Below are 57,671 nucleotides of genomic sequence, written 5' to 3' on the forward strand. Positions count from 1 at the left end.
AAGATAAAGATGCTTTTGAGGCTATTTATAAAGCCTATTTCCGTAAATTATATATCTTATCTTTTCGGTACGTGAGAGATGAAACAATCGCCGAGGAATTGGCCAATGATGTATTTATGACGTTATGGGAAAATGCCAGCAAGCTAACTATTAATCAATCATTAGGAGCCTACCTGTCACGTAGTGTGATCAACCTTTCACTTACTCAACTCAAAAAGAACCAGCGCTTACTGGATCGAAATAATGATTATATCAAAGATTTGGATCTGACAGACGATGAAGATCAGGCCGATCTCGCTACGCTATATGAATCTAAACTGCTGATGATTGAAAGTATTCTGGAGAGTTTACCTCCACAGTGTCGAAAAATCGTTCTGATGAGTAAGTATGATAAGATGAAACAACAGGAAATCGCGGATCAATTGGGAATTTCCATTAAAACCGTAAAAAATCATCTGACGATTGCTTACGATAAAATTCGGGTGGCTTTGGCCAAGCAAAATACATTTCTGTTGCTGCTAATCGGCTCTTTCTTTTTTTCATTGGGACTTTTTGTTCAGTTTATTATCTTATAGATATGGAAGAAAACAATACTTCAAGATTTATTCCTTATGACTTGATTCAGAAAGAGATGGATGGGACTATTTCCAAAAGGGAAGGGGTGTTACTTGAACGTTGGATTTCTGAAGATACGGAGAACCATCGATTATATGATGAAATCAGAACGATATCCGATGACTTTATTGCATTGGAACTCTATAAAAATGTAGATACCAATAGTCAATGGAATAAGTTTAAACTACAACTGGATAAAGAAGCCATTGTCCAGGACCAAGAGATCTCTATACCAATCGGTACGATATTGCAACCCTGGATGAAATTTGTGGTTGCAGCCGTATTGTTGATAGTTGGTTTTGTCTGCTATCTGAACTTTGACCGCTGGATGGGATATGAGATCCAATTATATGGGATAGCCGGACAGGAGCATATATTGCTGCCCGACAGTTCCGTAATGGTATTGCATGCAGGGGCAGAGGCTTCGTTTAATAAACGCACATTTAATCGGCAGCGGGTTGTTGCATTAAAGAAGGGGAAGGCACTTTTTGACGTAAAGCATGTGCGAACTTCTTCTTTCGTGGTCGAACTGGCAAATAATTATGTGCGTGATATCGGTACATCTTTTGAAATTAATTTATTAGCAGGGGGTGTAGAGGTGCTGGTGAAAGAAGGTACTGTGGCTTTGAGTAATGGAAAAGGAGATGCAGCAAAAGAACTTATCCTGCAAAAGAACGAGAAGGGCTTCTTTAAAAAAGAGACCGCTGCACTATCAAAAGTTAACGTCGATGAGTTAGACAAAGTCTATAAAGTAGCACAGAAACTCAGTTACTCCAACGAGCGCCTGGACAGTATCTGTTCGGATCTTGAAAAGCGTTTTCAAACTAATATTGTTGTGGTTGGTGATAATTTGAAAGCGCGGAAGCTCAGCATGTATTTCGATGGTCAATCACTAAGTGAAATTGTGCAGATCCTTTCCAAGACTTTAAATGTGAAATGGAAATCGAGTAAAAAAGGATACAATATCTACGAATAGGAGCTTGGGATTATTGCAATGAAGGGTGTAGTTCTATTTCGTTTTCTCTTTTTTTTCGGGCTACTTATTTTCACGTGTTTAAAATCATTTAGCCAAAGCAGTCTTTCGGATATAAAGGTTTCCATTGATACTAAAAATAAGGAGATTATTCAGATTTTGACGGAAATTCATAAAGATTATGAGGTGTCCATGTCTTATGACGAGCAGATCTTTAACAGGAATATTATTTATGGTAGGAACTTCAACAAATCTAGTCTGGAAGATGTCCTTGACTATTTGCTGAAGGGCTCGAAAATTGGTTTTACAGTGATCAATAGGGCATTGATTTTTTATCCTGAAGATAAAACTTTCACCATCAAAGGAAGGGTTGTGGACAGTTTGACCGGAGAAAGTCTGATTGGTGCCACTTTAATAATCCCCGAAAAGAACAAAAGCAGTTTAAGTAACAAATATGGATTTTATTCGCTTACTCTTCCTCAGGATGATTATAGCTGTTTTGTCAGTTATTTGGGATATAAGCCCCGATCTATTCGGTTAAGTTCTCAATTGGAGGATGGTTATTTACTCGTTAAACTTGCCGCTGCGGATTTGAACTTAAAAGAGGTTATAGTGGATATAGATTCATCCACGCAGGTTCAACATACAGGTCATTTTACGGATAAAGTCAATTGGCCCCGCGCGCGTAGAAATGCCTTTTATAAGGGGGAGGCAGATATTATGAAGGTTTTGCAGATGCAAAACGGTATTAATGGACTGACTGAAGGCGGGAGTAATTTATTTGTAAGAGGTAGCGGTAAAGATCAGAACTTGATACTGCTTGATGAGGCGGTGGTCTATAATCCATCGCATCTATTCGGTTTGACATCTGTTTTCAATTCGGATATCTTAAAAAATACCCAGGTATATAAGGATGCACTTCCTGCAAATTTAGGTGGACGGCTTTCTGCTATTATGGATATGAGCACAAGAGACGGCGATGCGAATAACTTCCATGTTTTTGGTGGCGCAAGTTTGCTCATCGGGCGAATAGGCGCTGAGGGACCTTTCGTTAAAAAAGGCAAAGGAGCTTTTGTTGCCACTGCACGAACGAGTCTATCAAACGCGTTGAATACGGATTATCGCTTGTTTAATGTAAAAGGGGACTATAGCGATTATAACATCAAGTTGAATTATACGCTTGACAATAGAAATCGTATCTATTTATCGGGGTATTATGGTCAGGATAAGGTTGTTTCCCCCCGAAAAAATACCAATCGCTGGGGAAATTGGACCTCCACCTTGCGTTGGAACCACGTACATAGTGCCCGATTATTTATGAACCTCTCTGCGATATTCAGTGATTATCATAACAAATTGGATATCAGCAAACCTGAATCACCTGATAATCAAATTTGGCTGACTCGAATACGTGATTTCAGCCTGAAATCGGATTTTAGTTATTTTATTGGTTTGGACCATACCTTGGATTTTGGTCTGCAGGGCATATTGCATCGTTTTAAGCCAGGAGAGATATCTCCTATAAATAATAATAACGAGGACAATATTTTTCGGGCAAAGGCCTTTGACTACGCTGGCTATATCTCGTTCAACTGGAAAGTGGATTCGGCATTCCGGATTATTGCTGGTACGCGGATAAATGCTTTCTTTAATACTTCGTTTGGCCGTTATTATCTCCTTGGTACTGGACAGTCCAAACCATTGGCAAATGACGCGGAGAAGAGGAAAGCATATTATGGGGTAGAGCCACGGCTTTCTTTGCAATATAAGTTAGGTGCAAATTATGCCGTTCGTCTGGGGTACAATAGAAACTATCAGTACTTACAACTCTTACAAAATGATGAACTTGCATTCTCTTCCTTGGAAGCATGGGTGCCGGCTGGGCCAAATATAAAACCGCAGTATGTAGATGTGCTTTCTTTTCGTGTTAATAGGTTGTTATATAAAGGCAATATCGGATTGGAGGGCTATTGGAAAAAAATGGAAAATCAAGTGGAGTTGATTGACCATGCGCAGTTAATTCTCAATCCTTTTATTGAAACGCAATTGCGGCAGGGAAAGGGGCGGGCTTATGGGGTGGAATTGTCCATAAACCAACGTATTGGGAATTTGTCCGGTAGCCTGCTCTATAGCTGGTCGAGGTCTTTCAGGAAGATTAATGGTATCAATAAAGGAAAGGAATATGTAGCCAATTTTGACATTCCCCATGTGCTCAAAAGCAGCCTGTCCTACGATTTGGGTCGTAGTATTCATTTCAGTGGCTTCTATACGATCCAAACAGGGCGGCCACTAACTTATCCAATGGGTTTTATGGAATATGAGGGAATCTACGTGCCGGTTTATTCGAGTCGTAATTCACAACGAATGCCTACATTTAGTCGATTAGACCTAAATTGCTCAGTAGACTTGGAAAGTAGGAAACAGCGGCAAGGGGGGATACGACATACGTTGAATTGTGGTTTTTATAATGTCTTTGATCAAAGCAACCCACTTTATTATAGTTTTTCGGAAGATAGCAATGGGAACTTAGCTATCCAAAAGAACTCGTTCTCGGGACGGGTACCTTCAATCAGTTATGCCATAAGATTTTAATATGAGAGTGTCTTTGTTTTTTATCGTTTGTTGTCTGCTGTTTGCCTGTAATAAGTCCATAGTGGATGAAGGTCAATCGTATGATATGATCGTTGAAGGTGGAATTAATACCATGTATAAGGAACAGTATATCCAATTAAAAAAACTGGATGGACTGCATTCCAATGGGATGACAGTGGGTATTACGGGAGCTACTGTACGGGTTATTAATGGATCCAATACCATCGATTTCGAAGAATTGGGAGAGGGACTTTATATGGGCAAACTATTTGACTTAAAGGACACGGTCGGAAGTGTTTTCGAACTTCAGGTCACATTAAAGGGTAAGCTGTATCAAGCCCAGGACCAATTGATACCGGCTGTACCTATTGAAAAGGCTTTCTTACCGGTTGAAAAGAGCAATTTAAATAACAACTGGGAAGTCAAGGTAAGTAAGCATGTGTTTGGTATGAAATCTTCCAATAAATGGTTGATTATGCCGCAAAAAAAATTTTCCGACGAAGATATTTCTACCTTCCGTTTACCGTTTAGCTATAGCTACCGTTTGGGAGCTCCCAACGTACTCAATACATTGCTGGGGCGTACCTATAATTATGAGGTATCAAAGAAGGATAGTCTGATGGTGTTTAAATTTTCTGTATCAACACGTTATGCCCGGTTTCTTTACAATCTATTTCAGGAGACAGAATGGAAAGGTCTATTATCAGCGGTTCCTGCTAATGTGGAAGGAAACATTTCGGGTAATACACTGGGATTTTTTTATGTCATGGATGGAACTCAAAAGACAATCTCGATGAAAGATATTAGAAACAGTAGGTAGCCTGAATTATTATCTTTTACCTTGGTGATAATACTTTCACCGCGGAAGACCACACTTCTGCTGAAATCACTTTGACCTTATCCATTATTTAATTATTTGAATAGCCTCGATGCCCTGTTTGAAGCTGTTGATACGAAAATTACGGCCGATTAAAAAATAAAAATTTCTAAAAAAGTATTGGGACTATTTCCACAAAATGATGTCATTATTGAAATAGTGAAGGGAAATTGGGGAATATGGGGCGTCTTATCAACTTCTCGGAGCTACAGTGAAGAGATAAGACGATTATCCCTTAAAGCTTATTTGTTTTTTGAATGGAATTTTAATCAACGATCTGTACAAGATCTGCACAATTGCCGCTGAGCATTTGAAAAGTAAAGCCTGCATCAAGTTTAATCTCCGCGTATGACGACGTGCGTAGGTAAGCTGACTTTCTGGTTAGAAATTCAACTATGTCGGTCAATGTTGGATTGTGTCCAAAAAGTAAAACATGGTCGATGTGATCGGGGATGGTATTGATGACTGAAAGTAAGTGCTTGTAGGTGCATTCATAGATGGATTCTTCAATTTGAATATCAAATGATGGAGATCCCATGACGTCTAGAAAGACGCGGGCAGTTTGCAAGGCTCTATTGGCAGGAGAACTGATCACCATACTATTTTCATTAAGTGTCAGCCGAGCTGTTAGCTTTTCTGCTACCTGTTTTGCATGTAGTATGCCCTCGGATGTCAATGCGCGATCAAAGTCATTTATTCCGGGAATGGTTTCGGCTTTGGCATGTCGAATGATATAAAGTTTTTTACTGTTGTCCATGATTAAAATTTTTGATTCAATACTATTAACGCTTTTGTTCTGCATTTCATTGTGTTTGATAAAAGAGCGGTCATTGCATATGAAGACAAATAATAATAAACGAAGTTTTGAAAAAGTACATAATATATGAATAATTTTTGCACCCTATTTAACTCACTGTATCTTTCAAGGGGATTGGCCATGTACCGTTCGCTTGAAAAATGTGCGAGGAACTTTCATCTTTATATTTTTGCATTTGATGATGAGTGCTACAGTATATTGACAAGATTACAACTCGCCAAAGCAACTATTATTCCACTGTCGGATTTTGAAGATGAGCAATTATTGGCCATAAAACCGACCCGTACAGCAGGCGAATATTGCTGGACCTGTACGCCTTCAATTATTTTATATAGCATTCGAAAGTTTGGTTTATCCAATTGTACCTATCTGGATGCCGATTTATTTTTCTATGCTGATCCTACCGTTTTAATAGAGGAGGCTAAAGGGGCATCAGTAATTATTACACCACATCGGTATAGTCCCATGTATGAAGATAGTGAATCGGGCGGAACTTATTGTGTACAGTTTGTTTACTTTAAAAACTCACCTGAGGGTATTGCCGTACTGGAGTGGTGGCGTGCAGCTTGTATCGATTGGTGCTACGATCGTAGAGAGCCGGGAAGATTTGGTGATCAAAAATATCTGGATATATGGACGACAATGTTCACAGGTGTGCATGTTTTGGAGCATCTAGGTGGAGGTATAGCCCCTTGGAATGTCCAACAATATGATTTTGAACATAAAATAGGTCAGGTCTGGGGTAAAGAACTTGCTGGTCAACATTTATTCCCAGTTATATTCTATCACTTTCATGCCTTAAAATATGCTGAAAAAAATTCCTTTGTACCCGCAGGGACTTATGTAATGACCGATAATGACATAGAATTACTTTACAAACCTTACATAAGAACATTAATCAGTGCTGGAAGGGAAATAAAATCGTTGTCACGTGTTGTTGTTCCGCATGAAATCAATGAAATTCCACGTATCAGAACTTCCCTGCGTCGCATGTTCAATTTATATGTTCTCGGCAAATTTAGAGAGTACTATCACCAATCTTACTTTTTAAGATAATGGCTTATCAGATTGATCTAAAAACATTCACCGATGACCGTGGGCATCTAACGGTGATCGAAAAAGTAATTCCTTTCGATGTGAAACGTATATTTTATATCTATGGCGTAGATAGTTCCATCCGCGGTGGACATCGTCATCATCAAACGATACAGGCAGCGATTTGTCTAAAAGGAAGTTGTGCTATTTATAACCAGGATGGAATTCATGAGCGCGTTTTTGAATTGAATTCACCAGATCAATGCCTGATTTTGGAACCCAAAGATTGGCATCAGATGTTTGACTTTTCAGAAGATGCGATTCTTATGGTACTTGCTTCCGAATATTTTGATTCAACAGACTATATTTACGAACCTTATTTTATATATGATCGCTTACGAGAGCTTGCAGCAAGTCAATAGGGGATTTATGGAGGAATATACCAATGCTTTCCAGAACGTATTGCATGGTGGCTGGTATATCTTGGGAAAACAGGTTACACAATTTGAGCAATCATTTGCGAACTATTGTGGTGTTGAACACTGTATCGGAGTAGCATCTGGGTTGGACGCGCTGGTTTTGTCGCTACGTTATTTTGGTTTTAATCCGGGCGACGAAGTCATTGTTCCGGCAAATACCTATATTGCATCGATACTCGCTATTATGCAGGTTGGCCTAAAGCCAGTTTTGGTAGAACCCGATATAAATACTTACAACATTGATCCCGAAAGCATTGAATCTGCTATTACAGCACGGACGAAGGCTATTCTTGTTGTGCATCTTTATGGAAAGATGTGTGACATGGATCCCATTTTACTGCTAGCGGAAAAGTATGGTTTAAAAGTTGTCGAGGATTGTGCACAAGCGCATGGGGCTATTTATAACGGCCAAAAGGCAGGTTCATTTGGCGATTTTGGAGCATTCAGCTTTTATCCAACAAAGAATCTAGGAGCATTGGGCGATGCAGGGGCAATAACATGTAAAGATGAAAAAATCAATAGCTCGATTCGTACATTACGGAATTACGGCTCTTCAGCTAAATATGTCTTTGATGAAGTGGGTTACAACTCCCGGCTTGATGAGTTACAGGCGTCTTTCCTATCTGTAAAGTTGAAATATTTAGACGACATTACTACTCATAAGCAAAAGCTAGCTGCAATTTACCGAAATGAATTAAAAACTGATTTTACACTTCCAACTTTACAGGTTGGTTTTGATGATGTTTTTCATATTTTTGCGATACGTCATCCTGAACGGGATCGGTTAAAACGGTATTTATTGGATAATGGTATTGGAACAGAAATTCATTATCCTATTGCGCCACACCAACAAAAAGCGATGAATGGGATTTTATTTGGCAAAAGCTATCCAATCTCAGAAGAAATTCACCGAACAATACTTAGTCTTCCGATTTCCTATGGACACACGGAAGAGGATATTAGTAAGGTGGTTGAGGTAATGAATAAGTTCTCTTAAAGTTTTTTTCGATTAATTTATTCAGAGATCTTATCAGTGGAATTTTTCCAAGAGAAAAAATAAGGCAATACGTCTTTTGTTGGCTTTAATCTTTTTAGGATTAATGCCTTGCCAGATTTCGAATGTCGCATAATGTAAACCTAAGAGATCCAAAAACTTGAGGTCTTTTGTATTTGGTAGAGTGCCCAAAATCATACTGCCATTTCTGGTTGTAATTAATAATTCCGAGGGCGAGGTACGTAAACGAAAATGCTCGGGGTGGGTTGATTCGAGAAAATTACCGTAGGTTTCATATTCCGAGAAACCCTAAAGTGCCATGTCTTTTGTGGCTATATTTTCAAGGATATAATATGGCCAAGCCTGATCTCCTGCTTTTTTGCAGATCTCAAGTAACATGTTTTGCATCAGCCTTGTTTGGACCATAAAATGTTCAGATATAAACGAGTAGTTGACCGTTTTTTTCAGACCGAGTATATGTTCTAATGTTTCAAAATATGGCTGGTGATTTTCTTCACTCTTGTGAATTAAAACCCGGTTATCTTGGTCAAAGAAATGGATCGGTTTTTAATGGTATTGTATCTGCGTCCCATATCAGATAATGGTCACTTTGAATAATTTTGGAAATTTCCATTTTTAAAAACTGTTGAAAATACCAACCTGCACGATCAGCATTATCTATTTTTTGTTTTAGAAAGGTGATTATAGATTGAAAATTGAACCGATCGAACAATTCATTTTCATTAACAAGAACCAAGTTGGTTGGACTGAGCACCTGAAACTTTTCGAAATGAGAAGGGTTTGTTACGACATAGATTTGTTGCGCCTTAAAAAAAATGCCTGACCTGATTGATCACGATCTTTGCAATTTCGACGTGCTGGGGGCCAACGCAGATGACAATATCGTAGTTTGATTTATTTGCACATGATCGCATCACTGGGGAATCTAAAGGAGTTAAAATGTAACAAAAGTAGGTAAAATCAATCCCGTGGTATCTATAGTGGCATCATTAATCCATTTTTTTGGCGATACCACAACTTTTTCTGGATCATCGTTTAACCAAGCACCCCACCAGCTAAAGCTGCTATTTGCAATAATATGGTGCTTACACAACGACATTAATTGTAGATCTCTAAAGCTATTGGAACCTAAATTGTGCTCTACAAAAATCGCATTTAGATCCTTAAACTGCGTTTTACACCAGCTAATATCATTGGAAAATACTATAAATAGTGGGGATTTTAATGTTTTAAGCATGTACTGTATGCTCTTTTCATAATATTCCTCAGTACAGATATCTGTAAATAAGGGTTCTTGTAAATAATCTCCCCGCCGGACGTGTAAAGAAACTGCGTTTTGATGTTGGATTAAATGTTGTATATGTATGTTTTTAACGTCTTCGAAAGGGGGAAATTGAAGGCGTTTGCGAAGAATTGGAGCGACTTGGTTAATGTAATCAATATGTTGCCAGTACCCCCAATAATATCGACTTTTTTTATCTTCAAAAATTTTTTTCGAAAAGGAAAAAGGCGAAGGTTCTTCAAGAAAGACGTGTTTTGTGTTGTATAATCGTCTTAATTTTCGCCATAGCCATTTATTATTGTTTCTAGTATAAATATTCTTTTCAAAAGCACTGAGTTGTGTAAGCGTGATGTTGAATACTGCTTCTAATTCGAAACCATTATGTAGCTTATAGTCTTTAAAGTCACTTAAATCTACTTTTACTATTTTGAATTTTTGTTGTAATCCTAAAAGAAATGCATATTGGAATAACTGATTACCAAGCCCTCCCAAAAATTTAACGATTTTCATTTTTAATAAATATACCTTTTATGGAATTTTTAAAACTTCTTCTAATTTGCTTGCTTTCTAATAATGTGAAGGCGGGGAAAGTTAATATATGGTAAAAAGAGGCCCATCTAACTTTATTCATTATAGTTTGATACCAGATATCTAAAATTTTTTTTTCGAATATTTTCTTTTTTAGAAAATTGTTTTTTCTATTAGTTCGGATTAAGAGTATTAGAAATAACTTAAATGCTTTGATATCTTTGGCTTGTACAAGATTCGGGTGTAATAACCATCTAATTTGATCTTGGCTGGCAGATATCCCAAATTGTAGAATCCTATTCTGTAAAATTGGAAGATGTAAGCTAAATAATTCATTCGCTCGTTTAATACTAATATTTTCCCCATGAATTCTATATTCGACCAATATGTCCGATAAGTTGTCAACTTCATAATCATGTGATAGTCTTGAGAATAGCGCATAGTCTTCCGCTAGGGGGAAATTTTGATAGCCTCCTAGTTTACAAAATACCTCCATTCTAATCATCACTGTGGAATGTATATAACTATTACTGAAAAATAATTTTACTTTTACGGCGTCTGCACCTGTTAATTGTGTTAAAACTTCTCCAGTTTTCTCTCCTTTTTTGTTTATTACTAAACCTTGTCCTCCCAGTAGAGCTAATGAAGGTCGATTTTCAAATGTTGTCCACTGGATTTGTAGTCTGTTAGAGATCGCTATATCGTCACTATCAAGTATAGCTAGATATTTGCCTCTCGCTTCTGTTAAAGCAATATTTCGACTGAATAATAAGCCCTTATTCGACTCATTGTTGATCAATCTAATCCTAGAGTCGTCATAAGATTGAATGATCTCAATAGTATTATCGGTCGAACCATCATTTACGATGAGTAGTTCAAAATTTTTAAAAGTTTGATTTAAAATACTGTCAATTGCTGGTTTAATATAAAGGGAACCATTATAGGTTGTCATTAATACAGTTACTTCAATCATTATTAAAGTTATTTTTAGGCATCAGCAAGTCTCTATAGTTCTTTTTGAATAATTCTTTATTAAAGAATTTCTTGATTGTTTCTATTACATTTTGTGAAATCGTTGGTAAAAGTTCCCTATGATTTGTAATAAACATTAATTTTTCTACAAAGGCCGAAATGATCTCTTGATCTGTACTATTTTCTATAATAAATCCTGTGTTTCTATTTTCATTTATCAAGGTGGAGACTTCTCCTACATCGGTTATTATTGGAATAGTGCCTAAAGCCATTCCTTCTAATAAAACCATAGGAAAACCTTCATAGCTAGAGGTTAGCATGATGAAATGAGCCTGGGCATATTGGAAGTTCAATAATGATTTGGATCTTATTCTAGAGACGAATTTGATATTTTTGCTCAAATGAGGTTGATAGTTTTCTAAATCACCAATCATTGTAAATTCAAAAGGAAGATTTAATTCCTCGCTTTTCTGTGCTATTTTTAAAAAAAGATGGATGCGTTTTTCAGGTGAATCTCTCGCAATAAACAGTATCCGCAAGTTTTGACTGAAGTTTTTTTCTAATACATTTAGCGGAACTTCAACTTGATTAGGGATAATATTTATCTTCTTTAAATATTCTAAATCGATATTGTTTTTAAGATAATATGATTTTAATTTTGAGAGATGTCTAGGTCCCAAGATGATTCTGTAATCTATTAAGGGAATCAAAGGTAATGACAACTGCTCAAATGAATTATCCCCGATAAATGCGTGGATCATATCAATTTTTTTTGTGTTTTTGTTCAATAAGGGGAGTACATCATAAAATAGACTACTATTGCAGCCGAATATCACTGCGTTGGGGGTTTGGTTTATCTTCAACGCAATTTTTTTTGCGATGTGTTTTCTAAAGCTTTTTTTCTTACCCCAACGAAACAATTCAATCAATTTGGAATTTTTTATGTAATCCTCCTTAAAATCATTGTTTACCGATCTGTCTGTAATGAAACAGGTTGGTTTTAGATCTTTTACAGAATTCAAAATATCCAAATGTACTCGTTCTGCTCCCCCCGTATGATAAAACGGAAAAAAGAAGTAAATCGAACTATCTGATCTATTTAAGTTCATTAGGATAGATGGATATTTCACTATTGATTTAACTGTCTGGAGCCAGTTTTTGACCTTTTGCATAGCAAGTGATTGAAGATAACTTATCAATTCGCAAATTACAAAAGAATTTCGTAAAAAGGAGGATAACATATATTGAAGCCACATGATTTAGTCTGTCTAGTATAAGAAATGCAGTTAATTATAGAATAATTAGCACAAAAAAATCTTAGCTTTGTTCATGCAACATGTTAAAGATATTGCAGTTTAAAATAGAATATAAGATTAATGTTTCAAAAAGATTTAGTTAGTATAATCATCCCTGCATATAATGTAGAGAAAACAGTGAAAGAGACCTTAGAATCCGTCGTCAACCAAATCTATAAAAGCCTAGAAGTCATTGTCGTGGATGACGGATCAACAGATGCTACATTTGACATTATTAGCGAATTTGCTAGAGAATATTCAAATATGAAAGTGTTTTCAAAGAATAATGAAGGACTGCCTGCGACCAGAAATTATGGATTTCAATTTGTTTCAGGCGAATATCTTCTTTTTTTGGATGCCGATGATAAATTAGATATAACCTATGTTAGCTCATGTATAGAACAATTCCGCAAAAATAATAAATTGGATATTGTGTATACGCAAACTCAATTTTTTGAACGGGAAACAGGTATCTTTGATTTAGCAGCATACTCTAAACAAACAATACTTAGAACAAATTGTTTCACGGCAACAGCTATGATGAAAAGCCATAATTTTAAATTGATCGGTTTATATGACACAAATTTAAAATTCGCTGAAGATTGGGAGATGTGGATTAGAATGACACAGCATTTTGATAATGTATATAAAATTAATAAACCATTATTTTATTATCGGAAACGTTATTCCAATGATTCGATGACGGATCAAAATTGGAAAGCGAATATTTCTGATGAAGCACTGCTTTACATTTATAATAAACACTATCCCTTATTCAAAAAGTTTGGTTATGGGATAGAAAAATTAATAGGTCGAGTCTCTTCCGAAGAGAGATATAAGAAGAAGTATTATAATATTTGGTATAAAAAACTATTTTATTATCTAAAAAGGGCTGTGAAGTAGCGTATGTAGAAGATGAAACGTTATACAGAGTAAATGGCATATTTTTTGAAATATTGATTAAGGCATGGTAAATAAAAAAAGTATAATATTAATTATTCCGTTACATTTTCAATTCTACCGTGAATTAATATCTTCATTGCAAAATGTTGGCTTTGAGGTGATTTTTCTATTTATTACAGATAAACCTTTTAAGTATACAAATTTTGTTGAAAGGGCGCGCAGTTTTATTCATAAAAACCTACTATTGCAACATAATTTCAAAAAACAATTGATTTTTGGACGAGAGAACAAGAATCTACTAACACAATTAGAGAAAATTGAAAGGAAGATCGATTACGCCTTAATCATTCGATCAGATTTATTAGGGATAGCAACTTTACGAACTATTAAAAGTAAGGTGAACAAAATGGTCGCATATCAATGGGATGGACTTAATCGTTTCCCGTCTGTATTTGACCGTATTGATTTGTTTGATAAGTTTTTCGTTTTTGATGATAATGACTATTTAAAATATAAAGATAGTTATACTAATATTTGTTTTGCTACTAATTTTTATTTAGAAATACCTCCCGATAAGGACGTGGTTGTGAAACCTCAGAGTTTATGTTTTGTTGGTAGTTATCTTGAGAATAGAATGCCTTTCATTACAGAATTAATTGAATTCTTAATACAGGAAAATTTTGATGTAAATGTAAAACTGCTTTGTACCAAAGATAAAACTATTGACAAATACAAAGACTCCGGAATCGAATTTATTTCTGACCCGTTAACTTACACAGAGATGTTGCGTCATGTTCAACATTATGAAGCTTTATTAGATTTTGATAATGCAGCTATTCATTATGGCCTTTCATTCCGTATTTTTGAAGCTTTGTTTTATAGAAAGAAGATCATTACAAATAATTTATTGATTAAAAATTATGATTTCTATCACCCCAATAACGTGTTCGTATGGGATGGTAGCAACCTTTTAAAATTGAGGGATTTTTTGAATAAACCATTTGTTGAGATTGATAACTCGATTATAGAGAAATATTCCTTTAGAAATTGGGTAAAAAAAGTCTTAGACTAGAATAATTGAAATCCAAAATAGTATTTTCGTTTTCAATTTGCGATATGAGAAAATTTAATATCATATTTGATGCCGAACGGATGAAATATCCGCATACAGGTTTATATCACTTTTGTAAACAATTAGGAAATGCTTTATTACACAAGATAGCTGATCCTTATGCAATGGTATTTTATACAAATAATCCTGCGAACGAAGATTTTGGCTCCAGGGCTAGCTATTACCAGCAAAAATCGCTGCAGAAATTTTGGATGCCGCGATTTTCCAATAGTGATCTTTGGCATTCTACGTTTCAACTTAGTTCATATTTCCCGCGGAACAATAAAATTAAAGTTCTTTCTACGATCCATGATCTAAACTTCCTAAAAGAAAATAAGTCGGTCGAGAAGGAAAAAAAGTACCTGAAAAGCTTGCAGAATAATTTGGATAAAGCAGATGTTATTGTAGCAATTTCCCATTATGTAAAAAATGACCTCGAAGATTATTGTAATTTACAGGGAAAGCCACTTCATGTGATTTATAATGGAAATAATATTGAACAGAAATATTTGGATCAGTTAGATCCATCGCTCAAGTGTGATAAGCATAAGCCTTTCATTTATTCTATTGGTACCATAAATCGTAAAAAAAATTTTCATACGTTGCTTTATTTATTGGTAGGGAATGATTTGGAATTGAAAATCAGCGGTATTATTGCAGAACCTGATTATAATCAATATATACTTGATTTAGCTACTGAACTTGGGGTTGCCGGACGAATACAGCTCACTGGGCCGATAACAGAATCTGAGAAATATAACTATTTACAAAATTGTGCTTTATTTGCTTTCCCTTCGATAGCAGAGGGTTTTGGATTACCTGTTATTGAGGCGATGTCATTCGGCAAAAAGGTGCTGTTATCTACATACACCTGTCTCCCAGAAATCGGAGGACCTGAAGCTTTCTTTTTGGAATCCACAGATCCAGATTATTTGATCGAATTTGGGAAATCCAATCTGATGGATATTATCTATAGCGAAGATCGTACCGCAGAAATTAAAACTTGGGCGGCTCAGTTTTCATGGGATAAAGCAGCTAGTGAATATTGGGAACTTTATAAGAAACTTTTGAAATAAGAGAATGGCTATACCGAAAGTAATCTATCAGACGTTTAAAACTAACCAAATACCTTGGTTAACAAAGTTATACATTAAGAGCTTTAGACGAAAAAATAAAGGTTACAAGTATGAGTTTTACGACGATCAACGCGTAGATGCATTTATAAAGGAATCATTTAATGAAGAGATCTATAAAGCATACTCCAGACTTCAGATTGGAGCAGCAAAAGCTGATTTTTTTCGTTATGCTGTTTTATACATACATGGAGGAGTATACCTAGATCTCGATAGCGATATTCTGGTTAATCTGGATAAATACCTGCAAGACGATGACCATGCCGTTATCACGCGTGAAAAGAACCACCAAAATCTTTTTGCGCAATGGGCGCTGATATTTGAAAAGGGGCATCCTTTTCTGGAACGAACGATAAAGTATATTGTTGAAAACATTCAGCAAAATAAATTTCCACATGACGTGCACGGCATGACCGGACCAACAGTTTATACGAGGGCCGTCAACGATGTTATCCATGAAGACCCAACAGTCCCTTATCGCATAGTGCCTGATGACTACCAGGGGATAATGAAATTTAAATACAAGCTCGGTAAATTATTGATCTATGGAGATAGGTCACAACACTGGAAAAAACTACAGAAAGTAATAACTGTTGTGAAATCGGAGGACTAAAGTGTTAAATATTGCTTCTTCCATTGTGCAGCGAGGTTGTCATCATTAAACTTTTTAACAAATTCTAGTCCTTTTTTGATCATTTCATCTCGCTTGGAAGAATCACTAAGTAATGATTTTATGGCATGCTGTATCTGTGAAATATTGGTAGGGTCAATATAGCAAGATGCCGGTCCCCCCGCTTCTGGGAAGACGCCCATATTACTGGTGATAACCGGAGTACCTGAGTAAAGCGCCTCTATAATAGGAATGCCAAAGCCTTCATAAATTGACGGATAAATGAAGACCGTTGCCGATGCATAGAGAATAGCCAATTCTTCCATCGCTAAGCCTTGCAAAAAGTGTATCCTGTGCTCCATATTGTTTTGCTGAATATAGGCGAGGATCTCTTGATGGTAACGTGTTGGTTTACCCACAATAACAAGAGGAATATCAAGGTCTTTTATGGCCTTCACCACCGATAATATATTTTTACGCGCCTCAATGGTTCCAACATTTAGTAAGAACTCCTGTGGTAATTTTAATTTATTTCTTAGATCAGCCTTCTGTTCTGATGTTTTAGTGCTCTTGAATGCTTCGTGACAGCCCTGGTAAACGACATCAATTTTTTCTTCCGGTATATGAAAGAGGTCGACAATGTCGTTTTTAGTACATTGACTTATGGCAACGATACGATCGGAAGTCTCGCATGCATGTTTGAATTTCTTTTTATAAATCCAACGGTCAATTGGATGATAAAGTTCAGGGTGTCTCAGAAAAATTAAATCGTGAATGGTAACGATAGATTTAATATGAGCCTTTGCTAAACCTAATGGGATTTCACCCGATAGTCCATGGAAAATGTCAACTTTATCTTTCTTTAAATCATCCACAATACGTTGGTTGCGCCAGAGGTTGGGCCATGTGGTGTTGATCAGCCCTTGTGGTAAACGAATATTATTTTGAGCTGTCTGTTGATGGATATATTGATGGCCAGTTTTCGGCGTGTATTTTAGATACTCATTTTCCGGAGCATACTTTTCGAGTATACGAATTAAGTCGCGGCTGTAATTCCCCAAACCGGTATTGTTTAAGAAATAACGTTTTGCATCAAATCCTATCCTCATCTTATTCCGTTTATTCGTTCAATCACCATTTCTGGTGTAATTAAATCAATTGCTTCTACTCCGTCACAGATGCAGGACTTGTTGCCATACACTGAACTTGGTCTATGGGGATGTTCGACTTGGATACAATCTGCTAACTCTTGACCGTAGCCCGTAAATCCAGCGTAAGGGTGTGTTGCTCCCCATAACGAAAGGCATCTTACTCCCATTAACGAGGCCATATGAAGTCCTGAAGAGTCCATGCTAACCATCAGATCCAGATTCGAAATTAAATCCAGTTCTTCTCTCAACGTAAATTTTCCAATGGTATTGTAAGTATTCGGAAAACTTTCGGTCCAGTTTTGGGCGACTTGAAACTCTTCTTGACCACCTCCAAAAAGCAATACGTCATATCCATGGTGTGTCAAATGATCAATGATCTGCCCCATTTTTACCAAGGAAAGAATTTTATAACGATGTTGTGCAAATGGGGCAATGCCAATTTTTTTTCGATCGAAATTCGCGAACATACTAAAAGCAGCTTTGGGTACATCCTGCAAATTAGGAACCAATTTATGGCTGAGCTCAAATTTAAAACCTAATGCGCGAAATACATCTGCATAGCGTTCTACCGTTAGCCTCAGTGGAACTTTGATTTTGTTTTTTTCCCTGGTAAGCGCTTTTTTTTCTTCCCGCCCCTTGTCAAGCTGCTTCACTTTTACGCCCGATAAGGAAAAAAAAAGATCAAGCACACGCGAACGCAAATTGAAATGTAAGTCAGCTACGGCATCTGGGCAATACTGGGCCAGCTCTTTATTTAGCCTGAACAAGCCCCAAAAACCTTTATGAATGGTTTTGGGTTCAATCACATGGAACCTGAGGTTTTTTATTCCATCAAAGAATGGCGAAAAGAATGGTCTGCTGACCATAATGATTTCTACATCAGGATAGCGTATACAAAACTCTTTCAATACTGAGGCAACCATGGCAACATCGCCCATAGCTGAAAATCGCGTGACTATGATCCGTTGCGGTAAGGACATGTTTTTACTTTCCTGATGAATATAAGACAGGGTTCAATGAAGGATCGTTATACATTTTCATCTGTTTATAGACTTTCATGTATTTATCGCCCGATGCTATGGCATCCATCAATTCATCAATACTTTGAGATAAATCTTTTCTTTGTTCTAATAAAACGTTAAGCTTTTCTTGGCAGGTATTAATGTGCGCCTCGGAAGCATCTGTGCGTAACGTTTCCTGTTCCATATGGTAGATTTTTAAAGCCAGAATGGAAAGCCTATCAATAGCCCACGCCGGACTCTCCGTATTGATCGTTGCTGTAGGCCTAACCTGTATATCTTGAAACTTTTGTAGAAAATAGCTGTCAATATACTCTACGGTATCCGTGCGATATTGATTGGACTCATCAATTCGTCTTTTCCAATGTAAGCCTTCTTTAGGGTCAATAGCGGGATTACGCACGACATCTTCCATATGCCATTGTACGGTGTCAATCCAGCATTTTAAATAGAGGAGATGTTCCAGGGATTGTTTGTCATACGGATTTTGGATTGGATGCTCAATCTGGTCGTATACGTGGTAATCCTGGATAGCACGTTGAAAAATTGGATTTGCTATTGCACTAATCATGGTACAAACTTAGATAAATTGCTTTTTATATGCAATTTAATTGCGCTTTGCATAAAAAACAATTTATCGGTCTCTCCTAAACCATAGATAATACTTTTATTGAGGATATATAGTATATTATGGAGTTTATCCTTACTATTCAACCCGCACATAGCGTGATGGATTAGGATCGTAGATTTGTTAAGAATGAAAGAAGCTTCTCTGTTTTTCTAAAAGGCCGAAAGCAAAAGATCCGGAAAGATTCCTAAGCACAACACAGCCAAGGTACATAGGATGCTAATAAAGAGAAGAACAGCATTGACTTTTATTGTTGAAGATGCGGCATTGTCCCTAAGAAATGCGTTCAGTGGTATTTTAAAATAATAAAATAAAGAGATAACCGAAGTCAGTGCGCCGACAATAAGCAATGCCAATAAACCGAAGGATTGAAAGTTTTGATACTGTTCGAACACTTTGGAAAAGACCAAAAGCTTTCCGACGAATCCCGCAGTGGGAGGGAGCCCCACTAAAGCGATTAAAACCATTGAAAATGAAGTAAACAAAAGGGGGGACTGCTTTCCTAAGCCACGATAGGAATCGATGGATGTATTGCCCAGACTAACTTCCAAGGCATCAATAAATATAAATACAGCAATATTCATCAAAGCGTATATGGAAAGGTAAAACAACAATACATTCGACTCATTATTCTGATAAACCAATACAGCCATAAGTAGTATACCTGTATGTCCAATCGATGAATAGGCCATCATCCGTTTGGCATCCTGTTGACGTAGAGCCGCTAAATTACCGATCAGCATGGTTGCAATAGCTACCCCAATAATCACATACGTTAGGAAATCGCTAAAGTAAAAGGAAACATTAAGCCATGCGGCGAGGAGCTTGGATAATAGGACGACGACTGCAATTTTTGGTACTGTAGCCAGGTACGCGGTAATTACTGTGGGAGCACCTTGATAAACATCTGGACTCCAGACATGAAAAGGAAAAAAACTCAGTTTAAAGCCAATGCCTGTCAACAAAAATAATAGCGCAATGCTGATCATGACCTTTGGAGCTTCCATTAGGCCAGCAATGTGGCTCTGGGAATCAAAATTCAAGTTCCCCGTGAAACCGTAGAGTAAAGACAAACCGTAAAGCATCACTGCCGCACAAATCGATCCAAAGAGTACATATTTTAAAGCCGCCTCCGACTGAACTTTAGTCGCTGAAAAGTATCCCACCATGATATAGGAACTAATGGAAACGGTTTCAACGGCTATAAAAATCATCAGCCAGTTACTCGACATGGTCAATAGGTTCAGTCCCAACGTTGCCGTCAGTAAAACAGCATATAGATCTCCTAACGGCCGGCCATATCTACCATGACCTTGTTGAATAAAAATACAAACAAGGAATGTCGACAACAGGATAATCAATCGTGCAGAGGTTGCAAAGGCATCAACCTGGATCATATCAAAAAAGCCAGCCATCTCTACCTTACTGAGTCCTTGCCCAACAAGGTAACAGCCACTCAACAATAATCCGATGATCGTAAGCATAAAAGACGTATGCTTCCAGTGCTTGTCGGCAAAAAGACTAGCGAGAATAGTACCAATAAAAGTGATGATCAATGTCAGTTCGGGTTTAAAATACGGTACACTGACGATAATCTGATCGAGAAATGAACTGATATATGGACTGAATGCGAGCATGCTGATTTAAATAAATTGTTGAATAAAGCTTACAAGATTCAGGACACTTGCGTTTAAATTGTTAAAAACTAATGCAGGCATAATGCCAAGTAATAAGGCCAACGCTAACGTTGGAAATAAGATCACCTGCTCGCGCGAATTGACATCTGTCAGTGCATTGCTCCAAGATTCACCGCCTTTTAAACGAATCTGTCCAAAGAACATCCGTTGCAATGTCCAAAGTAGGTAGGCTGCACTTAATAAGATACCTATAGAACCTGCAAGTGCCATCCAACGCGGCAAACCTGTGCCAACACTTTCAGAATTGAATGAACCGATAATGACAAATGCTTCACCAATAAAAGCTGAAAAGCCAGGTAAACCTAAGGAAGCGAAAAATGCAACAGCAACATACCCCGTATATTTGGGCATAATTTGAGCTAAACCTCGAAAACTATAGATATTTCTATCATGCACGCGGTCATAAACTACACCGACAAGAAAGAAGAGGGCCGCGGATAAAAAACCATGGGAGATCATCTGAAACATCGCTCCAGAAATTCCTTCTGCAGTTAATGAAGCAATACCTAATAAGACAAAGCCCATGTGGGAAACGGATGAATACGCAATCATTCGTTTGAGGTCTTTTTGTGATAAGGCGTTCAAGGCTCCGTAGATAATGGAAACAACGCCTATTAGTCCAAGCCACCAATTGGATAAGGCGGCCATGTCGGGAAAGATGCTATAACAGATACGGATGATACCATAACCTCCGATTTTCAAAAGAATACCTGCTAAAATAATGGATACTGGAGTCGGTGCTTCGACGTGGGCATCGGGTAACCAGGTATGCAATGGCACGATGGGCACTTTAATGGCAAAGGCAAAAAAGAGCACAATGAAGCCAAGCAGTCTGGCCGAAATACCCAAGATTTCCTGATAACCACCCCACTCAAAAATAGATCCTTCAAGGTAATTCTGTGGGTTCATCATATGGATCATATTGAACGTATGCGCTCCAGTCATCGGGTTGATCACTGAAAAGTATAGTCCTACGATGATCAATAGCATAAATACAGAACCAAATAGCGTGTATAAAAAGAATTTGATGGCTGCGTATTCGCGTCTTGCACCACCCCAGATACCGATCAGGAAATATAGTGGAAGTAACATCACTTCATAGAAAAGGTAGAACAGGAAGAAATCCAGTGCACAGAAAATCCCCATAACAGCCATATTAAGCACCATGAGTAAAGCAAAGTATCCCTTCGGACTCTTCTGTATATTCCAGGAGGCTCCGATAGCCATCAACATCACAAAAGCGCTCAGCAATAATAAGGGCATCGATATCCCATCAATACCAATGAGATAATCAATTTCTAGCTTACCTATTGATCCTAGATCTAAACGAATCCAGGAAACCTGCTCAACAAACTGATAGCCCCCCAGATCTTGAATACCTGTTTTGCTTGCATCAAAATGTGCGTAACACAATCCAGCCAGTACAAATTGTATTGCGGTAAATGCTAACGCAATATATTTGTAACTCAATTTATATCGTGTTGGCAAGGCGAGAATAAGCGCCGTAGCCAATAGCGGTAAAAATATCAATAAGGATAAAATAGGCATTTCCTAAAAGAATAAAAGATAAATTAAACCAAGTAAAACTATTAAAAAGACGGAGTATAAAGCGGTCTGTATCTTCCCGTTTTGTACCAGGCGGACTTGATGACCGGTCCAATAGGTTACCGAAGCAACCGTGTTGACGAAGCCGTCTATAATATATTTGTCTATCCAAACACTTAATTGTGAAATCGATAGCACGATTGACTGAATCAAAGAAACAAAGGCATCAACAACATGTCGGTCAAACCAATAACAGAATTGAGCCAATTTTAATGTGCCCTTGATAAATACAACATCGTAAAACTGATTGATATAGCCCTGATTTAAAGAAACCTTCAGTGCCGGATTGGCCGGATTGAATGGGTATCTATGCTGCACATACCATTTCCAGCCGATGATCCAGCCGATAACTGAACCAAGGAGGAGTATTGCAGGGATAATCAGGTGGGCAATGTGGCTTGGAGCAAAGGCATATTCGTCCGATAAGAGTCCGTCCATCAACCAGGAATCGTGGTACGAAAATGGATTGAACGAAAATAGTGGAAATAAGCAGAATACACCCAAAACAAACATGGGCATCAACATGGTTTTTGGCGCTTCATGTAGCGGATGATCATGTAATTTGCCATGCAGTTGGTTAGTAAGCCTAAACTCTCCAAAAAAAGCTTTAAACAGCAATCTACCAATATAGAAAGCGGTTAAAATACTTACAATGATCAAGCTTAATGGGATGATCAGGTATAAGTTCCCTTTTGAAAGAGCCCATTCAAAAGAAGATATAACGATACTGTCTTTGGATAGAAAACCTGAAGTCAGTGGGAATCCGGCAAGTGCTAGTGAAGCAATACTCATGAGCACAAAGGTCTTGGGCATATAGTGACGTAATCCACCCATGTTCCGTAAGTCCTGCGGATCAAAGTCTAGTTGACTATGTGTTTTCAGATGGGCCATCTCATGAATGACAGCTCCAGCGGAAAGAAACAATAAACACTTAAAGAAAGCATGTGTCGTAAGATGAAACAAAGCGGCATCCCATGTTCCAATACCGATCCCAACCATCATAAAGCCCAGTTGCGATATGGTCGAAAAGGCAAGAATACGCTTGATGTCATATTGGCCCAAGGCGAAGTATGCTGCCGAAGCTGCCGTGATGGTACCGATAATAGCGATAAATAGTAATGCCGATTCGCTGAATAATGGAAATACAGTAGCCAATAGGAATACGCCGGCTGCTACCATGGTTGCCGCATGGATCAAGGACGATACGGATGTAGGACCTTCCATGGCATCCGGAAGCCATACATGTAGTGGGAATTGTGCTGATTTGGCCATAGCAGCCAAGAAAAAGGCTAGTCCTCCTAGGGTAAACCAGATCTGAGGTAAACTATTGACTGGAGATACCCATAGTCCATCGACGATTGCGGATTGATAGAGCAGTCCATTATCACCAAATAAATCGACCAAATTAAGTGTCTTGAACTGCGTAAATACGATCGCAAGGCCGATTAGAAAGCCGAGGTCACCGATGCGATTAACCAAAAATGCCTTTTTATTGGCTTGTACAGCTGTTTCGCGCGTAAACCAAAATCCGATAAGGAGATAGGATGCAAACCCAACCAACTCCCAAAAGACATACATCAGTAAAAGACTGTCCATAATGACCAATCCCAACATGGCGAAACAAAACAGGCTTAGATACATCCAATAGCGATGAATGCCGGGATCACCTTTCATATATGCCCGGGAATAAACATGCACCGGTAATGCTACAGTAGGTACCAAGAAAAGCATTAAGGTGCTTAAATTATTTAACAGGATACCAACTTTAAATGAGGTTTCGCCAATAGTGAACCAATCCGCCTGAACCGTTACGGGGGCATTATTCCATATGGTGAACCAGGTGAGCCCACCACCGGTAAAACTGAGGGCGATGGCTAGGAGGGAGACAATACCTGACTGGTCACGTTTGCCTAATAAAGATTGATATAAGAACGCTACTAATGGGGACACTACGGTAACTAGCGCGGTCAAAAGGGGCGATATGTGAACAACTTGATCCAATGTTTATTTGTCTTTTAATTGGTTTACCTCATCCGGATTAATGGTGTTGTAATGTCTATAAACATTTAATACAATAGCCAATCCAACGGCTACAGCTGCCGCTGCTAGAACAATCGCAAACAACGCAAAAATTTGTCCGCCATAACTCACTTTATCATATTTCCCAAAGGCAACAAAATTCAGGATAGCTGCATTGATCATTAATTCAATACCAACCAAAATCATAATCGCATTTTTCTTGGAAAGAACGGTGTAGAGTCCAATGCTAAAGATACACGCACTCACCACCAAGAAATGGGTCAGCGTGATCATAGTGTACGCTCCTTTCTGGATAAATGAGATGCTCCAATTAAAGCCATCATCAGAAATATCGATATAATTTCAAAAGGCAATACGTAAAAAGTCATAAAACGTAATCCGATTTGATGAATATTGTTATCAGTCGCAGTAATATTATTTCCATTTTCTATGGACTGAATGATCCACGTTGATGGTGCCTGTTGCCATTCAAAGATGCCATAAAGCATCAGTAACAGAAAACCAAGTACCACTGGAATAGCTTGCCATTTGGGCATGCTTAAGAAGGAACCGCTGTTGTCTTGAAGATCTTTTAGGAGTTCTTTATTGGACAGCATAAAGGCAAACAGCATAAGAATGAGTACGCCTCCGACATAGACCATGATTTGTGTGATGGCCACGAAATCAGCTAAAGCAAATAGGTATAGTCCTGCCATTGCAAATAAAACAATAAAAAACAGGAATAATGCGCGCGCGATATTTTTAAGATTGACCAGTAAAAGGGCCGAACCGATTGCTAGGATAGCGAAAGCGTAGAACAAAATACTTTCCATTTTCTATTTTTGCTTTGCTGCCTCCTTTTCAGCTTGAAACTGTGTCCATTCAGCTTTGCGTTGAGCTACCTGCTCGTCAGTCATGTCTGAAAACCCGTAAATAAGATCGGTCAGCTTTTGCGAGCTGCGGTCATATGCATTGGTCATGGTAATACATTCTGTCGGACATACCACCGTGCACAGGCCGCAATACATGCATTTAGCCATATCAATATTGAATTTTGCGGGATATAACCGTTTGACGCTACCGTCTGAAGTCTTTCCGATCGCTTCTGGCGATTTGATCGCTTCAATTTCGATACAGTCCACAGGACATGCCTTAGCGCAAAGATCACATACAATACAGTCGTCGATATCAACCTGCAATTGGTAACGCGCGACTTCCGGGATAGGCATTTTTTCACGCGGATACTGCACCGTCACAATACCTTCCTGTTGATTAAAGTAGTTTTCTTTTTTGATATTTAATTCCGTCCGTGAGCGACGTGCACCAAACAGGTGTTTGACAGTCAAAGATAAACCTTTGATTGCCGTACGAAATGCATGCGAAGCCGTTTTAAATATCATAATATCCTATGCTATAACTAAAATTCGCCAAATGGCAGAGATGGCAATACACAGAAAAGCCAGCGGTGTCAATACTTTCCAACATAAACTCATCAATTGGTCTGCACGTAACCGCGGTAATGTCCATCGGATCCACATTTGGATGCCTACAATAAGGAATGATTTGGCTAAGGTCCAAAATATTCCCCAGGCTAAACCAGTCGTCCAATCTGCGAGGCGTACAGCCCCAATGTTTGGTAATGGTGTGTTCCAGCCGCCTAAAAAGAGGACAACGCCCAACATCGATACCAAAAACATCATAGCGTACTCGGCCAGAAAGATAAAGGCAAATTGTATTCCACCATATTCCGTATGGAAACCACCGACCAGTTCAGATTCGGCTTCCGGAATATCAAAAGGAGCACGATTACACTCGGCAAGAGTAGCGATAAAGAATATGATGTAGGTGATAATCAAATGCGGAGCCTGAAAAATATTCCAGGCGAAGAGACCGCCAATCTCATTAACTTCCCAAATACCCAAGAATTTAATGCTCCCATTGGTGAGGATTCCCTGCCCAATAGCGATTTCATTCAGGTTTAGGGTTTGTGTAAGCATGACAACTGTAATCAGCGAAAGGCCGACCGGTATTTCATAGGATACCATCTGTGCAATGGCACGCATGGAGCCTAACAAAGAATATTTATTGTTGGAACCCCAACCAGCCATTAAAATGCCCAAAGCATCAATGGAAATTATCGCCATAATGAAAAATAAACCGGTATGCGTATCGGCTGGAATAAAATCCTTTGCCCAAGGAATAACGGCAAACCCTGTAAAGACGGCAACAAAAATAATGATAGGAGCAATCCTAAAGAGAATCTTATCTGCCGATGAAGGGGTGATCAGTTCTTTTTGGAGTAATTTAAGAATATCAGCGATGGTTTGAAGACTACCATACTTTCCGGTTTCCATAGGACCTAGCCGATCTTGGACGAATCCGGCAATCTTTCGCTCGGCATATACTGCAAATAAGGTAAATGCTGCTATAAAGGTGAAAATAGCAATAGGAACCAAGATATGTAGTACATTTTCTAGCAAGTCTTATTTATAATGATTTTTAATAAGAGACGAATCAATACGCAAACTTAACGAAAAACAGGGAATTTAGATAAGGAAAAATTAAAATATACTTAACAAGTAGATTATCGTGACAATAGCGTAGCGGCGAGCAGCTATTTATTGTTTGATCGAATAGGTCATTCGTGCTTGCAAAGGATTCACAGGAGTTGCAATAAAAAGAAAAAAGCATCCTGTAAGGATGCTTTTTCGGATATAAATCAAAACCGAATTAACGATTTGAGAATTCAACGTAATCACGTTCTGTGTGGCCAACATACACCTGTCTAGGACGGCCGATAGGCTCTTTGTTTTCACGCATTTCTTTCCATTGTGCAATCCATCCCGGGAGACGGCCTAAGGCAAATAATACCGTAAACATATCTGCTTTGAAACCTAGTGCACGGTAAATAATACCAGAGTAAAAATCAACATTTGGATAAAGTTTTCTGTCGATGAAGTATTGGTCATTCAATGCAGCTTCTTCTAATTTCTTAGCGATATCCAATACAGGGTCTTGCACACCTAATTTTTCCAAAATATCGTCACATGCTTTTTTGATGATTTTAGCACGTGGGTCAAAGTTTTTATAAACGCGGTGACCGAATCCCATTAAACGGAAAGGATCGTTTTTGTCTTTCGCTTTGGCAAGATATTTTTCGGCATCACCACCATCATTTTTAATAGCTTCTAACATTTCAATTACCGCTTGGTTTGCACCTCCATGCAATGGACCCCATAATGCATTAATACCTGAAGCAACAGATGCATAGAGGTTTGCATTTGACGAACCTACGATGCGAACGGTAGATGTCGAACAGTTTTGCTCGTGATCAGCATGCAAAATCAGCAACTTGTGCATAGCATCAATGACAACCGGATCGAATGTTTTTTCGTCGTTAACTTCTCCGAACAACATATTCAGGAAGTTGTCGATGTAGCCAAGGTTATTTTTAGGGTATACAACAGGGTGTCCTAATGATTTCTTCTGGATCCAAGAAACGATTGTAGGCATTTTTGCCAAAAGATTGATGATCGTTTGATCCTCTTCTTCATCTGTTAAGTTTGGATTTAAAGATTCTGGGTAAAATGCCGATAATGCACCAACTAAACAGGAAAGTTGCCCCATTGGGTGTGACTTGGAAGGAAATCCAGCGAAGAAATTTTTCATATCCTCGTGGATCATCATTTGCTTTTTGATGTCAGCTCTGAATTTTTCCAATACCTCTTTTTTGGGAAGCTCTCCATAAATCAACAAATAAGCAACTTCCAAGAAAGTCGATTTCTCTGCCAATTGTTCAATGGGATATCCTCTATATCTCAATATGCCTTTTTCACCGTCAAGGAAAGTAATCGCACTCTTCGTAGCACCCGTATTTTTATATCCTGGGTCTAATGTAATAAATCCGCTTAGATCTCTTAATTTGGAAATATCAACTGCTTTTTCATTCTCAGTACCGACAACGACCGGAAGGTCATAAGAAGTTCCGTCTAAATTTATAGATGCTTTATCTGACATGTTTATATATTATCTTATATCTGATTTGTTATGCTAATCTCACAAATTTAACTATTTGATATTTAAAATTGAAAGTTCTTGTGGAATTAAAATGACATGACTACGTCATATTGGATAATATCTACTAACAATTTACGTAAATAAGCAAATCATTTATCCAAATTTAACATTACCTTATTGTACAAAGCGCTAATCTATTTTTCGCTGAGCAACCTTTCCTTTATCTTCATAATTCCCATGTTTACCTGATCCAAAGAAAGGAAGTATAACAAAACACACAAGAATAATAGAAGTTGCGGTCAGTATTCCAGTTGTCCATAGAATTTTACTGAAATTTTCGGCAGCTAACAGCTGAATGCCCCACATTCCCAAAAGGAAATAGGTAGCAACGAAGAGAATCACCAAGGTAAATAGTATACCGAATATATATTTCATAATGGGTTATATTTTGTTGAGAATCTGTTTTTTTAATGCGTCGAATTCTTCCTGGGTAATGATATTTTCACGAAGTAGCAGTTGCATCTTTTGGAGCTTCTCCACGAAGTCGCCTTCTTGCTGAATATGACCTTTGATTTCCGCTTTTTGAAGATCAAACTGCTTACCCAGTTCCATACCGACGCCAAGTTGTGCGCCCACTCCCGCAATCCCACCTTCATTTTTAGCGGCATCACGCAGCGCGCGTAACTTTTCTAATTCAACATAGCTTAAACCTGCTTGCTGTGCGGCTTGATTTTGTGTGGTTAGATCGGCGATTTCTCCAATCCTCCTTTTGGTATTGGCATCAAATTGGGTTCCTAGGATTTTAAAATCTGTAATATCGAGCCCGAGATCTTTAAAATCTTGTTCCACTGCAGTCTTGATGTCGTTAGATAGTAATGCTAGTTGGCTATCAATCTCATTATAGCCTAGCTTCTTTTGTGCAATCTGTGCGGTAATTTGTTGGGGAATGCGATTATTGAGTATGTCTTGGATGACTGCTGTAGTGACTGTATTTTGATTGGCGACAATGTTTTTATAGAAATGGACCGGTTCATTGATCAGGTAGGAAAATGTACCATTCAAACCGATTTCTATAGGTAAATTGTATTGTGGGTCGATATATTTGATCGGAGAACCTGTTCCCCAGGATTGATTGACGATAGCAGCCGTGCGAAAAAAGTAGATATACAGTTTGTGTTCGGATTCGAAATTTTGCCGTAGTCGTGCTAACGTAGTAAAAAATGGATGATTATCCGTTTTGAGGTTATACGTTCCAGGTTCGGTTAGCAGATTTTCGCCTTTACCTTCATACACAAGAATGCATCCCTGCCCTGGGGCGAGGATTAGTTTGCTGGAATTTTTGATCTCATTCCTTTCGGATGGAAATTTATACCATAATAATCGAGGGTCTTGGTTTTTCCACTCGATAACTTCAGAAAGTTGGTTGTTAAAAAGATTAAATAGTCCCATAGTTATTAATTTAGTGTGTCGAATTTGGGATTATACCCTTCAAATTTGTTGATTTGTTTTCCATTATTATCAAAATAATAATAGTCACTCGAGCCTCTTACAATAAAGCCGTCTTTTAACAGGCTCCCATTTCCATAGATGGACTTGAGGTCAGTAGTAAAGGTTTTTTGTATAGCCCCAGTTGTGATATCCAGCAGTTGGATCTGGAAAGGATCGTCTTCAGCTGGTGTTGGCTTATAGGCGATAAGGAGCGTTTTGTCATTCTGGGCGATGACTATAGGCTGAAAGTAAAGTCTGCCTGGTGTAAAGTCTTTAAAGTTAATCAAACGCGCTCCTTTAAATTGCCACGGATTGATCAATACTTTTTTATAGGGATCTCGGTCCGTAAAAATACCCGATCCACCATAATCCTTATCCCAAGAAAACCGTGGGGTATCTTTAGGATATCCATATTGATAATGGTAAGTATACTGGATTAACTGAATTTTTTCCTCTGGATAATAGCTGGACTTACTTGAAAAAGTAAACTCCGTTTTTGTCGTCGGATTGGGAAGTTTTTTTCTTCTTTCCTCGTAAAGCACTTTATCCGGTATCGCCTTATTTATTAACGGGTAATAGGCCAGATTTTGACCTTCATTGTTGATAATTTGATAAGCGGAACCATAGTCTTCATACTTAAATTCAACTTTGGCTATGCCAGTACTTAAAGATGGAGCATCTTTAACATAATTTTCCAAAACACTCTTATACGTGAGCGTGTTTTTGTCAAGTTGATAGATGTATTTGGACTTGACGATGATGTAAAGGTTTTGGTCTTCAAATACCTGAAGTTTAACGTCGCTGCTCGATAATTCAACGGGAGTCTCCATCAATGCTTTTACCCATTCTTTTTTACCTGTTTTAGGGTCAAAAAGCCCAATGTATACCTTGTTGTCTTTGGTTGAATCCATTCTTTTCCTAAAAGTTCCTACATTACCAACGACCACAACATGCGGCGTATTATTTTTGTCCATGAATAACGTATTACTCGCATAGTTCCATTCAAGCGGTTCTACTTCTTCTTTCTCGTTCGCTGAGTTGGAACCACTATAAGTGGAATAACTCGGCTCAGGTTTCTTGGAAAAAATAGCACTTATAGCCCCTATGATAAACATGACCGCGATAAATCCCACAACGGCGAATAGGATAATCCGAAGGGCCTTATATTGATCTGTATTGTTGCGCGGATAGTTATAGTTGTGATTGATATTGATATCGTCGCTATCGAGAAAAAATTCTGTTCCGCAGCTGTCACATTTATAATAATCCGGACGTAGTGTGGTTACTTTTATACTCCCACAATGCGGACATTTGATCGCTTTAATATTTTTAGCCATTGATCTTAATTGTATTTATCTTGAATCATCTTATTACTTTTCATGCTTCCAATCGATCGGATTGCATTGAATTTATCCAGTTGATTTTTTTTCTTTCCAATGCAGGACACGATTTATAGTGAATTTAGAATTAAAATAATCCTATAACAAATTTTCTGCCAGCTAACTTATATTCGTGGGATTTGAGTTTAAAAACGCAGAAAATGAGCGATTTCTTTTTTGATCTAATAGAACTGATGCTATTTACTGTCGATTATATAACTCAGTATAAAAAGATTTTTTATATTTACGAATTGTTCGTAGATTAGTGAAAGATTAGATAAAGTAGATACAGGCATGGAAAAATTAACAGCACAGGAAGAACAGGCAATGCAGTCGATTTGGAGTCTCAATGGAGGATTTATAAAGGAGATCTTAGATAATATCAAAGGTGAAAAGATGCCTTATACCACCTTGGCTTCAACAGTAAAGAATCTGGAACGTAAAGATTTTGTGAAAGCAGTGCGTTATGCCAACGCTAAGCGCTATGAACCGATGGTGAGTGAGGAAGATTATAAAGCGAAATTTATGAATTCCTTTGTCGGTGATTATTTTAAAAATTCCTATAAGGAGATGGTATCTTTCTTTGTGCAGGAAGAGAAACTAACAGCTGATGAATTAAAGGAAATTATGGACATGATTAAGCATAATAAATCTTGATAGCATGGAAACCTTACTCACCTATATTATACAAGTCAATCTATTGTTGGGTATTATCTATTTGGGATATATTGGACTATTGAAAGGGCTGACATTCTATGTGCTAAATCGGGTATACTTCCTAGTGGGTGGACTTTTTGCTTTTATGTATCCATTTTTGGATTTAAAGTCTTTTTTCGTACAGCGCGGGCTGAATCTGGGGGGAGTAGGCGAGCAGATTTCACTATATATGACGGAGCCGGAGGTCCAACAACAGTTATCTTTAGGAAGGCTGGTGGAAATCCTGTTTGTGACCGGTGCCGTTTTATTGTTATTGAAATTTGTATTTCAGTTATTGAGTTTATTGCGGATTCATCTGAATTCGAAGTCCGATCAATGGCGGACGTATTTATTCCGGAATGTGCTTATTCCGGTTGTTCCATTTTCGTTTTTGAATAAAATATATGTCAATAAGGGGCAGCATCAGGAGGCTGAACTGAAAGATATTTTTAAGCATGAGGATATTCATGTGAAAGGCCTTCACAGTCTAGATATTTTATTGTTTGAAATGATATTGGTGTGTTGTTGGTACAATCCTTTCGTTTGGCTCATGCGCAGGGCCATTCGCCAAAATTTGGAGTTCTTGACTGATCAACAGGTCCTTGATAAAGGAGTGGACAAGCAAACCTACCAGTACAGCTTATTGAACGTGTCCAAAAAGGGGGGCTCGGTGGGATTGAGCAATCAATTTAATTTTAAACTTTTAAAACGTCGTATTATGATGATGAACAAGAAGCGATCATCGAAAATAGAGCTGAGTAAATATGCCTTTCTTTTACCGGTATTTTTATTGACGGGAGCCGCATTTACAGTAAGTAAAGCCGAGGGGAGTATAGAAGGGGTAGTGGAGCAGGTAAATAAGACGGCTGTTATTCAGTTGGACAAGGACTTACAAGTTGATGTTGCTTTGCCTGCAACGATAAGTAGCAAGGTAAGTAAGCCTTTAGCGGAAGATTTGCTTACCAGGCAAATGACAAAGGATACCTTGAAGCCAAAAGGTGTTAGAGATACGATTCATTTTCGGACAAATATGAAGTCTGAAAAGGAGCCGCTCTATTCAACCATTATGTCTGCTATTCCATCGTCGGAAATCGAATCGATCGATTTAATAAAGGATAATGGTAAGGCAATATATGGTGAAAAAGGCAAGAACGGCGTTGTCCTTGTTACGTTGAAGAAAAATGGTTTACCTATGGTAACGAATCAGACCCTTACTTTTACTAATGATAAAAAGGACAATGCAGGTAATCCTAAGATTAAGGTAAATGGAAATCCTACGAAAGTTGTTGTGGCGGGGTATAAATCTGTAAATACGACTGAACCAGAGCTCAAAGGCCGAGCGGAGGGAATCTCTGGAAATAGCATTGGGTTATCAAATGATGGATCGAGGAAAGTTGCTGTACGCAGTATTAAGTTTCGTGGAGTTCATGGAGCTAAGGATAATCCTCTATTTGTGGTCGACGGGAAAATTGTCGAAGACGCTCAGTTAAGTGGGTTAGACGCGAATACAATCGATAACATATCGGTTTTGAAAAATAATCCTGCTACGGCACTATATGGTGATCAGGCGGAGAATGGCGTTATCATTGTGACCACCAAGGCATATGCAGAGGAACATCCTAAGGCAACATCTTTTGATGTAGAAGACGGTCTTTCTGGGAAAGGGAAAAAAGTAACTAAGACTGAGTTAGAGAAAGAAAAAGGAGAAGTGGTTAAAAAAGAAAGGGGGCAATCATCCATTCGATAAGAAAAAGCCGATATATTTGGCTTTTCCGTTTGTGGAGTTGTTTTTTTTTGTAAAAACGAAAGGGTTATGGCAATATTATCATTTCAAATAGATTCTTCTGAAGTAGAAAAGATTAAAGCGGTACTAAAGGCACTCGGTGGGACAAAAATAAAAGTTGAGTCTGAAGATAGATCGTCGAAATTAAATGACCGCGTGAAAGAAGCTAGAGCTGAGAAAGAAAGAGGTGAATTAGTCCAATTGGATAGCAAGAATATATGGGAAAGTATTTAATCCAATATTCAAAAAAAGCGATTAGAGATTTGCAAATGATAAAAAAATCTGGACGTAAATCTGATAGGACAAGAATTGACCGAACAATTAAAATATTTTGACGGCGAAATTTGGAGTAGGGCGATCAATAAGAAAGATCGCCTTATTTATGAAATTTTTGAAGATGAGACTGCTGTCGTTGTGATCCAAGCACTGGGGCATTACAACAACAAGTGACTTATTTTGTATTCAGGTTCGTCATGGTTAGCTCGATGCCTATATTAACAAAACTCTGGATCATTTTAACGGAATGGTCTATCAGAGCCGGTAACTCTGCTTGTTCATCTTTATCAAAAGGGCCAAGTACATAATCTACCTGTCTACCTTTTGGGTAGTTGTCTCCAATGCCGAAACGTAAACGGGGATATGCTTGTCCACCGCAAAGCTGTTCAATGGATTTTAGTCCGTTGTGACCAGCGCTACTTCCTTTGGGCTTCATGCGTAGTGAGCCGAAAGGGATCGCCAAATCATCCACAATTACCAATACATGCTCAATTGGGACTTTACATTGTTGCATATAATAATTAACAGCCTTTCCACTTAAGTTCATGTAAGTCGTAGGTTTAATGACGGTGACATTATGCCCTCGTTGCTTAAATTCACTATAATAGGCTAATTTCAGCAAGGAGAAGCTAGCACTGGCCTGTTTAACAAGCTCATCGGCAACCATAAAACCGATATTATGCCTTGTGTCGGCATATTCACTGCCAATATTGCCTAATCCAACGATAAGATAATTCATGATGCAAAAATAAAAATTTTAGTAAACAAAAAAAGCACCGAATTCCGGTGCTTTCTGCAGTATCTTAAAATCTTGTTCAGATTATTTTTTACCACCTTTAGTTGCTTTAGCAGCTTCTTGTTCAGCTTGACGCAATGCACGAGACATGATTACTGATACGATTGTATCATCAGCATTGTTCAATACTTTTGCGTTTTCTAATTGAATTTGACCCACACGAACTGATTTACCAACCTCTAAAGATTCCATTGGTACTTCAATTTCTTGCGGTAAGTTTGCAGGTAAAGCTTTTACGCGTAAATTACGTAATTTTTGAACTAATTTACCCCCCATTTTAACACCTGGAGAAGTTCCTGTCAATTTGATAGGGATATTCAATGATACTTCTTTGTCATCGAATAACTCTAAAAAGTCAACGTGAGTAACTAAATCAGTTAATGGGTGGAATTGTGCGTCTTGAACGATAGCTCTTTTAGTTTGACCTTCAATGTTTAATTCAACAATGATTACGTCAGCAGTGTAAAGAACTGGTTTCAAATCAGCTGCGGACACAGAAAGAGCTGTTTGCTCTGTACCACCGTAAAGTACTGCTGGTACTAAGCCTTGGTAACGCAATTCTTTTGCATCTCTTTTCCCTACGTTCTGTCTTACAGAACCGCTAATAGCAATTGATTTCATCTTTTAATTTTTTTTTAATGGTTGATGAGAGCTCGAGTAAATAACAATTGTTTTTCTGACAATGCTATTTACATCTCGGTTTCATCTTTTAATTTTTTATAAATTTGAGGTGCAAAGATAATCTAATTTCTGGTATTATCAAAAAATACGACTGATATTACCTCGAAAACAGGCACTTATTCAAGATTATGAACTTTTCCATTCTCATGATTATACCTATTCAAATTTGTTGCTTAGCTCAATTTAAGAACAAATAGATACCATTTCCTATATTAAAACCGAAATAGGACTCTTTTAGTAGGGAAATAACAGGGGGTTAACAGGGGGTTAACAGNNCTGTTAACCCCCTGTTAACCCCTCGGTAATGTAGGAATTGATATAAATCAAGTATTGTTCACTTATGTATGAACTAGAAAGCTATTCGCCTAGGGCTAAAAAGAGGAACCACGCGAAATAGTATTTTTAAATAGTTGTTGCTTTTAGAAAAGGGGGGATGGTGCCATACAAAAAAAAGACTCTGGTCGTTTCGCTAAAGGCTTCACGCACCAGAGTCCAATATTTAATAGCTAAAACGCAACGCTTATTCTACTTCAAATAAGTCAGAAATAGAAGAGTGTTGATTGACGCTTTTTATGGCTTTCGCGAATAAATCAGCTGTGGATAACACTTTGATTTTGGTCGATTGTTTTGCTTTTTCTGGATCCAATTGAATCGTATCCGTCACGATCATTTCTGACAATACAGAATTTTCAATGGTTTCATAAGCTTTTCCTGATAGCACAGCATGCGTACAAACTGCTCTGACAGATTTTGCACCGTTTTCCATAATCAATGCCGCTGCTTTTGAAAGTGTACCGGCCGTATCACAGATATCATCGATCAAAACAACATCTTGACCTGTAACGTCGCCGATGATCGACATCGATTCGATTTCATTCGCACGCTTACGGCGTTTATCACAGATAATAACTTCTGCATTGAAAAATTTAGCAAAAGTACGTGCTCGGTACGAACCGCCCATATCTGGAGAAGCAATCGTTAAATTCGGAAGTTTTAGTGATTTGATATAAGGAACAAAGATAATAGAGCCATCCAAATGATCAACAGGGATATCGAAAAACCCTTGGATTTGAGCTGCGTGAAGGTCCATCGTCATGATGCGGTGGATACCAGCAGCTGTCAACAGATTAGCAATCATTTTAGCGCCGATAGCAACTCTTGGTTTGTCTTTTCGATCTTGTCTTGCGAAACCAAAGTAAGGGACTACCGCTGTGATGTAATGCGCTGAAGCTCTCTTCGCTGCATCTGTCATCAATAATAATTCAAAAAGATTGTCGGTAGGTTGGTTGGTTGACTGGATAATGAAAACATCGCTTCCGCGAACAGATTCATTGTAGAATGGTTGAATCTCACCGTCGCTAAAACGTGATAATGTTTTGTCTCCTAGTGGTTTCCCGTAAGATTGTGCGATTTTTTCGGCTAGTTCTGTAGTGCCAGAACCTGCAAATAGTTTAACCGTGTTGAATTGCAAAGGCATGGTTTTGTATATTTATGTTGGGTTGTTGTATTGTCGTTTATTCAATATTTTTATTCCCTGACTATTTTTTAAAGTTAAACATTAAAAAAAATGGATTGTTTTCACAATCCATATATGCTTAACTTTAAAAGTTGTCCGACCTGGATTCGAACCAAGACAAACAGAACCAAAAACTGTCGTACTACCCTTATACTATCGGACAATGTCTCTAAAAAGTCAACGTTTCCGTCTTTTTCTTTTTGACGACGCAAAGATAGAGATTTGTTTTAAAAATCAAAATGCAATTTAAAAAAATCTGAACCCTTTTATAAATATAAGCCTTGCATATAACGCAGAAAAGGCTTGCAAATGCAAGCCTTTTCTATTGTTTGTTGTCCGACCTGGATTCGAACCAAGACAAACAGAACCAAAAACTGTCGTACTACCCTTATACTATCGGACAAACAATTCAAAAGTGCTTTCGATCGTGATGATGTCGTTCACATTTGATGATGCAAATATACGGACTATTCTTATTTCTGCAAATAAAAATGTCCTGTAAAGTGCATTTCGGCTGATTTTCAAATAAATAATTTTTCTTTGATGCCGAAAAATCTTTACATCAATCCTTTTTCAGTGGTGCTGTCGGTCTATAAAAGTATATGCGTACAGTTTTATATCCTTTCTTTACAGCCAATATTGGTTCACATAATGAAATTGTTTCAATCAATATGTGTTAAAAAATCAGAATAAAGTTCATTTCTTATTAACTTATCCTTATTTTCGAGCCGTATTAATAATACTTTTTACAGTTATCATTTTATGAACTATACTAAAATCAACAATCTTTTAGGATGGATATGTGCGCTAATTGCAACAGTAGCATATGTCATGACTGCCGAACGATCGACGAGTTGGTGGGATTGTGGTGAGTTTATCGCTTCAGCCTTCAAGCTCCAAATTGTGCACCAGCCGGGAGCACCTTTATTCTTAATGATTCAGAATATATTCTCCAACCTTGCTGGTGGAGATGTTACACGAATTGCGTTCTGGATGAATGTCGGATCGGCGGTATGTAGTGGTCTGACCATTTTGTTTTTGTTTTGGACAATTACAGCCTTAGCAAAGAAAATCGTTGTAAAGGGTGTTGATGGATCGTATACATCGACCGATTTAATTAAAATATTTGGTTCGGGGGCAGTAGGTGCATTAGCCTATGCTTTTACAGATACATTTTGGTTTTCGGCCGTAGAGTCTGAGGTGTATGCGATGTCTTCTTTATGTACTGCAGTAGTATTTTGGGGGATTTTAAAATGGGAAAATCATGCCGATGAGGCTGGTGCGGACCGCTGGTTGATCTTTATCGCTTATGTGATGGGACTTTCTATCGGGGTACATTTGCTCAACTTATTGGTAATTCCTGCAATTGCTTTGGTGATTTATTTTAAGCGTTCAAAAACAATAACCTCCTCGGGAGCAATAAAAGCATTTTTAACAGGTGTGGTTGTTTTGGGCCTGATTTTATGGGGAATTATCCAATATACGGTCAAAGCTGCAGCCTATTTTGATCTATTTTTTGTAAATAGCTTGGGCATGGGCTTTGGGACTGGATTTAATCTGTTCATGATTTTAGCTGTCGCTTTATTTGTCTATGGTATTTGGTATTCGATCAAGAAGGTTAAACCCATGTTGAATCTGATCTTGATCAGTACTGCATTTATCATTTTTGGTTATAGCTCCTTTGCCATGATCATGGTGCGTGCCAAGGCGAATCCTACCTTAAATAACAGTGATCCAGATAATGCGTTTTCTTTTGTAAGCTATTTGGGACGCGAGCAATATGCTAGTGAACCTCTTTTAAATGGACCTACATTTGATGCGCAGGTCGTTGATGCTGAGCCGACCTATACCTACAGAAAAGATAAAGACAAGTATACGAAGGTGGAAAACGGTATGGACTATAAATACGATAAGACCATGTTTTTCCCACGTGTCTACAGCTCACGCGATCAAGGACATATCGAATATTACCGTGATTATTTGAAAATTCCAGATGGGCAGTCTCCGACTTTCGCCGATAACCTCAAGTTCTTTTTCAGTTATCAGATCGGACATATGTATGGCCGTTATTTCTTGTGGAATTTTGCCGGCCGGCAAAATGACCAACAAGGTCAAGGGTCATTTACAGAGGGTAATTGGCAGGCGGGTATCAAGCCGATTGATCAAATGCATAATGGTGGACAAAATGCTATTCCGGATTCATTAAAGACTGATCCATCGAATAATAAATATTACTTCTTGCCTTTGATTATTGGTTTAATTGGCGCATTCTGGCATTTTGGGAAGCGGCAACGTGATGCGGGGATCGTCGGTTTATTGTTTTTCTTTACTGGGCTAGCCATTGTATTGTATTTAAATCAGAGCCCACTTCAGCCTCGTGAGCGTGACTATGCCTATGCAGGTTCATTCTATGCTTTTGCCATCTGGATCGGGCTAGGGGTTTTCGCTATTGCCGATTATTTAAGCAAAAAAATGGATGGTAAAATTGCTGCTGGTGCAGCTACAGTTGCTTGTTTGTTGGGTGCTCCGGTATTGTTGGGCTTCCAGAACTGGGATGATCACGACCGCTCGGAGAAGACGACTGCCCGCGATTTAGCGAAAAACTACCTGGCTTCTTGCGCGCCAAATGCAATCTTGTTTACCTATGGTGACAACGATACCTATCCGTTGTGGTATGTTCAGGAAGTTGAAAATTATCGTCCGGATGTACGCGTGGTGAACTTAAGTTTATTGAGTTCGGACTGGTACATGCGTCAGATGAAGCAAAAAGTGAATAAGGCCGACGGTTTGCCAATCAATATTGATGATGAAAAGTTCAAAAAAGGCGTGCGTGAGGTACTTTACTATCAGGATATGAAAGTACCGGGACATGTTGATCTGGATTTGATTATGCAAATTTTATTATCGGACGATCAAAAGAACAAATTGGAATTGAGAGGTGGTAAATTTGAAAACTTCCTGCCGACCAAAAACTTTAGCCTTCCGGTAAACAAAGAATCCGTTCTGAAAAATAACGTAGTTCCTAAAGCATGGCAAGAATCGATTGTGGATACCATGAGCTGGACTTACAATAGAAATTATATTTCTAGAGCGGAGTTGTCAATCTTAAACGTATTGTTAAATAACGATTGGAAACGTCCAATTTATTTTGCGGCGACAGTTCCAAATGATAATTACCTTGGTTTAGATAAGTATTTGGTGCAAGAGGGCTTTGCATTGCGCTTAATGCCGATTGCAACTCCTGCAGGAGCAGAAGGTACATTGGTCGATACTCAGTCTGCTTATAAAGACATTACCACAAAATATCAATGGGGTAATATGGCACATGCTTCTTACTTGGATCCAGAGTCTTACCGTATGATTACCATGATTACAAATACAGTAATGGGTGGTACAGCAACACAGTTATTGATGGAGGGACATAAGGATGAGGCGCGTAAAGTTGCCGTCGAAACTTATGAAAAGATGCCGAAACGTGTTTATCTGATGCGTGATATTTTGGGGTATATTCCAATTATCAATGTGTTGTATGAAACAGGTGAAACGAAACGTGCAAATGAGATCGTAAACCGTAACCTGAAATTTATGACGCAAAATATGCGGTGGTATCAGGATATTGCGCAGACAAAGCCTGAGCTGGAATATTCTAATATTGGTACAGCTTTACGCGCCTTGGGTGCCTATAAGAGCATTTTGGCTACCACATCGGAAAAACAGTTGCTACAGCAGGTGACCGATTTGGAGAAATCATATAAACAACAATATGGTGTTGAGTAATTGTTAGCGATACCATTTTAAGATAAGGGCTGCCCTTTGCTACAGATATTCAAAATAGAAAATTGTCGCAAAGGGCAGCTTTTTTTTGATTATTTTTTCATAGCTTAAGGGCTCATAAACCAGCCCGAATGAGGGGGATATCCCCCTTTGAAGAGCATCTCATACAGATGTGGCTAGCCTGGGAGCTATTGCCTTGTCTTTATAGTCATCTAAGAAGGTGTAGAGTGCTCGATGATGGAGCAAGTAATTCGGAATGCCGGATGTAAGGTGTTCTTTTGCCAATGAAAATCATAGTTAACAAATAGTATATGAAACGTCAATTAAAATTGTGGGATGCAGTGATGCTGGTCATGGGGTCGATGATCGGGAGTGGTATTTTCATTGTATCGAGCGATATGATGCGGCAGCTGGGATCTGGATATTGGTTGGCGGTCGTGTGGCTGTTGACGGCATTGGCAACGGTCGCAGCGGCAATCTGCTATGGCGAATTGTCATCGATGTATCCAAAGGCTGGTGGGCAATACACCTATCTGACAGCAATATTTGGGAAGCCTATCGGCTTTTTATACGGTTGGAGCTTATTTACAGTCATTCAGACGGGGACGATAGCAGCGGTAGCTGTGGCCTTTGGTAAGTTTACAGCCTATCTTATCCCGCAGTTGAATGACGCTCCACCACTGTTCCAGCGTGGGGAATTTAGGATTACCTGGATCCAGATTCTCGCAATGGGCGTGATTATGCTGCTTACCTTTATCAATACGAGGGGAATTAAGAGTGGAAAAACTGTTCAATCTTTTTTTACTTCTGCAAAAATCATTGCTTTGATTTTGTTGATTTTAGGTGGTTTGTTTTTGATTAAAGAAAATCATTTTTCGGAAAACATGTCTTACGGCTGGCATTCTTTCCAGAATTTAAAGGGCGCAGGCTGGTCGCAGATTTCTGGCGGCGCTTTGATGGGAGCATTGGCTGCTGCGATGGTCGGTTCGGTATTCAGTAGTGTAGCCTGGGAAAATGTAACCTTTGTTTCGGGCGAAATTGTCAACCCACAGCGTAATGTCGTACGCGCCTTGGTGATCGGTACAAGCTTGGTCATGCTGCTCTACATCAGTTGTAATTACATCTACCTGGCGGCTTTGAGTAGAGAGGAGATCGCTTTTGCCGCCAATGATCGGGTAGCGATTGCGGCCGCTGAGAAAATATTAGGCCATAGTGGTACAATAGCGATGGCGATTTTAGTTATGATCTCGACCTTTGGTTGTGTCAACGGACTTGCATTGTCAGGAGCGCGTGTTTTTCAGACCATGGCCAAAGATGGTTTGTTTTTGAAACAGGCAATTCCCAACAACAAGTACGATGTGCCGGCAAGATCATTGTGGCTACAGGGAATTTGGGCTTCATTACTCTGTTTAAGTGGCCAGTATGGGAATTTGCTGGATATGATATCCTTTGTAATTGTCATATTCTATATGATCACGGTACTCGGTGTCATTATTCAGCGTGTTAGAAGACCCGATTTAGAGCGCTCCTATAAGACTTTCCTATTCCCGGTTACACCAGTCTTGTATCTTTTGATAGGTACGGTTTTTTGTGTGTTACTGATTATTTATAAACCGCAATATACCTGGCCTGGATTTATACTTGTATTGATCGGTTTGCCTGTGTATTCTTTTGCACGGAACAATAAACCTGTCGAGCGAGAGGAATAATCTTCGTAGATAACCTGTCTATGCTATGGGGTTTTCCATAAATAGTTGCTAGTGAGTGTTATGTTCGATCGCTAAAATCTGTTGATAGGCTGGAGTAATAGGCTTGTATATTTTCCTGAAAGAAAGATATTCTTTGTTTAAATCACTTTTTTAGTAGTGTCCCAGTTGGATGCAAATAGTGAAATTAATTGCCGTTCATGGCGTTATTTTTATAAAAAAAGTGTAGCTTTGCTCAAACATTCCCATAATGAAACAGTCGATTTTATTAGACGGACCAAAATTTCAAATCACAATTCAAAGACTATGTCGTCAATTGATTGAGAATCACGGTGATTTTTCAAATGCTGTCGTCATAGGTATTCAACCCCGAGGAACTTTCTTAGCGAGACGTATTGTTAAAGAGCTCGAACAAATGATCGGGAAAGAGATTTTAGTTGGCGATTTGGACATTACCTTTTACCGCGATGACTTCCGCACAAAAGGAAATGCTGGTCCACTCTTAGCAAATAGCACAAATATCAATTTTATTGTAGAAGGTAAGGAGGTCATTTTTATAGATGACGTCTTATGGACAGGACGTACTATTCGTGCCGCAATGGATGCTGTACAGGCCTTTGGCCGTGCAAAAAGAATAGAATTGCTTGTTTTGGTCGATCGTAGATTCTCGAGACAGATCCCTATTCAACCTGATTATATCGGCATACAGGTCGACTCAATTGATTCGCAAAAAGTAATTGTTAACTGGAAAGAGTCGGATGATCAGGATAGCATTATTCTGATTACAGAAAAAAAGACGTCAGCTGGCGATTAATAGAAGTGTATCAAAGTCCTAAGGGCTATTTTTGCCCTTCGGAAACGAGCACTTTCAATAGAAAATGATTAGTAAATATTTGAATACTCTAAAATGTCATCTGCAGCAGAACAACTAAGTACCCGCCATTTATTGGGGATCAAAGATCTAAATGAAAACGACATCCAATTGATCCTGGATACAGCAAGTAATTTTAAAGAAGTATTAAACAGGCCGATTAAAAAGGTTCCTTCCTTACGGGATATTACAATCGCCAACGTTTTTTTTGAAAACTCTACGCGAACACGCCTATCTTTTGAACTTGCTGAAAAGAGACTCTCTGCCGATATCGTTAATTTTGCAGCATCTTCGTCCTCAGTAAGTAAAGGAGAGACGCTTATAGATACCGTCAACAATATTCTTGCGATGAAGGTTGATATGATTGTGATGCGACATCCTTATGCTGGGGCAGGGGTATTTTTAAGTAAGCATGTTGATGCGCAGATTGTCAATGCAGGTGACGGAGCCCATGAACATCCTACTCAAGCTCTACTTGACTCTTTTTCAATCCGCGAGCGTTATGGAGATGTAGCTGGTCGTAAAGTTGCTATAGTAGGTGATATCACCCACTCACGGGTTGCGCTGTCTAATATCTTATGTCTTCAAAAGCAGGGTGCGGAAGTGATGGTCTGTGGACCTACGACATTAATTCCGAAGCATATCGCTTCACTGGGTGTAAAGGTGGAGCACGACTTGAGGAAGGCGCTGAATTGGTGTGATGTTGCAAATATGTTAAGAATTCAGCTTGAACGCCAAGATATCGCTTATTTCCCTTCATTAAGAGAATACTCCATGCTTTATGGGCTGAATAAAGAGATTTTGGATTCTTTGGACAAGCCTATCACGATTATGCACCCCGGACCGATCAACCGTGGCGTCGAAATCACATCGGACGTTGCGGATAGTGAACATTCCATTATTTTGGATCAGGTTGAAAATGGTGTTGCTGTACGTATGGCTGTGTTGTACTTATTGGCAGGACAACGCGGATAGTCGGAATCGGCTTTAACAATATTATGCCTGACTTTATTTTTTGTCGGGCATATTTTTTGTGCAAAATTTCCGTTATAATACAGTATTATTCACAGATGTTAATAACTTTTGTGTAAAATAGCTCAATTAAAGTATAATTTAGTAAAATGAATAAAACTATCTCTTTAGCAGTGGAGATTTGAATTGAATTTCGATAAATTTGAAGCGATCTTAAGAACCTATAATAGGGAAGGATCGTTCATTATACTCGCGTTTCAGGGCAATTTTATCAGGGTTTGGGAGGAGATTCATTTACATTTGCAGATAAATAACATATTAAGGTTTCACATATTATGTATAAGAAGATTTACCAGGTGGGAGTTGCATTAACCGTTATGGCGACGCCAGCATTAGCGCAACAGACAGAATGGCAACAAATCAACAAGGCGTATAAAACGGGGATGGAGTTGTTTGAACGCGGAAAATTTAGTGCCGCTTCAGTGCAATTTGATCGTGTTGAAGCTTTGCGGACAAAATCCAATTTGCAATTGGATGAGACAGAAGAACTTTCTTTATTGAAAGAAAATGTCCGGTATTATCAAGCTGTTTGCGCCTTGGAATTGGGAGAGTCTGATGCCGAAAATCGTTTTTTGAAATACATTAAAGATTTCCCTATGAGTGCAAATGCCAAAGCAGCTTACTTTCAGATCGGTAAATCTTACTATGCTAAAAAAGACTACGTTAAAGCGCTAGAGTGGTTTAACAAGATTGACAGCAAAAATCTTGCGGGTAAAGAGAATGTAGAATACCGCTTTAAATATGGTTATGCTTCCTTTATGACGAAAGATTATAAGGCCGCAAAACCTTTATTTGAAAGTTTAAAAGATCAGAAAACTGAATTTCAGGAGGCATCTATTTATTATTACGCTTATCTTTCCTACCTAGATGCCGAATATAAAACGGCGTTGAATGAATTTGAACGTCTCAATGGATCTAAGCAGTTCGAAAATAGTTACCCTTATTATATCACTGCTTTATATTTCTTGGATAAACGCTACGACGATGTGCTGGATTACGCATTGCCGATTTTGTCGCGTACAAAGCAAGAAAATGAAACAGAGATGTTCCGTATTGTTGCGGCGACCTACTTTATCAAAGGCGACTTAAAAACGTCCAAAGCGTATTACGATAAATTCCAGGCACAAGACCAAGGTAAAACACAGAATAATCAGGATAGCTACCAAATCGGTTATATTGCTTATAAATTGAAAGATTATGATAAGGCGATCACTGAATTGGAAAAGATGACTGATCCAGATGCATATTATCAGTCTGCGATGATTACCCTGGGGGATGCCTTTTTGAAGAAAGGCAATAAGCAATCTGCGCGTAACGCATTTTTCCGTGCTTCGAAACTGGATTTTGATCCAGCGATGCAAGAAGAGGGCTTGTTCAACTATGCGAAGCTTTCATATGAATTAGAATTTCACCAGGTCGCATTGGCTTCGACACAGGAATATCTGAAAACGTATCCAAAATCGAAACGTTTGGAGGAAGCGAAAACCCTGCTTGCTGAAGTGTTGTTGAGTACAAAGAATTACCGCGAGGCAGTAGATATTTTGGAGTCTATTCCTAAGCGTGGGAAAGAGGCTAACGCCGCCTATCAAAAAGTAACCTATTATAGGGGTTTGGAATATTATAACGAACGTGCTTTTGAAAATGCAATCTCCTTATTCATGCGTTCTGAGCAGTTTCGTTATGATGAAGAAATTTATGCTTTAGCAACGTATTGGAAAGCAGAAGCGATGTATGAAGTTCGTAAATACGGTGAAGCCGTAACCAATTTCAATAAATTTCTACGTTTGCCTGGAGCTAGTAAAACCGATGTGTATGGTTATGCCAATTATGCTTTAGCCTACGCTGCTTTCCGTAATGGTAATTATAATACTGCCGCTAATTATTTCGAGCGTTTTCTCGCCTCGGGTGGCTCAAAGGGTATAGAGATGAATACACGTAACGATGCCATCGCACGTTTGGGTGACTCGTACTTCTCTTCCAAAAATTACGGCCGAGCTTTAACAGAATATAATAAATTAATCTCTTCTAAAGCACCTAGTCAGGATTACGCATTGTTCCAAAGAGGTATTATCCAAGGATTGCAAGGGGATAATAACGGTAAAATTGCTACGTTGAATGCTGTTATTGCGCAATTCCCGAATTCTAATTATGCCGACGATATTGCCTTTGAGATTCCTTATACACGTTTCTTAATGGGAGAAAGTGATCAGGCCATCGCCGGACTCCAAACTATGGTGGAAAAATATCCGCGCAGCAGTTATGTACCACGTGCTTTGGTGACGATTGGTTTGGTTCAGTATAATCAAGATAACAATGATGCTGCGTTGGCAACATTCCAACGTGTGGTCGATCAGTATGCTTCGACGGACGAAGCCAGACAGGCTATGCGCTCCATTGAAAATATCTATTTGGACAAGGGCGACGCGACTGGTTATATCAAATATGCAACAGGTACCAACCTTGGTGATGTTTCGAAATCAGAGCAAGATTCCCGTTCATTCGCCACCGCGACAACTTTATTTTCAAGAGGAAATTATAAAGGCGCTGTAGAAGCTGTAAATGCGTACTTTGATAAATTCCCTAAACCAAATCAAGAGAAATATGCGCGTTTTATCCGTGCCGAAAGTAATGCGGCCCTAGGAAATACCGAGGATGCGTTACATGATTACAATATTATTTTGAATGACTGGACTTCCCCTTATACAGAGCGCACGCTGATTTCTGTGTCTAATTTGTATTTGAAACAAAAGAAATACAATGAGGCTACGCAGTTATTGAAAAAGCTCGAGCTTACTTCTGAATACAAATCCAATTATGGTTTTGCAATCAACAACCTGATGGTTTCTTATTATCAAATTGGAGATTATAAAGAAGCATTAAATTATACCAATGCGGTTAAAAATTACGAAAAGTCTTCGGAAGAGGAGATCGCAAATGCCTACTTATATGCCGGTAAATGTTACGTGAAGCAAAATAAGAAAGCTGAAGCAATGAAAGAATTTAGTTTAGCTGCATTGAAGAGCCGTACGGTTTATGGGGCAGAAGCAAAATACAATGTTGCTCTGCTGCAATTGGAAAATAAACAATATGATGCTTGTATTAAAACGGCAATGGATCTATCTGATAATTTCTCTTCGTACGAATATTGGGTTGCGAAAAGCTTTATTACGATGGCTGATGCTTATGCGGGTAAAGGAGATACCTTCCAGGCCAAAGCTACGCTTGAATCAATTGTGGATAACTATGATGCGAAAGACGATATTTTGCCTGCAGCAAAAGAACGTCTAAATAAATTGAACAACAAAAAGAAATAGGATATAATGAAGAAGTTGCAAAATAGAAACGTGAAGAAATATACTTTAGCAGCGCTTTTGATGGGCGTGGGATTGAATTCTTTTGCACAGGAAACAGGCAAGAAGAATGATCCTGAGAAACCGGTCACTATCGATTCTTTTGATGTTGTTCGTGATTATAAACCCATTCTTGCGGATGCTGTGAAAATTCGCCGCAGTCCGGATATGACCAATAAAAGGGAATACCAGCCCAAGTTGTCCTACAACAATATTTTGGATAAGAAATTGGATATCAATACTGGGTTGAAACAGTTAAATGTGCAGGAGATTCCTTTTGCACAACCTTTTGAGCATAGTAGCAACTATGTCAAGTTGGGTATCGGTAACTATAACAGTATATTGGGCGAGGCTTATTTAGCTTCTGAACAGTATGAAAATACACGATTCGGCTTATTTGCAAAGCATCTGAGCCAAAAGGGTAATATTGACGGACAGAAATTCAGTACACAAGATATTGGTATTTTTGGCCGCCGGGTGTTGGATGCGGTAACAGTAAAGGGGACGCTTGGTTACAATCGTTATGGTACAAATTTCTATGGTCAGACCTTTGATCAATCGGGAACAACATTGTTAAATACAAGTCCAGATAAACAGACATTTACTGATATCTATTTAAATGGTGAACTATCGAGTAATGTAGATCCCAAAAATGAACAGGCGATCAGCTACTCGGCGAAAGTTGATGGCTATTTATTTAAAGATGCCTACAAAGCCAAAGAAAACTCAATTGCATTATCCGGTTATCTGAACAAGCGTTTAAGTGCATTTAATGTCGGTGCTAATGTGAGCGTGACGATGAACAACGTGAAAGATAGCGCTGAAGTAAAGAATCATTTGGCCGTAGTTAATCCGTATATTCGTTTTAAAGGCGATAATTATAACGTTACCTTGGGGGCAAATTTAACTTCCGAATTTGGTGATAGCTCACGGTTCAATATTTTTCCTTCAGTAGAAGCTGATTTTGCTTTGGCACCTGAATATATCTCTTTGTTTGCCGGAATTAATGGGGGAGTAAAGCAAGCTTCTTTCCGCAGCTTTGCGAAAGAAAATCCTTATTTGGCCCCGAACGCTAAAATGATTAACTCGATCGAGAAAATGAACATTTATGCGGGATTAAAAGGGAATGCCGGAGCAACTTTTGGTTATAAAGTAAAGGTATTCTACAAACAGATTGAGGGCCTGCCTTTATTTAAAAATAGTGCATTTGGCGATACCCAAAATGGTTATGTTCCTTGGGCATTTGATGTCGTTTATGATGGCGTGATCAATAAGGCGAAGCATATGGGATTTGAAGGTGAAATTAATGTGCGCCTTTCACAACTGGTTAATCTAGGAGGTAGGGTGTATATAGACGATTATAATTTGAGCGATCAAGAGGAAGCTTGGGGATTGCCAAAATTCCGGATGCAGGCCAATGCGCGTTTCAATATCTCTGATAAGCTTTTCGTAGATGCTGAACTTTCTACTCAGGGTAACACTTATGCATATATCTATGATTATAATACAGATGGCAGCCGTATTACCGACAGTGGTCATAAGGCAACAATAGCTTCGTTCGCTGATCTTAATGCAGGCGCAGAATATCGGGTTAAAAAGCAATTTGGTATTTTCGTCAAAGCAAATAATATCTTTGGAAAAGAATACGAACGTTATATGTATTACCCACGATTGGGCTTTAATGTAATTGGTGGTCTTAATTATTCGTTTTAACGAATTAAGATTATAAATTTGCATCTTAAAATAGTGCGCAATGAATCTAGGCAAAAACATCAATAGTTTATTAAAACGTTATGCGGAAGTATACGTGCCGGGAATAGGTGTGTTCAAACGAATTCATTCTCCGGCTCAGTTCGATAAACAGCATAATGTATTTTTGCCGCCAATCTCCTATGTCGAACTTGACTATTCTGCGCAGCATGGATTTAATATCGTTCATTATATCCAGCAACAGGAGAATTTGGGACTAAGTCAGGCGCAGCAGATTTTATCGGATGCTGTTGATAGTCTGCGAGCTGATTTGGGTCAGTTTGGACAGGCTAAACTGGATGATCTTGGCCTATTGATTAGTTACGGTTCAAGTTTAGTATTCAAACCGTTGGATCTATCGGGGTTCGACTTCCAACCGGTAACGAACCTTGTTGCACCGGAGATTGAAACAGTTGTTTCTCCTTTGGAAGGTGAAGACGAGCCTGCGGAACCAGCTTTGGAAGACGAGCCTATTGTAGAAGTCACTCATCAAGAGGAGCTTGTTGAGGAGTCTATTCCAGACAGGCCTGATGAAGCTGAAACGGTGGTGGTTGAAGAAGTTAGCGAAGAGGAAGCTGAAGCGGCAGATGAACTGGAAGCGGTAAAGAGTACGGTTGTTGATGAGCCTGCGCAGGAGACTGGATTAACAAGCAATCGCACCGATGTCGAAACTGAAGGATCTCCGGTAACGGAGGACAAAGATCAGCAGTCTGAACTTGTGGATGCACCTATGGTGGCTGATAACAGTCAATCTATTACTCAAAAAGCAGAAACAGATTCAAACAAGGAAATCGGTGCTATAGCGACCGCTAATGCCAGCTCAACATATGCACCAAATATCTATGAAGAGGAGCCACGTAATTCAAATGCGATTTGGTATTGGATGACTGGAATTATCGTACTGGCAATGGTTGCTGTTGCGGTGGTTTATACCAATCCTGCGTTGAAGGATTCGTTATTCGGGTCGACCAAGCCTGTTGTAAAAACGGCAGATACGCTTATTCAACCGAAACCGATCATACCTGCCGATACAGTGTCCAATACGTTGCAAGCCGATAGTTTAAAGAAAGTCGATTCATTGGCTACAACCGCTTTGAAAGATTCTGTTAAAAATACAGCAACTGTACCATCGAGTAATGGAGCGGCCAAACCGACGGCTTTGGACGCGAACCCGGTGATCAAAGAATCTATCCCCGTGGCGCAGCCGAGATATCAATTGGTTATAGGTTCCGCAAAGACAATGGCGCAAGCGGAGCAGGAGGCCAAGCGTCTGCGAGCAATGGGCTACAAAACAGCACGCGCTGTAGAGGGAAAATTTAAAAGAAATAGAAAGAAAATCATCTTAAATACCTACATGACTAAATCCGAGGCAGACCTCGCGAAGAAATCTGTAGAGAAAAAGATTGAGGGGGCTTGGGTAGAAACATTATAGAAACTATATAAAACTATTAATAATTATGTCATTAGTACAGAATACAGCAACAGCTGCTGTGGATTCATTTAATCAAGCTGCGCAACAACCGTTACCTGCCGCTGCAAGTACAGAAAACATGAGTTTGATCGATATGATGATCAAAGGGGGATGGATTATGATTCCGATCCTATTGTTGTTTTTTATTGGATTGGTAATCTTTTTTGAACGTTATCTAACCATCCGTCGTGCCGCAAAATACGATAATAGCTTAATGTCGCAGGTGAAAGCGAATGTACTGTCGGGAAATCTGGATTCTGCCTTAGCGGTGTGTCGCTCAAGTAACTCTGCATTGGGACGTATGTTGCAAAAAGGTTTATTGCGTGTAGGTAGACCTATCAAAGATATTGAAGGTGCCATCGAAAATGTAGGTAAGCTGGAAGTTGCCAAATTAGAGAAAAATATTAATATCCTGGGTATCATTGCCGGTATTGCTCCAATGCTGGGCTTCGTGGGTACGATTTTTGGGGTAATTAAGATTTTCCATGAGGTTGAATTAGCAGGTGGTATTGATATCGCTTCTGTGTCAGGAGGTTTATATGTGAAAATGGTGTCATCTGCATCCGGTCTTGCCGTTGGTATCTTAGCTTACTTGGGTTACCATATTTTAAATATGATGGTCGAGCGTTTAATTTTGCGTATGGAAACTGATGCAGTTGAATTTATTGATTTATTGGATGAACCAGGAAGATAATGAATTTACGAAGTAGAAAAAATAAACCATCTGCAGAGGTTCATACTTCAGCGCTGAATGATATCATGTTTTTCTTGATGTTGTTCTTCCTGTTGGCCTCAGCAGTGTCTAATCCTCAAGTTGTTAAGCTCTTGTTACCAAAGTCCAGTGCAGGAGAGCAGTCTGTTGCTAAAAAGACCGTTACGGTTTCGATTACCAAAGATTTAGGTTATTTTATTGACAAAACTCCAGTTCCTATTGAAGGGTTGGAAGCTGCAATTCAATCACAAATGGCTGCCGGCGAGGAGTTGACAATTATGCTTTACGTCGATAATACGGTTCCTATCCAAAATGTTATTTCAGTGATGGATGTAGCCAATCGCTTAAAAGTGAAGGTCGTGTTGGCAACTGAGCCAAAAAAAGATAAGTAACCACCATTAAACTTTTTTTGAGTTTAATGGTCAGCTATTAATATAGGAGATTAATGCGATGAGATATCATCTTCAACATGAAGAAAATAATTTCCCCAAGGCATTGGGGATATCGACTCTGGTCATGGCATCGTTGCTCTTGATTGGTTTTTTTGTGGTGTTTAAGGCGGAAGAACCTCCTATGATAGGTATGGGAGGACTTATTGTCAACTATGGTACTTCTCCAGAAGGTATGGGGGATGACTATATGAGTGTCGAAGAGCCTTCTGTAGATCCGAATGCCAATAATGAGCGTCCTGACCGTATCGATCCTGTGGAAACGCCGACACCGACCCCAACGCAACAGGTTGCTGAGAAGGCTGTCGTCACTCAAGATCTGGAAGATGCTCCTGCGGTTACAAAGACAGAGAAGAAAGTGGTGTCAAAAGCACCAGAAACAACCAAAGAAGTCAAAGAGGTAGCTCCACAGGCGAATGCTAAAGCACTTTTTAAAGGCAATAAAAACAACGGTACTGGAGCAGGTGACGGCACAGGAACAACACCGGGTAATCAAGGTTCCAAATTAGGAGATCCCTTGGCAAGTAATTATGGCGAAGGGGGATCTGGAAACGGTAATATGATGTTATCCATTGAAAACCGCAGCTTCACCCAAAGACCAAGTATCGACGACAATGGACAGCAGGCGGGAAAGGTCGCTGTAGAGTTCAGAGTCAACAAGCAGGGAATTATAACCTATGCGCGTGCTGGTGTGAAGGGAACTACAATTACTGATCCTTCCCTATTGGAAAAATGTGAGCGTGCTGTTAGAGGTGCTCGGTTGAATCAATTGCCGAATGCCCCAGACTCGCAGACAGGACGGATTGTATTCAATTTTAGATTAAGATAAAAATCATTCACATGAATGCTTATAATGAGGCAATCGAGTATCTGTATACTCGATTGCCTATGTTTACAAGGGATGGCGCCTCAGCCTTCAAAAAAGACCTTGACAATACCATCAAACTTTGCGCTGCGTTAGCTAATCCACAGCAAAAATTCAAAACATTGCATATTGCCGGAACAAATGGAAAGGGATCTACCTCCCATATGCTAGCCGCTATCTTAGCAGAAGCAGGTTATAAGACGGGCCTCTATACTTCTCCTCATTTACTGGATTTTCGTGAACGTATCCGCGTCGATGGCCAGTTATGTGACAAAGAATTTGTTGTTGATTTTGTTCATGCGCATCGCAAGCTGATCGAACAAGTAGCGCCGTCTTTTTTTGAAATTACTGTAGCGATGGCTTTCGATTATTTTGAGAAAAAGAAAGTTGATATCGCCGTTATTGAAGTTGGCCTTGGCGGACGTTTGGATAGCACCAATATTATTCACCCGTTATTGTCGGTGATTACCAATATTGGGTTTGATCACATGAATCTCCTCGGTAATACGCTGGCGGAAATTGCAGGCGAAAAAGCAGGTATTATCAAAAGAGATACGCCCGTGATCATTTCGGAGTATGCCGAAGAGACAGCTGCTGTATTTTTGAAAAAAGCAGCACTTGAGGAGGCTCCCATACAATTTGCTTCCGACACATATCGGACAAAAATGTTGGGGGTAGATCAAGACTATCTGACAGTGCAAACTATCGATTCTTCTGGCCATTCATCATCATATCAGCTGGATCTGAAAGGTTCTTACCAGGTGAAGAATCTTGCTGGTGTCTTGTGTGCTGTTGATGAATTGCGTAAGCAGGGCTTTGAGATCAGTGATCATCACGTTCATGAAGCCTTGATGAAAGTACAAACGACCACAGGGATCCAAGGCCGTTGGCAACAGTTGTCTAAAGAACCTTTTGTTATCTGTGATACGGGACACAACGAAGACGGAATTCATGAAGTGTTGAAAAACCTGGCGACTACAAACTATGATCAGCTTCACTTTGTCATCGGGGCGATGCGCGATAAGGACTTAACACATATGCTCCCCCATTTGCCCAAAGACGCAATTTATTATTTCTCTGCTCCGGATATGCCGCGTGCGCTGCCAGCCAGTGAATTGCGTAAAGAAGCTCTTGGATTTGGATTAAAAGGGTTGGACTTTCCGAGTGTCGCGGCCGCATTTGATGCAGCAAAAAATGCTTATCAGCAGGGCAATCTTATTTTTGTTGGTGGAAGTAATTTTGTTGTTGCGGAAGTGCTTGCTGGCCTGCCCACTGAACAATAAGAATTGACATTGTAGCGAATTCTATGCTTTGGAAATACATAGATCAGAAAAGACTTATCTATTGATAAGTCTTTTCTGATCTATTGTCATTTATACTTAGTCATTTACAGTCAATTCACCGCGGATATCCTTTTCAATCCAATAAGCAACTTCTCTTTGATCTTCAAGTTCGCCCTGAAGATACATTAATTTGGTTACTGCAGCCTCAAATGTGAGGTCATAGCCATTGAGCACGCCGATGGATTTAAGACCTTGTGAGGTTTCATAGCGCCCCAATTCGACCGATCCAACTTTACATTGAGAAATATTGAGGATGTTTTTACCCTGCTCAATCGCTTCCTTTAGTAAATCCAGAAACCACGTGTCAGTGGTGGTATTTCCTGAACCGAATGTTTCCATCACAATTGAACGGACATCGGAGTTTAATACCGATTTGATTGTTTGCGCAGAGATTCCGGGGAATAGTTTCAATACTGCCACCCGATTATCCAATTTTGTATGCAAGATAAATTCTTTATTAATATTGTTCAATAAAGCATCTGTATTGTATTTGAGGTGAATGCCAGCTTCTACCAATACGGGATAATTTGGAGATCTAAAAGCCTCAAACTTGGCGGAGTTATATTTAAAAGAACGATTACCGCGGAATAATTTATTGTCGAAAAGAATACAAACTTCCTGTATAATAGACACACCATCTTGTTTTGCCGATGCTATTTCAAGGGCGGTCATCATATTTTCTCGGGCATCCGTTCGTATTTCGCCAATAGGCAGCTGGGAGCCTGATAATATTACCGGTTTTTGGAGTCCTTCCAGCATAAAGCTCAATACCGATGCCGTAAACGCCATGGTATCGGAACCATGTAAGATCACAAAACCATCGTAATCTGCATAGTTATCCTTAATAATTTGTGCCATTTCAATCCATATTTCGGGCTTCATGTTGGATGAATCGATAATGGGTTCGAAAGAGTGCACGGTGAGTTTATAGTCTAAGCGACTTAAATCAGGGAGATTACGTTTGATCAATTCAAAGTCGAAAGGAACGAATGTTCCTGTCTCATCTTTAACCATGCCAATGGTCCCACCTGTGTAGATAATAAAGATATTATGCATTGAGTGTTGAAATTATATACCAAATATACGTTTTGAATTTTCTGTTGTGATTTCGGCTACCTTTTCGATGGAAATCTGGTGAAGGTCAGCTACTTTCTGTGCAATGTAGATCAAATAGCTGCTTTCATTTTCTTTACCTCGGAACGGTACGGGAGCCAAATAGGGCGCATCTGTCTCTAAGACAAGGTGTTTTAGATCGATTTCTTTGACCACCTGATCTAAGCCTGCTTTTTTAAAGGTGACGACTCCGCCAATACCCAGAGCGAAACCTAACTCGATGGCCCGATTGGCCTGTTCAAGGGATCCTGTAAAGCAGTGCAGCACGCCAAACAATTTGTCGTCGTGGAGTTCTTCCAGTAATTCGAACAATTCTGTAAAGGCTTCACGGCAGTGGATATCGATCGGCAGATTTAATTCCTTAGCCCATTGAACCTGCGTCCTAAAAGCATTTTTTTGAATTTCAAGCGTGCTTTTATCCCAGTAAAGATCCAGTCCGATCTCACCTATGGCATAGACTTTGTAAGTTTCCAAGCTTTTTCGGATGATTTCTAACTCTTCTAGATAGTTTTCCTTGACATCGCAGGGATGTAATCCAAGCATGGGAAAACAGTGATCTGGATAAGCTGCTACGGTGTCAAATACGGGTTTTATGGAAGCGCTATTTACATTTGGCAAAAAAAGCCGTTGGATATCATTATCAAAGCAACGCTGAAGATTTTCTTGCAGTTTTGTCGTTCCTGCATGGTAATAAATGTGTGTATGTGTATCTGTAAGCAACATAGTTTTCTGCGTGGACGCAGCGGTTAGGGTAAAAAGTTGTTTTTATTATTATCGAATAAAGTGGTGTGCTTAATTACCAAAATTTCAATTCGATCTCCAAAGATAACTTATTAATTAGCAAAAATGAAAAATAATAGCGGATTACTGCTGAAGGACTGGATTCCATTTTTTGCTTCTTCGAAAAAGCGATTTGTTGATGGGCAGTTACTGCTGCATGAATGTCCTATTGTTGCATGTTATTCGCGTTGAAAAGAATGTTGAATAAAAAGAGTTAGCAGTCAAACATACCGTAAGATTTACTGTTAAACAGATAAGCGAGGCGGTTATTGTCCTATTTTTATAAGAATTAATGAGTCATATGATGAATAAGAAGTTAAGCCTGGGTTTATTGACTTTGGCATCGGTTCTGTTTTTAAACAAACTACATGCGCAATCATTGATTGATCCGTCGGTAAAAGATATTATTCAAAAAGCTTTTCAGACCAATAAAGAATTGAAATTGAAGGCCTACGAAGTTGATAAAGCACGTTTGGAAGCCGAGGGTGTAAAAGCAAATCGGCTGCCCCATGTCTCTGCACTCGGATTATACGGTTATGTTCATAGCAATGGGAGCGTTGATATTCCGACCGTTAATATTCCATTACTAAACTTAGGCTTATTTGAAGGAGCAACGGGATTTAGCCTACATGGCCAAGCTGCTTATGCAGGCGTGTCTGTCAAGCAGATTATTTTCTCGGGGTTGCAGATTCCGAATGGAATAAAAGCATTGCAGGAGAAAGCTGTTGCCCAGCAGTACCTGGAATCAGCGAGCCGGGAAACACTTTCAAAAGATATTATTGCTTCTTTCGATCAGCTGATGTTGTTGGATGAAGTTGATAAATTGATCGTGGATTCCGAAAAGCGATTAAAGAAAGAGCAACAGAAGGTGACTAAAGCCATTCAAAATGGACTTGCAATACCTTACGATCGCGACAAGCTGAAATTGGCATTGCTGGAGCTGGAAGAAAAAAAAGTGGAGCTTTCGGGCAACCGCGACTTGTTGTGTCAAAAGCTTGAACAAGAAACCGGGATCTCTTTTCAGAAAGTTGGTGCGATTCATTATGGACTCAAACCTATATTTTTGTCGGAGCTCCCTGGTGATGTTGAGCAGCGATCTGAGCTCAAAGCACTGGATGCTTCGTCCAAAGCCTATGAGTACTTGTACAAAAAAGAAAAAGGGGGGGCGCTTCCGGCGGTCTTTGCCTTTGGCTCTGCAAACTATCTGAATGTATTCAATTCCAAGCTAACTGTTAAAGACCAGCCCCTATTGGGTACTGTCAATTTGCCGCTCAATTCCATTAAGGGTAGTCCCAACTTAATAGTTGGAGTGGGCGTTAAATGGGATCTCTACACGGGTGGCGAGCATCTGAATAAGATTAGACAAGTTAAACTCGATCAACATATCAATACGACCAAACGGGAAGATACACAGGAAAAGTTAAATTTATTATTGAGTAAGAGTACTGTCAACTACACAACGGGTAAT

52 protein-coding genes (2 of these 52 cut by a window edge) are annotated in these 57,671 nt (G+C 38.9%); 28 read left to right on the plus strand and 24 right to left on the minus strand.

Features of this window, described 5'->3' with window-relative positions; genetic code table 11:
• The 4 genes in view from B2W36_RS22195 to B2W36_RS22210 are tightly spaced (at most 18 nt apart) and all read left to right on the plus strand, a layout consistent with a single transcriptional unit that may run on beyond the window.
• On the plus strand, positions 1-575 hold the 3' portion of the coding sequence (locus tag B2W36_RS22195) for an RNA polymerase sigma-70 factor (protein ID WP_293883745.1). Its footprint begins 40 nt before the window's first position; the window shows 575 of its 615 coding nt (coding positions 41-615); the start codon falls outside the window, past its left edge; it ends in the stop codon at positions 573-575.
• 2 nt (positions 576-577) lie between these two features.
• Positions 578-1,591, plus strand: a complete 1,014-nt coding sequence (locus tag B2W36_RS22200) for a FecR family protein (protein ID WP_293883747.1) — start codon at positions 578-580, stop codon at positions 1,589-1,591.
• Between the two features lie 18 nt (positions 1,592-1,609).
• Positions 1,610-4,180, plus strand: coding sequence for a TonB-dependent receptor (locus tag B2W36_RS22205; RefSeq protein ID WP_293889599.1), 2,571 nt, complete (start codon positions 1,610-1,612; stop codon positions 4,178-4,180).
• A 1-nt stretch (position 4,181) separates the two neighbouring features.
• Complete coding sequence (locus tag B2W36_RS22210; RefSeq protein ID WP_293883751.1) at positions 4,182-5,000, plus strand: hypothetical protein; 819 nt, start codon at positions 4,182-4,184, stop codon at positions 4,998-5,000.
• A 322-nt stretch (positions 5,001-5,322) separates the two neighbouring features.
• Here B2W36_RS22210 and B2W36_RS22215 read toward each other — a convergent pair whose 3' ends face one another.
• The gene (locus tag B2W36_RS22215) at positions 5,323-5,814 is read right to left on the minus strand and encodes a SixA phosphatase family protein (RefSeq protein WP_293883753.1); all 492 of its coding nucleotides are present in this window, start codon (positions 5,812-5,814) and stop codon (positions 5,323-5,325) included.
• 126 nt (positions 5,815-5,940) lie between these two features.
• Here B2W36_RS22215 and B2W36_RS22220 point away from each other — a divergent pair, with 126 nt between their 5' ends.
• From B2W36_RS22220 to B2W36_RS22230, 3 genes are read left to right on the plus strand one after another with little or no spacing between them, the layout of a single operon-like run.
• Complete coding sequence (locus tag B2W36_RS22220; RefSeq protein WP_293883755.1) at positions 5,941-6,930, plus strand: glycosyl transferase; 990 nt, start codon at positions 5,941-5,943, stop codon at positions 6,928-6,930.
• The gene (locus B2W36_RS22225) at positions 6,930-7,331 is read left to right on the plus strand and encodes a sugar 3,4-ketoisomerase (RefSeq protein ID WP_293883757.1); all 402 of its coding nucleotides are present in this window, start codon (positions 6,930-6,932) and stop codon (positions 7,329-7,331) included. The genes B2W36_RS22220 and B2W36_RS22225 overlap by 1 nt, the downstream gene beginning before the upstream one ends.
• On the plus strand, positions 7,297-8,385 hold the full coding sequence (locus tag B2W36_RS22230; protein WP_293883759.1) for a DegT/DnrJ/EryC1/StrS family aminotransferase: 1,089 nt from the start codon (positions 7,297-7,299) through the stop codon (positions 8,383-8,385). The genes B2W36_RS22225 and B2W36_RS22230 overlap by 35 nt, the downstream gene beginning before the upstream one ends.
• Positions 8,386-8,929: 544 nt before the next feature.
• On the opposite strand, the gene B2W36_RS22705 is transcribed toward B2W36_RS22230, so the two are convergent.
• From B2W36_RS22705 to B2W36_RS22245, 4 genes are all read right to left on the minus strand, one after another.
• Complete coding sequence (locus tag B2W36_RS22705) at positions 8,930-9,232, minus strand: DUF6492 family protein (protein WP_414711830.1); 303 nt, start codon at positions 9,230-9,232, stop codon at positions 8,930-8,932.
• A gap of 105 nt (positions 9,233-9,337) precedes the next feature.
• Entirely contained in the window at positions 9,338-10,195 is an 858-nt protein-coding gene (locus B2W36_RS22235) for an alpha-1,2-fucosyltransferase (RefSeq protein WP_293883761.1), read from the minus strand.
• Positions 10,182-11,186, minus strand: coding sequence for a glycosyltransferase family 2 protein (locus tag B2W36_RS22240; protein ID WP_293883763.1), 1,005 nt, complete (start codon positions 11,184-11,186; stop codon positions 10,182-10,184). Before B2W36_RS22240 ends, B2W36_RS22235 begins: the two co-directional genes overlap by 14 nt.
• Entirely contained in the window at positions 11,179-12,294 is a 1,116-nt protein-coding gene (locus B2W36_RS22245) for a glycosyltransferase family 4 protein (protein WP_293889600.1), read from the minus strand. The genes B2W36_RS22240 and B2W36_RS22245 overlap by 8 nt, the downstream gene beginning before the upstream one ends.
• Positions 12,295-12,561: 267 nt before the next feature.
• On the opposite strand from B2W36_RS22245, the gene B2W36_RS22250 reads away from it, so the two are divergent.
• From B2W36_RS22250 to B2W36_RS22265, 4 genes are all read left to right on the plus strand, one after another.
• On the plus strand, positions 12,562-13,383 hold the full coding sequence (locus B2W36_RS22250; protein ID WP_293883767.1) for a glycosyltransferase family 2 protein: 822 nt from the start codon (positions 12,562-12,564) through the stop codon (positions 13,381-13,383).
• A 64-nt stretch (positions 13,384-13,447) separates the two neighbouring features.
• A complete protein-coding gene (locus B2W36_RS22255; RefSeq protein ID WP_293889601.1) occupies positions 13,448-14,455 on the plus strand; it encodes a hypothetical protein in 1,008 nt (335 codons plus the stop codon).
• Positions 14,456-14,499: 44 nt separating this feature from the next.
• Positions 14,500-15,570 carry a glycosyltransferase family 4 protein gene (locus tag B2W36_RS22260; RefSeq protein ID WP_293883771.1) on the plus strand — a complete coding sequence of 357 codons (1,071 nt, stop codon included), beginning with the start codon at positions 14,500-14,502 and terminating at the stop codon, positions 15,568-15,570.
• 4 nt (positions 15,571-15,574) lie between these two features.
• The gene (locus tag B2W36_RS22265) at positions 15,575-16,240 is read left to right on the plus strand and encodes a glycosyltransferase family 32 protein (protein WP_293883773.1); all 666 of its coding nucleotides are present in this window, start codon (positions 15,575-15,577) and stop codon (positions 16,238-16,240) included.
• Here the strand turns inward: B2W36_RS22265 and B2W36_RS22270 are convergent.
• The 14 genes from B2W36_RS22270 to B2W36_RS22335 all read right to left on the minus strand — a co-directional run bounded on the left by B2W36_RS22270 (position 16,237) and on the right by B2W36_RS22335 (position 31,198).
• A complete protein-coding gene (locus tag B2W36_RS22270) occupies positions 16,237-17,346 on the minus strand; it encodes a glycosyltransferase family 4 protein (protein WP_293883775.1) in 1,110 nt (369 codons plus the stop codon). The genes B2W36_RS22265 and B2W36_RS22270 overlap by 4 nt on opposite strands.
• Positions 17,343-18,368 (minus strand): glycosyltransferase family 9 protein, encoded by a 1,026-nt coding sequence (locus B2W36_RS22275; RefSeq protein WP_293889602.1) that lies wholly within the window; start codon positions 18,366-18,368, stop codon positions 17,343-17,345. Before B2W36_RS22275 ends, B2W36_RS22270 begins: the two co-directional genes overlap by 4 nt.
• A 4-nt stretch (positions 18,369-18,372) precedes the next feature.
• The gene (locus B2W36_RS22280) at positions 18,373-18,978 is read right to left on the minus strand and encodes a DUF4254 domain-containing protein (protein ID WP_293889603.1); all 606 of its coding nucleotides are present in this window, start codon (positions 18,976-18,978) and stop codon (positions 18,373-18,375) included.
• A gap of 209 nt (positions 18,979-19,187) precedes the next feature.
• Positions 19,188-20,672, minus strand: coding sequence for an NADH-quinone oxidoreductase subunit N (locus B2W36_RS22285; protein WP_293889604.1), 1,485 nt, complete (start codon positions 20,670-20,672; stop codon positions 19,188-19,190).
• A 6-nt stretch (positions 20,673-20,678) separates the two neighbouring features.
• Entirely contained in the window at positions 20,679-22,280 is a 1,602-nt protein-coding gene (locus tag B2W36_RS22290; RefSeq protein ID WP_293889605.1) for a complex I subunit 4 family protein, read from the minus strand.
• 3 nt (positions 22,281-22,283) lie between these two features.
• Positions 22,284-24,338: an NADH-quinone oxidoreductase subunit L gene (locus B2W36_RS22295; RefSeq protein WP_293889606.1), complete on the minus strand. Its 2,055-nt coding sequence runs from the start codon at positions 24,336-24,338 to the stop codon at positions 22,284-22,286.
• A gap of 3 nt (positions 24,339-24,341) precedes the next feature.
• Positions 24,342-24,650: an NADH-quinone oxidoreductase subunit NuoK gene (gene nuoK / locus B2W36_RS22300; RefSeq protein ID WP_209580538.1), complete on the minus strand. Its 309-nt coding sequence runs from the start codon at positions 24,648-24,650 to the stop codon at positions 24,342-24,344.
• A complete protein-coding gene (locus B2W36_RS22305) occupies positions 24,647-25,189 on the minus strand; it encodes an NADH-quinone oxidoreductase subunit J (RefSeq protein WP_293889607.1) in 543 nt (180 codons plus the stop codon). Before B2W36_RS22305 ends, nuoK begins: the two co-directional genes overlap by 4 nt.
• Before the next feature lie 3 nt (positions 25,190-25,192).
• Positions 25,193-25,756 carry a 4Fe-4S binding protein gene (locus B2W36_RS22310; RefSeq protein WP_293883790.1) on the minus strand — a complete coding sequence of 188 codons (564 nt, stop codon included), beginning with the start codon at positions 25,754-25,756 and terminating at the stop codon, positions 25,193-25,195.
• A 6-nt stretch (positions 25,757-25,762) separates the two neighbouring features.
• Positions 25,763-26,836, minus strand: coding sequence for an NADH-quinone oxidoreductase subunit NuoH (nuoH, locus tag B2W36_RS22315; protein WP_293889608.1), 1,074 nt, complete (start codon positions 26,834-26,836; stop codon positions 25,763-25,765).
• A gap of 250 nt (positions 26,837-27,086) precedes the next feature.
• Entirely contained in the window at positions 27,087-28,373 is a 1,287-nt protein-coding gene (locus B2W36_RS22320; protein ID WP_209580544.1) for a citrate synthase, read from the minus strand.
• A 189-nt stretch (positions 28,374-28,562) separates the two neighbouring features.
• A complete protein-coding gene (locus tag B2W36_RS22325; RefSeq protein WP_209580546.1) occupies positions 28,563-28,808 on the minus strand; it encodes a hypothetical protein in 246 nt (81 codons plus the stop codon).
• A 6-nt stretch (positions 28,809-28,814) separates the two neighbouring features.
• Entirely contained in the window at positions 28,815-29,822 is a 1,008-nt protein-coding gene (locus B2W36_RS22330; protein ID WP_293889609.1) for an SPFH domain-containing protein, read from the minus strand.
• 5 nt (positions 29,823-29,827) lie between these two features.
• Positions 29,828-31,198 (minus strand): hypothetical protein, encoded by a 1,371-nt coding sequence (locus B2W36_RS22335; RefSeq protein ID WP_293889610.1) that lies wholly within the window; start codon positions 31,196-31,198, stop codon positions 29,828-29,830.
• Positions 31,199-31,534: 336 nt separating this feature from the next.
• Between B2W36_RS22335 and B2W36_RS22340 the strand changes: the two genes are divergently transcribed.
• The 4 genes from B2W36_RS22340 to B2W36_RS22355 all read left to right on the plus strand — a co-directional run bounded on the left by B2W36_RS22340 (position 31,535) and on the right by B2W36_RS22355 (position 34,169).
• The gene (locus B2W36_RS22340; protein ID WP_209580554.1) at positions 31,535-31,897 is read left to right on the plus strand and encodes a BlaI/MecI/CopY family transcriptional regulator; all 363 of its coding nucleotides are present in this window, start codon (positions 31,535-31,537) and stop codon (positions 31,895-31,897) included.
• A gap of 4 nt (positions 31,898-31,901) precedes the next feature.
• Complete coding sequence (locus tag B2W36_RS22345; protein ID WP_293889611.1) at positions 31,902-33,683, plus strand: M56 family metallopeptidase; 1,782 nt, start codon at positions 31,902-31,904, stop codon at positions 33,681-33,683.
• A 66-nt stretch (positions 33,684-33,749) separates the two neighbouring features.
• The gene (locus B2W36_RS22350) at positions 33,750-33,953 is read left to right on the plus strand and encodes a hypothetical protein (RefSeq protein WP_209580558.1); all 204 of its coding nucleotides are present in this window, start codon (positions 33,750-33,752) and stop codon (positions 33,951-33,953) included.
• A 75-nt stretch (positions 33,954-34,028) separates the two neighbouring features.
• Entirely contained in the window at positions 34,029-34,169 is a 141-nt protein-coding gene (locus tag B2W36_RS22355; protein ID WP_209580559.1) for a type II toxin-antitoxin system YoeB family toxin, read from the plus strand.
• Between the two features lies 1 nt (position 34,170).
• On the opposite strand, the gene pth is transcribed toward B2W36_RS22355, so the two are convergent.
• The 3 genes from pth to B2W36_RS22370 form a co-directional block, all read right to left on the minus strand.
• Positions 34,171-34,734 carry an aminoacyl-tRNA hydrolase gene (gene pth / locus B2W36_RS22360; RefSeq protein WP_209580561.1) on the minus strand — a complete coding sequence of 188 codons (564 nt, stop codon included), beginning with the start codon at positions 34,732-34,734 and terminating at the stop codon, positions 34,171-34,173.
• Between the two features lie 81 nt (positions 34,735-34,815).
• Entirely contained in the window at positions 34,816-35,412 is a 597-nt protein-coding gene (locus tag B2W36_RS22365) for a 50S ribosomal protein L25/general stress protein Ctc (RefSeq protein WP_209580563.1), read from the minus strand.
• Positions 35,413-35,992: 580 nt separating this feature from the next.
• A complete protein-coding gene (locus B2W36_RS22370) occupies positions 35,993-36,949 on the minus strand; it encodes a ribose-phosphate pyrophosphokinase (RefSeq protein ID WP_293883805.1) in 957 nt (318 codons plus the stop codon).
• Positions 36,950-37,750: 801 nt separating this feature from the next.
• Here B2W36_RS22370 and B2W36_RS22375 point away from each other — a divergent pair.
• From B2W36_RS22375 to B2W36_RS22425, 11 genes are all read left to right on the plus strand, one after another.
• A complete protein-coding gene (locus B2W36_RS22375; RefSeq protein WP_209580567.1) occupies positions 37,751-40,765 on the plus strand; it encodes a DUF2723 domain-containing protein in 3,015 nt (1,004 codons plus the stop codon).
• Between the two features lie 308 nt (positions 40,766-41,073).
• Complete coding sequence (locus B2W36_RS22380) at positions 41,074-42,471, plus strand: APC family permease (protein WP_293889612.1); 1,398 nt, start codon at positions 41,074-41,076, stop codon at positions 42,469-42,471.
• 247 nt (positions 42,472-42,718) lie between these two features.
• The gene (pyrR, locus tag B2W36_RS22385) at positions 42,719-43,282 is read left to right on the plus strand and encodes a bifunctional pyr operon transcriptional regulator/uracil phosphoribosyltransferase PyrR (RefSeq protein ID WP_209580570.1); all 564 of its coding nucleotides are present in this window, start codon (positions 42,719-42,721) and stop codon (positions 43,280-43,282) included.
• A gap of 93 nt (positions 43,283-43,375) precedes the next feature.
• Entirely contained in the window at positions 43,376-44,314 is a 939-nt protein-coding gene (locus B2W36_RS22390) for an aspartate carbamoyltransferase catalytic subunit (RefSeq protein WP_293883811.1), read from the plus strand.
• Positions 44,315-44,646: 332 nt separating this feature from the next.
• Positions 44,647-47,685: a tetratricopeptide repeat protein gene (locus tag B2W36_RS22395; protein ID WP_293889613.1), complete on the plus strand. Its 3,039-nt coding sequence runs from the start codon at positions 44,647-44,649 to the stop codon at positions 47,683-47,685.
• A 6-nt stretch (positions 47,686-47,691) separates the two neighbouring features.
• Complete coding sequence (locus tag B2W36_RS22400; RefSeq protein WP_209580576.1) at positions 47,692-49,434, plus strand: TonB-dependent receptor; 1,743 nt, start codon at positions 47,692-47,694, stop codon at positions 49,432-49,434.
• A gap of 40 nt (positions 49,435-49,474) precedes the next feature.
• Complete coding sequence (locus tag B2W36_RS22405; RefSeq protein ID WP_293889614.1) at positions 49,475-50,902, plus strand: SPOR domain-containing protein; 1,428 nt, start codon at positions 49,475-49,477, stop codon at positions 50,900-50,902.
• A 25-nt stretch (positions 50,903-50,927) separates the two neighbouring features.
• On the plus strand, positions 50,928-51,635 hold the full coding sequence (locus tag B2W36_RS22410; RefSeq protein WP_293889615.1) for a MotA/TolQ/ExbB proton channel family protein: 708 nt from the start codon (positions 50,928-50,930) through the stop codon (positions 51,633-51,635).
• Positions 51,635-52,045: an ExbD/TolR family protein gene (locus B2W36_RS22415; RefSeq protein ID WP_209580579.1), complete on the plus strand. Its 411-nt coding sequence runs from the start codon at positions 51,635-51,637 to the stop codon at positions 52,043-52,045. The genes B2W36_RS22410 and B2W36_RS22415 overlap by 1 nt, the downstream gene beginning before the upstream one ends.
• Before the next feature lie 58 nt (positions 52,046-52,103).
• Complete coding sequence (locus tag B2W36_RS22420) at positions 52,104-52,931, plus strand: energy transducer TonB (RefSeq protein ID WP_209580580.1); 828 nt, start codon at positions 52,104-52,106, stop codon at positions 52,929-52,931.
• Positions 52,932-52,942: 11 nt separating this feature from the next.
• The gene (locus B2W36_RS22425) at positions 52,943-54,250 is read left to right on the plus strand and encodes a bifunctional folylpolyglutamate synthase/dihydrofolate synthase (RefSeq protein ID WP_293889616.1); all 1,308 of its coding nucleotides are present in this window, start codon (positions 52,943-52,945) and stop codon (positions 54,248-54,250) included.
• A 96-nt stretch (positions 54,251-54,346) separates the two neighbouring features.
• On the opposite strand, the gene B2W36_RS22430 is transcribed toward B2W36_RS22425, so the two are convergent.
• On the minus strand, positions 54,347-55,366 hold the full coding sequence (locus tag B2W36_RS22430; protein ID WP_293889617.1) for an asparaginase: 1,020 nt from the start codon (positions 55,364-55,366) through the stop codon (positions 54,347-54,349).
• A gap of 12 nt (positions 55,367-55,378) precedes the next feature.
• Positions 55,379-56,146, minus strand: a complete 768-nt coding sequence (locus tag B2W36_RS22435; protein WP_293889618.1) for a TatD family hydrolase — start codon at positions 56,144-56,146, stop codon at positions 55,379-55,381.
• Between the two features lie 123 nt (positions 56,147-56,269).
• Here B2W36_RS22435 and B2W36_RS22440 point away from each other — a divergent pair, with 123 nt between their 5' ends.
• Positions 56,270-56,395 (plus strand): hypothetical protein, encoded by a 126-nt coding sequence (locus tag B2W36_RS22440; RefSeq protein WP_293883827.1) that lies wholly within the window; start codon positions 56,270-56,272, stop codon positions 56,393-56,395.
• Positions 56,396-56,504: 109 nt separating this feature from the next.
• Positions 56,505-57,671: the 5' portion of a TolC family protein gene (locus B2W36_RS22445; RefSeq protein ID WP_293889619.1), read on the plus strand. It continues 228 nt past the right edge of the window; 1,167 of the gene's 1,395 nt are visible here — the first part of the coding sequence; the start codon lies at positions 56,505-56,507; its stop codon lies beyond the right edge, outside the window.

The sequence above is a fragment of the Sphingobacterium sp. UBA3549 genome, from assembly GCF_002376635.1.
In the GTDB taxonomy this organism is placed as follows: domain Bacteria; phylum Bacteroidota; class Bacteroidia; order Sphingobacteriales; family Sphingobacteriaceae; genus Sphingobacterium.

What these genes read in the sequence shown, in the direction of transcription:
- B2W36_RS22200 (WP_293883747.1), top strand. Translation starts at nt 578, where the DNA reads ATGGAAGAAAACAATACTTCAAGATTTATTCCTTATGACTTGATTCAG.
- B2W36_RS22205 (WP_293889599.1), top strand. Translation starts at nt 1,610, where the DNA reads ATGAAGGGTGTAGTTCTATTTCGTTTTCTCTTTTTTTTCGGGCTACTT.
- B2W36_RS22210 (WP_293883751.1), top strand. Translation starts at nt 4,182, where the DNA reads ATGAGAGTGTCTTTGTTTTTTATCGTTTGTTGTCTGCTGTTTGCCTGT.
- B2W36_RS22215 (WP_293883753.1), bottom strand. Translation starts at nt 5,814, where the DNA reads ATGGACAACAGTAAAAAACTTTATATCATTCGACATGCCAAAGCCGAA.
- B2W36_RS22220 (WP_293883755.1), top strand. Translation starts at nt 5,941, where the DNA reads ATGAATAATTTTTGCACCCTATTTAACTCACTGTATCTTTCAAGGGGA.
- B2W36_RS22225 (WP_293883757.1), top strand. Translation starts at nt 6,930, where the DNA reads ATGGCTTATCAGATTGATCTAAAAACATTCACCGATGACCGTGGGCAT.
- B2W36_RS22230 (WP_293883759.1), top strand. Translation starts at nt 7,297, where the DNA reads ATGATCGCTTACGAGAGCTTGCAGCAAGTCAATAGGGGATTTATGGAG.
- B2W36_RS22235 (WP_293883761.1), bottom strand. Translation starts at nt 10,195, where the DNA reads ATGAAAATCGTTAAATTTTTGGGAGGGCTTGGTAATCAGTTATTCCAA.
- B2W36_RS22240 (WP_293883763.1), bottom strand. Translation starts at nt 11,186, where the DNA reads ATGATTGAAGTAACTGTATTAATGACAACCTATAATGGTTCCCTTTAT.
- B2W36_RS22245 (WP_293889600.1), bottom strand. Translation starts at nt 12,294, where the DNA reads ATGAACTTAAATAGATCAGATAGTTCGATTTACTTCTTTTTTCCGTTT.
- B2W36_RS22250 (WP_293883767.1), top strand. Translation starts at nt 12,562, where the DNA reads ATGTTTCAAAAAGATTTAGTTAGTATAATCATCCCTGCATATAATGTA.
- B2W36_RS22255 (WP_293889601.1), top strand. Translation starts at nt 13,448, where the DNA reads ATGGTAAATAAAAAAAGTATAATATTAATTATTCCGTTACATTTTCAA.
- B2W36_RS22260 (WP_293883771.1), top strand. Translation starts at nt 14,500, where the DNA reads ATGAGAAAATTTAATATCATATTTGATGCCGAACGGATGAAATATCCG.
- B2W36_RS22265 (WP_293883773.1), top strand. Translation starts at nt 15,575, where the DNA reads ATGGCTATACCGAAAGTAATCTATCAGACGTTTAAAACTAACCAAATA.
- B2W36_RS22270 (WP_293883775.1), bottom strand. Translation starts at nt 17,346, where the DNA reads ATGAGGATAGGATTTGATGCAAAACGTTATTTCTTAAACAATACCGGT.
- B2W36_RS22275 (WP_293889602.1), bottom strand. Translation starts at nt 18,368, where the DNA reads ATGTCCTTACCGCAACGGATCATAGTCACGCGATTTTCAGCTATGGGC.
- B2W36_RS22280 (WP_293889603.1), bottom strand. Translation starts at nt 18,978, where the DNA reads ATGATTAGTGCAATAGCAAATCCAATTTTTCAACGTGCTATCCAGGAT.
- B2W36_RS22285 (WP_293889604.1), bottom strand. Translation starts at nt 20,672, where the DNA reads ATGCTCGCATTCAGTCCATATATCAGTTCATTTCTCGATCAGATTATC.
- B2W36_RS22290 (WP_293889605.1), bottom strand. Translation starts at nt 22,280, where the DNA reads ATGCCTATTTTATCCTTATTGATATTTTTACCGCTATTGGCTACGGCG.
- nuoK (WP_209580538.1), bottom strand. Translation starts at nt 24,650, where the DNA reads ATGATCACGCTGACCCATTTCTTGGTGGTGAGTGCGTGTATCTTTAGC.
- B2W36_RS22305 (WP_293889607.1), bottom strand. Translation starts at nt 25,189, where the DNA reads ATGGAAAGTATTTTGTTCTACGCTTTCGCTATCCTAGCAATCGGTTCG.
- B2W36_RS22310 (WP_293883790.1), bottom strand. Translation starts at nt 25,756, where the DNA reads ATGATATTTAAAACGGCTTCGCATGCATTTCGTACGGCAATCAAAGGT.
- B2W36_RS22320 (WP_209580544.1), bottom strand. Translation starts at nt 28,373, where the DNA reads ATGTCAGATAAAGCATCTATAAATTTAGACGGAACTTCTTATGACCTT.
- B2W36_RS22325 (WP_209580546.1), bottom strand. Translation starts at nt 28,808, where the DNA reads ATGAAATATATATTCGGTATACTATTTACCTTGGTGATTCTCTTCGTT.
- B2W36_RS22330 (WP_293889609.1), bottom strand. Translation starts at nt 29,822, where the DNA reads ATGGGACTATTTAATCTTTTTAACAACCAACTTTCTGAAGTTATCGAG.
- B2W36_RS22335 (WP_293889610.1), bottom strand. Translation starts at nt 31,198, where the DNA reads ATGGCTAAAAATATTAAAGCGATCAAATGTCCGCATTGTGGGAGTATA.
- B2W36_RS22340 (WP_209580554.1), top strand. Translation starts at nt 31,535, where the DNA reads ATGGAAAAATTAACAGCACAGGAAGAACAGGCAATGCAGTCGATTTGG.
- B2W36_RS22345 (WP_293889611.1), top strand. Translation starts at nt 31,902, where the DNA reads ATGGAAACCTTACTCACCTATATTATACAAGTCAATCTATTGTTGGGT.
- B2W36_RS22350 (WP_209580558.1), top strand. Translation starts at nt 33,750, where the DNA reads ATGGCAATATTATCATTTCAAATAGATTCTTCTGAAGTAGAAAAGATT.
- pth (WP_209580561.1), bottom strand. Translation starts at nt 34,734, where the DNA reads ATGAATTATCTTATCGTTGGATTAGGCAATATTGGCAGTGAATATGCC.
- B2W36_RS22365 (WP_209580563.1), bottom strand. Translation starts at nt 35,412, where the DNA reads ATGAAATCAATTGCTATTAGCGGTTCTGTAAGACAGAACGTAGGGAAA.
- B2W36_RS22370 (WP_293883805.1), bottom strand. Translation starts at nt 36,949, where the DNA reads ATGCCTTTGCAATTCAACACGGTTAAACTATTTGCAGGTTCTGGCACT.
- B2W36_RS22375 (WP_209580567.1), top strand. Translation starts at nt 37,751, where the DNA reads ATGAACTATACTAAAATCAACAATCTTTTAGGATGGATATGTGCGCTA.
- B2W36_RS22380 (WP_293889612.1), top strand. Translation starts at nt 41,074, where the DNA reads ATGAAACGTCAATTAAAATTGTGGGATGCAGTGATGCTGGTCATGGGG.
- pyrR (WP_209580570.1), top strand. Translation starts at nt 42,719, where the DNA reads ATGAAACAGTCGATTTTATTAGACGGACCAAAATTTCAAATCACAATT.
- B2W36_RS22390 (WP_293883811.1), top strand. Translation starts at nt 43,376, where the DNA reads ATGTCATCTGCAGCAGAACAACTAAGTACCCGCCATTTATTGGGGATC.
- B2W36_RS22395 (WP_293889613.1), top strand. Translation starts at nt 44,647, where the DNA reads ATGTATAAGAAGATTTACCAGGTGGGAGTTGCATTAACCGTTATGGCG.
- B2W36_RS22400 (WP_209580576.1), top strand. Translation starts at nt 47,692, where the DNA reads ATGAAGAAGTTGCAAAATAGAAACGTGAAGAAATATACTTTAGCAGCG.
- B2W36_RS22405 (WP_293889614.1), top strand. Translation starts at nt 49,475, where the DNA reads ATGAATCTAGGCAAAAACATCAATAGTTTATTAAAACGTTATGCGGAA.
- B2W36_RS22410 (WP_293889615.1), top strand. Translation starts at nt 50,928, where the DNA reads ATGTCATTAGTACAGAATACAGCAACAGCTGCTGTGGATTCATTTAAT.
- B2W36_RS22415 (WP_209580579.1), top strand. Translation starts at nt 51,635, where the DNA reads ATGAATTTACGAAGTAGAAAAAATAAACCATCTGCAGAGGTTCATACT.
- B2W36_RS22420 (WP_209580580.1), top strand. Translation starts at nt 52,104, where the DNA reads ATGAGATATCATCTTCAACATGAAGAAAATAATTTCCCCAAGGCATTG.
- B2W36_RS22425 (WP_293889616.1), top strand. Translation starts at nt 52,943, where the DNA reads ATGAATGCTTATAATGAGGCAATCGAGTATCTGTATACTCGATTGCCT.
- B2W36_RS22430 (WP_293889617.1), bottom strand. Translation starts at nt 55,366, where the DNA reads ATGCATAATATCTTTATTATCTACACAGGTGGGACCATTGGCATGGTT.
- B2W36_RS22435 (WP_293889618.1), bottom strand. Translation starts at nt 56,146, where the DNA reads ATGTTGCTTACAGATACACATACACACATTTATTACCATGCAGGAACG.
- B2W36_RS22440 (WP_293883827.1), top strand. Translation starts at nt 56,270, where the DNA reads ATGAAAAATAATAGCGGATTACTGCTGAAGGACTGGATTCCATTTTTT.